Source organism: Streptomyces albiflavescens (genome assembly GCF_014645835.1).
GTDB classification, from domain to species: domain Bacteria; phylum Actinomycetota; class Actinomycetes; order Streptomycetales; family Streptomycetaceae; genus Streptomyces; species Streptomyces albiflavescens.
On record NZ_BMMM01000025.1, the window covers coordinates 85,246 to 130,640 of the forward strand.

Genomic DNA, 45,395 nt, shown 5'->3' on the forward strand with positions numbered 1-45,395 from the left:
GGCGCGGTCAGCCGCATCCGGTGCCCGTGGCACCCAGTGCCGTATGTACGCAGCTCGCTGAAGGAAGTGACAGCTCATGTCCGCACCAGCGCCGTCCCCGCTGGCCATCGTCGACGCCGAGCCCCTGCCCCGGCAGGAAGAGGTCCTCACCGACGCGGCCCTCGCCTTCGTGGCCGAGCTGCACCGGCTGTTCACGCCCCGGCGTGACGAGCTCCTCGCCCGCCGCGCGGAGCGCCGCGCCGAGATCGCCCGCACCTCCACGCTCGACTTCCTTCCGGAGACCGCCGCGATCCGCGCGGACGACTCCTGGAAGGTGGCCCCCGCTCCTGCCGCCCTGAACGACCGCCGCGTCGAGATCACCGGCCCCACCGACCGCAAGATGACCATCAACGCCCTCAACTCGGGCGCCAGGGTCTGGCTCGCGGACTTCGAGGACGCCTCGGCGCCCACCTGGGAGAACGTGGTCACCGGCCAGCTCAACCTGATCGACGCGTACACCCGGAACATCGACTTCACCGACCCGAAGTCCGGCAAGTCCTACGCCCTGAAGGCGAACGACGAGCTCGCGACGGTCGTCATGCGACCGCGCGGCTGGCACCTGAACGAGCGCCACCTCGTCGACGCGGACGGCAGGCCCGTCCCCGGCGCGCTCGTCGACTTCGGCCTCTACTTCTTCCACAACGCGCAGCGCCTGCTCGACCTCGGCAAGGGCCCGTACTTCTACCTCCCGAAGACGGAGTCGCACCTGGAGGCCCGCCTCTGGAACGACGTCTTCGTCTTCGCGCAGGACTACGTCGGCATCCCGCAGGGCACCGTCCGCGCGACCGTCCTCATCGAGACGATCACGGCCGCGTACGAGATGGAGGAGATCCTCTACGAACTCCGCGACCACGCCGCCGGGTTGAACGCGGGCCGCTGGGACTACCTCTTCTCCATCGTCAAGAACTTCCGTGACGGCGGCCAGAAGTTCGTGCTGCCGGACCGCAACGCGGTCACGATGACGGCCCCGTTCATGCGCGCGTACACCGAACTGCTCGTCCGCACCTGCCACAAGCGCGGCGCGCACGCGATCGGCGGCATGGCGGCGTTCATCCCCTCGCGTCGCGACGAAGAGGTCAACAAGGTCGCCTTCGAGAAGGTCAAGGCCGACAAGGACCGCGAGGCGAACGACGGCTTCGACGGGTCGTGGGTGGCCCACCCGGACCTGGTGCCGATCGCGATGGCCTCCTTCGACGCGGTCCTCGGCGACAAGCCCAACCAGAAGGACCGGCTGCGCGAGGATGTCTCCGTCGCCGCCGGCGACCTGATCGCCATCGACTCCCTCGACGCCAGGCCGACGTACGACGGACTGGTCAACGCCGTCCAGGTCGGCATCCGCTACATCGAGGCCTGGCTGCGCGGCCTCGGCGCGGTCGCCATCTTCAATCTGATGGAGGACGCGGCGACCGCCGAGATCTCCCGCTCGCAGATCTGGCAGTGGATCAACGCGGGCGTCGAGTTCGAGCACGACGGAAAGTCCGTGAAGGCCACGCCGGAACTGGCCCGCGAGGTCGCCGCCGAGGAGCTGGCGCACATCCGCGCCGAGATCGGCGAGGAGGCCTTCGCGGCGGGCCACTGGCAGCAGGCCCACGACCTGCTCCTGGAGGTCGCGCTCGACGAGAACTACGCGGACTTCCTGACCCTGCCCGCCTACGAGCAGCTGGCCGGCTGAACCGTCACTTGTCCGAGTGGCCCAGGGACTTTTCCGGGGCCACTCGGTCGCGGACGAGGCGCTTCACCGCCGTGGGTTCCGGGAAGCCCTGCTCCCGCCGGTCCCAGACGACCTCGTCGTCGACCCGTACGACGAAGACACCGCCGGTGCCGGGCTTCAGGGACAGCTCCGTCAGCTCGGTCTCGAACGTCGTGAGCAGCTCCTGCGCCAGCCAGGCGGCGCGGGGCAGCCAGCGGCACTGGGTGCAGTACTCGATCTGAACGCGGTGGATCTCTGTCATCCGAGGTGTACCGACCAATCCTGTTCCGCCGCCGGCTTGCCGTGCAGGTCCGGGACCCGCTTCAGCCAGTCCGGCCGGCCTTCCTGGGTTTTCGCCGCGCGGTGGGCGTCTTCGGCGGCGAGCTCCTCCCGGGTGGGGAAGTCCGTGGGCAGCCAGGCCGCGGAAGCCCGCACGCGGGCGTGCAGATAGCCGACGTAGGCCTCGCGGACCTCGTCGGGGGTGGTGAAGCCGGGCTCTTCCCTGAGCCAGCCGTCGGGCACCTCGTCCAGGACCGAGCGCAGAAGTTCCTCGGTCACCAAGGGGGCGAGTGCGGCGTCCGCCGCCCGGACGTCGGGGCTGTAGCCACCGAGCGCGTGGCGCCGGAAGTCGTACGCCTTCTCCGGTGCCGAGGCGTCCCAGCGGTGGTGGAAGACCAGGGCGGCGCCGTGGTCGATGAGCCACAGCCGTGGGGGCGCGGTGCCGAAGGTGGGCCAGATCATCAGGTTCGAGCTGTGCACCGTGCGGTCCACGTTGACCGTGAGGGCGTCCAGCCAGATCACCTTGCCCGCCTCCAGCGGGTCGACGGGGAACGTCCTGGCGATCTCCGGGGTGAAGTCCTTCGCGCCCGGCAGATAGTCCATGCCCAGGTTCAGGCCGGCGCTGGAGCGCAGAAGGTCCTGGACCTCCTGGTGGGGCTCGTGCCCGCCCACCGCCGGGTCGAAGTGCACGAGGACCAGCTCGGGGAACCTCAGCCCGAGGGCGCGCGCCAGCTCACCGACGATGATCTCGGCGACCAGCGCCTTGCGGCCCTGCGCGGAGCCCGTGAACTTCACGACGTACGTGCCGAGGTCGTCGGCCTCGACGACTCCGGGGACGGAGCCACCGGACCGCAGGGGGGCGATGTAGCGGGTTGCAGCAACCTCTCTCAACATCTTCGAAGGTCCCGTCGCATATCTGCCTTATATTCCACGGCCAGCTCCAAGGTGCTGCACTCCGGGGAAACGTCCACGATCACTCCTGAGAATCTGTGGAGCTTCGACTGGCACGCTCGTCTCCCTTTCTCCCCAGCAGTCCGTCGATGGCGGTGCGACCCTTGCTTCCGGCCTCCGGCATGAAGTGAGCATAGTAACCAAGCGTGACAGCCGGGGAGGAATGCCCGAGCCATCGCGCCGTCGTCACCACGGACTAGGGGGTTTCTGATGGATCTCCGTGGAAGAAGGAGCGGCGTTCGGTGCGTGCTCTCGGCGTGCCGGGCGGAAGTCCTCGATGGGGGTCCCCCCGCGCGAGCGAAGCCGAGCGTGGGGGAGGAGCTACTAGGGCTTTTGTCCGGTGCGGCGAGTGGGGGCACCTCCCACGCCCTTAAGGCAGTGGGGGAGCGTGCCGGGCGTCGCGACGCCGCGGAGATCCATCAGAAGCCCCCTAGGCCGAATCGCGTGGTGAACAGGAGAGAGAACTTCCTCCGCTGCCCGCCCGCCTGGTTTCGTGGGACCCGTACGGCCGTCAGGCCCCCGCCATTGCCCGCGCCGGCCGTGTGCGTCAGCCGAGGTGCGTCGTCGGCCGGCGAGGTCCGGGGCTGTGCCGTCGCGGCACCAGCGGCCAGACTCGCGAGGACCACAAAGGAGGGCCTTCGGCGGACTGCCCGTGGCGGAGTTGGACGGCCGTCCCGGCCAACGGCCTTGTCGACAAGTGCTGTACCTGGTGGGCGGACGGAAGTGCTTCGTCTGTACGGCGTGCGGGCCGCGCAGGCCTGCCAGGACCCCTTGCGGAGCATCGGGCTTACGGGCGGCCGGCTGCGGTTGCTCGCAGTCGAGCCAGGGGGCCGTCCGGCCGCGTGGTTGTGGTGGTTCCGACGGGAGCTGTGTTGAAAGGAACCGGCCGCTGCCGGACAGGACAGGTTGTGGAATCCATGACGGAACAGGAGACGCGCCGGAATCGGCAGGCGCGCTTCGAAGGACTGGCGCGTGTGGTGGCGGAACCGCTGCACCGGTATCTGCTGCGACGGACGAACCCAGACATGGTCGAGGACGTCTTGTCGGAGACGATGCTGGTGCTGTGGCGCCGCATCGACGATGTGCCCGGGCCCGGAACCGGTCCCCCGCCCGATCCCGATGACGTGCTGCCGTGGTGCTACGGAGTGGCACGGGGCTGCTTGACCAATGCCCGCCGCGCTGACGGACGCAGGCTCCGCCTGGTGGAGCGGCTGATCCGGACACAGCAGCACCCTTCGACAATGGCCCCCGATCACAGCGACCTGCATGCCGCGCTCGATGGCCTTGGAGAACTGGACCGCGAGATGGTGCGACTGTGGGCATGGGAGGGCCTGGCGCCGCGTCAGATCGCGGAAGTGACCGGGCTCACCTCCAACGCTGTGAGCATCCGGCTCCACCGGGCGAAGAAGAAACTCGCCGCACAGCTGCAGCTGACGCGAAAGAACACCGAACGGCCCGGACACAAGCCAGATGAAGGAAGGAGCAGTCAGTGAATGACGACGAGCTGTTGGCCCGACTGAGGGCTGCGGACCCGGCACTGACCCCAAGAGCTCCGCTGCCCGACATCAACCGTCTTGTGGAGGCTGCCTTGAACACCGACATCACGCCCCCGTCAGAGAAGACCGCGGCCGGCATCACTACGCGCCCTGCGAAGGCCGTCGCCGTACGGCGACGCCGCCGTCTCCTCACACTCGCGGCGGCTGCCGGTCTGCTCATGCTCGGAGGCGGCATCGCAGGAGGAATCATGGCGAACGGCGACAGCGGTCACTCGTCCGCGTCCGGGCCGCTGACGCTCACCGCCGCGAGCGGTACTGCCCACGCCAAGTGCATGGCACCGATCCCCGACCGGCTGCGCCGGTACCCGACGCTCTTCGAAGGAACGGTCACCTCCGTCAAGGGCTCCTCGGCCTTCTTCCGTGTCGATCACTGGTTGCGCGGTGGTGACTCGGACACGGTACGGCTCAACAGCGACACCAACGAGCCCGAGAGCCTGACGTTCTTGGTCGGAGAGCACTACATCGTGGCCGCCACCAAGGACGGCACCGTCCCCCAGTGCGGCGCGAACATGGCCTCAGACGAAACCAGGAGCAAGTTTCGCCAGGCATACGGAAAATAACCGCACACGCCGCCTGGAGCAGCAGGGCGCACACGGCGGCTTCGGCGGCGAGGCCGCGCTGACCCGCTGACCCGGTGGCCCGGTGGCCTCCGAGCCGGAGTCGATCCCAAGGGCCCTCCGTACACCTGCCCTCAGGCGCGGGTGGATCGCCCGGCTCTGGGGCCACGCGAAAGCGTGCACGGGGGCGACGGCGCGTGCCGACCCGTGGGGGTGCCGGAAAGCAGCCACCGTCGGTCCCCGTGCACGATCGCGGGTCACGTCCGCCGATCCAGGCGGACGATCAACTCGACCCTTCCCACAGCGGGTTCGGCAGCGGCACGTACCGCGCGTCCGCGCCGTCCGCGCCCGTCCACCGCAGCAGAAGGTTCGTCTTGCCCGGGAGGGTCGGCGAGGAGAGCAGGTCCGCGATCTCGGGGAGGCCGCGCTCGGTGTCGTAACGGATCAGCTCCCGTCGTACGGCGGGCCACGGGTCCAGGCCCGGATGGTGCTCGGCGAGGAGCGCGGCGAGCTCGGTGAGGTGGTTGACGATCAGGCAGTACACGAGGCGTTCCCAGCCGGCCGCGCGCGTCACCCCGGGAAGCAGCTTCACGCCCTCGGCGTCCCGGAAGAGTGCCTGTACGGGCATGCCGTCGGCGTCGACGGCGACCAGCGAGTTCTGCACGTGCGCCTCGACGACGACTCCGTGCCGTGCGAACGCCTCCAGTACCGGGGGCACGACCTGGCGCAGATACGCCGCCCACCAGGCGGAGGGATCGGTGAGCCGGTCGAGGGGGCTGCCGTCGAAGCCTTCCACCAGGGCGGCCGCGAGGAGCGGGGTCGCGCCCGGCACCAGGTGCTCGCGCAGTCCGTCGCGGACAAGGACGGCGAGCTCCTCGAAGGCGAAGTCGGCGGTGCGGTAGCCGCGGTCGCTCAGCCAGGCGGCGGGACCCGGCACTGCGGCGAAGGCCGTGGCGGTCGCCTCGTCGGTACGGCGCATTTTCAGCAGGTCGTGCCGCCACAGCCGGCGAATGTCGTTGGTGATGCGCACATCGAGGCTGAACTTCACGAACAGGTCGTCCTCGGGCGCATACAGCGTGCGAACGGCCGCCGTCGGCCACAGGAGCCGTGCGGTGCGCCCGAGGCGCACCAGTCGGCCGTCCGCGAAGGCGTCCTGGATCTCCGGGCGGGCGCCGACCAGGTCGAGCTGCCAGGGGTGGGCGGGGAGCAGCCGGTAGCCGGGCGGGGTCCGGCCGAGGGCGTCGAGCGCCTTTGTGTCGCCCTCCTCGACGACCGCGTCTTCCCGCACGGCGAGCAGGTCCAGCCCGAAGCGGGCGTATGCCTCGGGCGCGTACGGCAGCCAGCTGGTGACCGGGCCGCCGCCGCGGGCCTTGGGCGCGGGGTGGTGCGGGTGCCCGATGATCAGGGACTGTTCGGAGCGCAGATACGGGTCCTCGGGCGGTCTCGTACGGACGCGCGCGGTGAGCAGCGCGGCCACCGCGTCCCGGCTGTCGATCATCTCGGCGGGCAGCTCGGAGTTGGACAGGCCGGTGTCGCGGCGCAGTTCCTCGGCGGTGAGTTTGACCAGCTCGGGGTGGGTGAGCCGATGCCAGGCGCCGCCGGCGTACACCTCGGGTTCCATGGGCCGCCGAGCACCCCGCACGCGCAGCAGTCGGCCACTGGCACGGAGCCGGAACACACCGGGGTCCTGCGCGGGCTCCGCCGCCTCCCGCAGGAGACAATTGAGCAGCGGCGCGGCGGCGTACGCGTCGGCGGCCTCTTCCGTGTCGCCCCTGTCGAGCGGGGGGAGCCTGGGGGGCATGGAGTCCACGCGATCCATTCGTCCATACGGTGCACTGGTGATCAGTATGTCTGCCGACGCGGACGACCGCGACGCAGTCCCCGTACCCAAGGAGCCCGACCGTGCACCGACCCCCCACGCCCGAGGCCGAGGCGGCGCTGGCCGACGAGCTGAGCGTCGTACGCCCCGGCCTGTCGGCGGCCTACGCGCAGGCGCTGCCCGGGGCCCGGGCGGCCGTGCTGACGCGTCTGTGGCGGGCGTTGGCGCATGAGCCGCTGCCGTGGATCGCGCGCCGCGAGCCGGGCAGCGACGGTCTCACGCTCCGCCTGACCGACGGCCGCCGGCTGCACGGCCCGCACGCGGACCCGTACGCCACCACCTCGTACGTCACCGAGGTGCGCCTCGACGACAAGCCGTATCATCGTCCGGCCCGGCTCGTCGACGCCCTCGCGGTCCCGCACGGTGCCGCCTTCGCGGCCGAGCTCGACCACAGCGTGGCCTCCTTGGCGCTGTCCCGCGCGGGGCAGCCCGCCTCGTGCGACCCGGCCGAGCCCGTGCCGAGCCGGACCTGGGAGCAGCGGGTCGTCGACGGGCATCCGTACCACCCCAACTGCCGTTCGCGGCCCGGCTTCTCGGCGGCCGAGCAGCTCGCGTACGCGCCGGAGCACCGGCCGCTCGTGGAACTGGGGCTGGTGGCCGCGGACGACTGCCTCATCACGGGCGAGTGGCCGAAGTGGCTGCGGGACGGGGAGCGCGTCCTGATTCCGGTCCACCCCTGGCAGTCGGCCCATGTGCTGGACCGTCCGGTCCAGGAACGGCTCACCGCCCATCCGTTGATGTCCCTGCGCACCCTCGCCCTGCCGGACGGCCCGCACGTCAAGACCGCGCTGAGCGCGCGCCTGACCTCCTCCGTGCGCGACATCTCGGTGTACTCGGTCGAAACGGCCGAGAGCGTCTCGGCGTTCATGGAGACGGTGACCGACCGCCTGGACGTGCCGCTGCACATCACCCGGACTTTGGGCGCGGTCACCGCCGACAGCCCCGATCTGGCGGCGGTGTTGCGGGAGTCCCCGGACGCGTACGCGCGGCCCAGCGAGCAGGTCGTCCCGGTGGCCGCCCTTCCGCTGACCGGCCTGGCCGACGACCCCATCTGGCTCGGCGAGTTCACCCGGCTCGTCCTCACCGTCGGGCTGCGGCTGCTCGACCTGGGCGTGGCCCTTGAGGCACACAGCCAGAACCTGCTGGTGGTCCTCTCCCCCACGGGCGCCCCACTCCGGCTGATCTACCGCGACCTGGCCGACATCCGGATCAGCCCGGCCCGCCTGGCCCGCCACGGCTTCCCGGCCCCGGCCGTGGCAGGGCGGATCGTCACGGACGACGAGACCACCCTGCGCCGCAAGCTCTTCGGCTCGCTCGTCGGCGGCGCGCTGGGGGCGACGGCGGGCTCGACCGCCGCTCTGCGCGCGGCCCTGGAAACCGTCGTACGGGATCTGCCGGCCACCGCCGACCTCGCGGCCCTCCGCGACGAACCCCTGCCGACCAAGGCGTTGACCTTGATGCGCCTGTCGCCGGAAACGCCCGGTGACATCTGGACGCGGTTGCCCAACCCGCTCGCGAGGCCCGGCTCCGGCGGCCACTCGATGCGAAGCACGTCTTCAGGCACGTCTTCAGGCACGTCTTCAGGCACGTCTTGAGGCACGTCTTGAGGCAGGACTTGAAGCACGTCGTGAGGCAGCCCGTTCGGAGCACGTTTCGGAGGACGCGTAACAGCTCGTTGAAGTACGGTTTGAAGATCGTTTTGAAGCGCGGCACCTTTGCTCACTAGGATCCGCCGATGATCACAAGACAACGGCTGGCAGCAGGAGTCTGCGCCCTGCTTGCCGCCCTGACGACCGGGATCGCCTTCCCGGCCGGAGCGGTCGCCGACGAAACGGCGGAGCAGGTCGCTCCCAAGGTCGAACTCGTGCTGGACGTCAGCGGTTCGATGCGGGCACGGGACATCGACGGCGGGTCGCGGATGGCCGCGGCGAAGCAGGCGTTCAACGAGGTGCTCGACGCGACGCCGGAGGAGGTGCAGCTCGGCATCCGCACCCTCGGCGCCAACTACCGGGGAAATGACCGCAAGACGGGCTGCAAGGACACGGCGCAGCTGTACCCGGTGGGGACCCTGGACCGCACCGAGGCGAAGACCGCCGTCGCGACCCTCGCGCCCACCGGCTGGACGCCGATCGGTCCGGCGCTGCTCAAGGCGGCCGACGACCTGAACGGCGGCGAGGGCACCCGGCGGATCGTGCTGATCAGCGATGGCGAGGACACCTGCCAGCCGCTCGACCCGTGCGAAGTGGCCCGCGAGATCTCGTCCAAGGGCATAGGCCTGACCATCGACACGCTGGGCCTGGTGCCCGACGCGAAGACCCGCGACCAGCTCAGCTGCATCGCCGACGCCACCGGTGGCACCTACACCTCCGTCCAGCACAAGGAGGAACTCGCCGACCGGGTTGGGCAGTTGGTCGACCGGGCCGCCGATCCGGTGGTGACGCCGGTCGCCGTGGAAGGCGCCGCCGAGTGCGCGAAGGCGCCCACCCTCAAGTCGGGCCTCTACACCGACCGTGAGGAGTTCGCGCAGCACCGCTGGTACCGCGTGAACGTCGAGCCGGGCCAGGAGCTGCGGACCTCGGTGAGCGTCGCGGCGGACCGCGAAGTCAACCCGGACTACGGGGTGTTGCTGCGGGCCGTCACCGTGCACGGTCGCGAGATCGTCCGCGGCGAGGCGGCGGGCAACGGGCGCACCGACGTCATCTCGACCGGTCTGCGCTACCCGAAGGCCGAGAGCGACGACGAGAATGCCGCCGCCGAGGTCGTATGCCTCCAGGTGTCGAACGCGTTCTCCGCGGGCGCAGGCGTGAAGACGACGCCCGGCCTGCCGCTGGAGCTGACGGTCGACGTCGTCGACGGGCCCGACCAGGCGGGCGACGTGGCCTCGTTCGGCCTCGGTCGCGGCTGGTGGCTGCTCGGCGCCCTCGTACTCACCGGCTTCCTCGCGGGTGTGCTGTGGGGCTGGATCTCGCGCTGGCGGGTCGCGGTCTGGAGGACCAACTGATGTATATCCGACGTGTGTTGACGACAACGGCGTTCATGCTGGGCGCCACCGTGGCTCCCGTTCTTCTCGGCGTCTCCGCCGCTCCGGCCGTCGCGGACTCCTCGCCCTCGGCTTCGGCGAGCCCGTCGGACGACGGCGGCGCGCCTACCGAGGCCGGTACGTCGTTCCGTACGGCGACCGAGATCGAGCAGGGGCAGCAGGCCACCGCGAGCGGCTCCACGGGTGACTACCTGTACTGGTCGTTCCCCGCGGACGCCGGACAGCGGCCCACCGTGAAGGCGACGGTGAAGCTGCCCGAGGCCTCGACGCGCAGCGCCGCCGAGACCTGGCAGATCGACGTGTACGACGGGCTGCGGCGCCGCCAGGCGTGCCAGTACGGGGCACAGACACGGACGGCGGCGCAGGACGCAACCTCCGTGGATCTGTCCTGCACCCTGCGCACCGTCCGCGCCTGGTCGGAGACCTGGGCCAACGACCCGCTGCCGGGCACGTACTACATCCGGCTGACCGCCACGGGGCTGGGGGCGTCCGAGCTGGGACTGCCGGTGAGCACCGAGGTCAAGGTGGATTCCAAGGACATCGGGGGCTCGGCGGCGGTCGACGGCTCGCTCGCCAAGCCGCTGGTCCCGGGCATCGCGACGAGCGCCGAGAAGTCCGACTCGGACGCCGACTCGTCGACGGCCGCACTGTCCTCGCTCGAGCCCGACGACGGCTGGACCTCCGGCTGGTGGTCCGACCGCTGGGTGTGGACCGCGATCGGCGGCATCCTCGCGGCCCTGGCCGGCATCGGCGGGTACGCGCTGACGCGGGGGGCGGGACGGCCTTCGCGGGTGACGCCGGGCGCCTGACAATCCCCGGGGGGCTCCTTCCCCACTCTTCAAGGAGCGCCGGACGGGCTGAAGATCTTCAGCCCGTCCGGCGCTCGAGGACGAGCGCGCAGCGCGATACGAGGGTCTGGGGGCGAAGCCCCCAGGTACGGACAGGGCAGGGGCGGAGGGGGCGAGAACCCGTCCCGCGTCATGCCTCCCGCAGCACCTTGGCCACCGTGCCCTCCCCCGTCACCTCAACCCGCCCCGCACGCACCGCGTCCAGCAGTGCCAACGCCCCGCGACTCACGGCCTCGCATGTCTCCGTGTCGAGCGTCAGCCGGGCATCCGGCTCCTCCGGGGCTGGCCCGTCCCCGTAGACCGGCCCCTCCTCGGCCCCGAGCCGGACATGGAACTCCCCTTCGTCCAGCCGGACTTCGACGAGCCCCTCCCCCTCCAGCCCGCGCAGCAGGGGCAGCGCGAACCAGTGCGCCCGCACGGCATCCGTGGGCCGCCGCTCCCCCAGCGCGGGCGCCCCCCACTCCCCCAGCGCCTGCAGCACGGGCAGCAACTCCCGTCCTCTGCGGGTGAGTTCGTAGACGTACGCCGCACCCGGCGGCGGGAGGCGCCGCCGGGTGGTCAGCCCGTCGCGCTCCATGTCCTTGAGCCGGGACGCGAGCACGTCCGTGCTGACGCCCGGCAGGTCGGCGTGCAGATCGGTGTAGCGGCGCGGTCCGCCGAGCAGTTCGCGGACGATCAGGAGGGTCCACCGGTCACCGACGGCATCGAGAGCCCGGGCGGCGGAACAGTACTGGTCGTAGCTTCGGCGAGGTGACATGCGGCGCAGTCTAGCTATCTTGTTGGACTTTCCAAGCTCCAACTTGGTAAAACCAAGCAACACCACGAACCGGAGGGCGCAACGCATGGAGTTCCGGCAGTCGAGCAAGCTCAGCGAGGTCTGTTACGAGATCCGCGGCCCGGTGATCGAGCACGCCAACGCGCTGGAGGAGGCGGGCCACAGCGTGCTGCGCCTCAACACCGGCAACCCCGCGCTCTTCGGCTTCGAGGCGCCGGACGAGATCCTCCAGGACATGATCCGGATGTTGCCCCGGGCGCACGGCTACACCGACTCGCGCGGCATCCTCTCCGCCCGCCGGGCCGTCGCCCAGCGCTACCAGGACCGGGGCCTGGAGGTGGGCGTGGACGACGTCTTCCTCGGCAACGGAGTCTCCGAACTGGTGTCGATGGCGGTGCAGGCCCTGGTCGAGGACGGTGACGAAGTCCTCATCCCCGCCCCGGACTTCCCACTCTGGACGGCGGTCACCACCCTCGCCGGCGGCAAGGCGGTGCACTACCTCTGCGACGAACAGTCCGACTGGTACCCGGACCTGGACGACATGGCGGCGAAGATCACGGACCGTACGCGCGCGGTCGTCATCATCAACCCCAACAACCCCACGGGCGCGGTGTATCCGAAGGAGATCGTCGAGGGCATCCTCGACCTCGCACGCCGTCACGGTCTGATGGTGTTCGCGGACGAGATCTACGACCAGATCCTGTACGACGACGCGGTGCACCACTCGGCGGCCGCGCTCGCCCCGGACCTGGTGGTCCTCACGTTCTGCGGCCTGTCGAAGACGTACCGCGTGGCGGGCTTCCGCTCGGGCTGGCTGGTCGTGACCGGCCCGAAGCAGCACGCGCGCAGCTACCTGGAGGGCCTCACCATGCTCGCCTCCATGCGGCTGTGCGCCAACGCGCCCGCCCAGTACGCCATTCAGGCCGCACTCGGCGGCCGCCAGTCCATCCACGAGCTGACCGCGCCCGGCGGCCGCCTCCACGAACAGCGCAACCGTGCCTGGGAGAAGCTCAACGAGATCCCCGGCGTCTCGTGCGTCAAGCCGAAGGGCGCGCTGTACGCGTTCCCGCGCATCGACCCCGAGGTGCACAAGATCCACGACGACGAGAAATTCGTCCTGGACCTCCTCCTCCGCGAGAAGATCCAGGTCGTCCAGGGCACCGGTTTCAACTGGCCGCGCCCCGACCACTTCCGTATCCTCACCCTCCCGCACGCCGACGACCTGGACGCGGCGATCAGCCGGATCGGGCGGTTCCTGAGCGGGTACCGGCAGTAGGGCCACCCGGCCGAGCCGGGGCTGCGCCGGTCGCCCGCCGGTGCCACCGTGCAAGGGGACAGAAAGGGTTCGGCGATGGGTGACCTCCTCCTCGTACGGCACGGAGAGACCGAGTGGTCGTTGTCCGGGCGGCACACCGGGTCGACCGACATCCCGTTGACCGACAAGGGCCGGGAGCAGGCGCGGAGCCTGGCTCCGCTGATCGCACGCCATCACATCGCGGCGGCGTTCGTCAGCCCGATGCAGCGAGCGCGGGAGACGGCACGGCTGGCCGGGGTCGGCGGGGCGCGGGTGGACGCGGATCTGTCGGAGTGGGACTACGGCGGGTACGAAGGGATCACGACCGTCGAGATCCAGCGGAGCAAACCCGACTGGTTCCTGTTCACGGACGGGGTCGCGGCCGGACCGCCCGAGCACCCCGGGGAGAGCCCGGACGAGGTCGGGGCGCGCGCGGAGCGGATGCTGGCCAAGATCGACGCGGCGCTCGCCGAGGCGGAGGGCAGTGTCGTGGTCGTCTCGCACGGGCACTTCCTGCGGGTGCTGACCGCGCGGCGGCTGGGACTGCCCGCCTCGGCCGGCGCCCTGTTCCAGCTCGGCACCGGGACGATGAGCCGGCTGAGCACCGAGCACCGGCGGCATGTGGTGGCCGGGTGGAATGTCAGACCTGACGCGTACTGTTCCCATAAGCCGCTCTCCTCGGCGGGAGAGGGGCCCGACGAGCGCTGAGCGGCGGGACGCGCGCAGGGGAGCACGCGGCGTCGTCACACGATGGGCGGCGGACGGAAGCACGCCGTGACACGACCGGCGGCGGACGGAAGCCCGCCGTGACACGACCGATGGAAGACGGAAACACGCCGTGACCACGACCGGTGGAGGGAGGGAGCCCGCCGTGACACGACCGGTGGAGGGAGGGAGCGCGAGATGACTCGACCGCCGACCGCCGCGCAGCGGCGTGTCATCGAGGCCGCCGATCCCGTGACCGGACGGCTGAAGGGCACGGAGGCCCAGCTCACCGCGCTGGTCAAGCGCGGGCTGGCCTTTCGGCATCCACGGCCGCCGCACGACCATTTTCTGACTCCCGCCGGGCATCGCGTACGGGAGACGCCCGAGCCGGTCGCCGCCGTCGAGGCCCCCGTCGCGGCCGAGGCCGGTGTGTTCGCCGCGCGGATCGGCGGCGAGGAGACGGCCGACACCGGGCCGTCCCGCATACGCGAGGTGCGCAGCGCCTGGGAGGGGCTCCTGGAGCTGCGCCGGATGACCAATCCGGACGGTGCCGTGGAGCGTCCGTGCGGGTGGGAGCGTACGCATCTGGTGCAGGCCGCCGCGCTCGCGCTGGAGGCCGCGGGGCACCGGCCCGCGGGGGCGGAGGGCGGCGGTTACCGGGTGCGGGCGACACCGCAGCCGGAGGCCGTCGCCGTGCGCGAGCCGGATTCCGGGGCGCTGCGTGCCTGCGCGGCCACGCTGGAGAAAGCCGGCTGGCAGGTCGGCGAGCACACGGAGCCGCGCACGGGGGCGCGGTATGTGCTGGCCTCGCCGCGACGGGTGTGAGGAGGGGGGCCGGAATGACGTGCGGTACAAGGGAGTTGGATGGATCAGTCCTGATCGCCGTAGAGATCGCCGCAGAAATGGGGAAGTCGTGGCAGAGCCGTTTTCCGTCGCAGTGACCGTCCGCGGGTACGAGACCGATGTGCAGGGGCACCTCAACCAGAGCGTGTATCTGCAGTACGCAGAGCACGCCCGCTGGTCGCTGCTGCAAGCGGCCGGGATCAGTCAGACCGAGCTGATAGGCAAGGGCGTGGGCCCGGTGGCCCTGGAGACCACCATCCGCTACAAACGGGAGCTGCGCGCCGGGGACGAGGTCGAGGTGACCTGCGACTTCCACTGGGGTGAGGGCAAGAGCTTCCGCATCGAGCAGACGATCCGCAAGACGGACGGCACGGTGTCCGCCGAGATCTCCGCGGTCGGCGGACTGCTCGACCTCAAGGAGCGCAGGCTGGTCGCCGACCCGCGCGAGTACTTCCGGGCACTGGCCACCGATCCGCGGCTGTTCGGGCTCTGAACGTCACGGACGGCGGTGTCCGCGTGGCCGTGACCGTCACGGACGGCGGCCTCTGCGTGGCCGTGGCCGTCACGGACGTGTGTCCTCGGGGCATCGCGGCAGCGTGACGGTCACCGTCAGGCCGCCGTCCTCGCGCGGGCGGGCGACGACCTCCCCGTCGTGGGCGCGGGCGATGGAGCGGACGATGGACAGACCGAGGCCCGCACCCTTGGAGATGACGACGCGCAGTTCCTCGCCCTGTCCCTGCTGCTGTCCGCCCTCGGCGGCGCGGCCGGCGCCCTGCTGGGCCTGGCCGTCACCACCGGGTACGCCCTCTACCAGGGATGGCCGACCGTCGTACCGCCGTGGGCGCTTGCCGGCGGCGTCGCGGCCACCTTGGTGATCGGCGGCCTGGCCGGGCTGTACCCGGCGATCCGCGCGTCACGGCTGTCGCCGACCGAGGCGCTCGCGGCCCCTTGAGGGAACCGGCCTACGCGTCCAGCAACTCCGGCGAGTGCTGGGCGTCGTAGGCCGCGCGCGACTCGGCGATCGTCACACGGTGCCGCTCGGCCCAGTCGGTCAGGGACAGCAGGGTCGCGTGCAACTCCCGGGCCACCGGGGTGAGTTCGTACTCGACCTTCGGCGGCACCGTGGGATGGACGGTCCGCGTGAGAAGTCCGTCGCGTTCCAGATTGCGCAGTGTGAGCGTCAGCATGCGGCGGCTGATTCCCTCCACGCTCCGCTCCAGCTCGGTGAAGCGGATGGGGCCGTGCGCTGCGGCCACGATGATCAGCACGCTCCATTTTCCGGCGACCCTGTCAAGAACTTCACGGACCGGGCACGCCTGCGCGAGCACGGCCTGCGAGGTAACACCGGTGTTCCCCTGGGACATCGAAGTGCCTCCTTATGCCGGTCTCCATGGTCACTCACGATGTACCCCGTTACAAGTCGTGCACCTAGGCACCCTTGAAGAGCACGGAGGTCATCGCCATGCCGTCCCGGAGCGAGTCACCGACACCACGAACGTACTCCCGCTGGGCCTCGCTCGTCGTCCTGTGCGCGGGCACGCTGATGACGATCCTGGACGGGAACATCGTCACGGTCGCGATGCCGGCGATCCAGAGCGATCTCGGTTTCTCGGGACCGGGGCTCGCCTGGGTCGTGAACGCGTATCTGATCCCCTTCGGCGGACTGCTGCTCCTGGTGGGGCGGCTCGGGGACCTGGTCGGCCGCAAGCGGATGTTCGCCGCCGGGCTCGCGGTGTTCACCGCGGCGTCCGTGCTGTGCGGAGTCGCCACCGACCAGGGCACGCTCGTCGCGGCCCGTGCGCTGCAGGGTGTCGGCGGGGCGATGACCTCGGCCGTCGTTCTCGGCATGCTCGTCGCGCTCTTCCCCGAGCCGCGCGAACAGGCCCGTGCCATCGCGGTGTTCAGCGCGGTCGGCGCGGCGGGCGGGGCGCTCGGCACGTTCCTCGGCGGGGCACTGACGCAGACGCTCAACTGGCACTGGATCTTTCTGATCAACCTGCCGATCGGGGTGGTGGCCTGGCTCGCCGCGCTGCGGATTCTCGCCCCGGACAAGGGAGTCGGTCTCGGCAGGGGCGCCGACTACCCCGGCGCGGCCCTGGTCACGGGCGCGCTGATGCTGACGGTGTACGCCATCGTGGGCGCCGGAGACCGGGGCCTCGGCGGCACCCTGACCCTCGCGGCCGTCTCGCTCGTCCTCTTCGGGGCCTTCACCGTGCGGCAGGCGCGTGCCGCCCGCCCACTGCTCCGGCTGCGGCTCTTCCGCTCCCGCGCCCTGACCAGCGCGAACGGCGTCCAGATTTTGATGATCGCGGGGATGTACGGCTTCCAGTACATCGGCGCGCTCTACCTCCAACGCGTCCTGGGCTACAGCGAGTTGCTCACCGGCACGGCGTTCCTGCCGGCGCCGATCGCGATCGGGGTGCTGATGCTCGGCCTGTCGGCACGCACGATCGCCCGCTTCGGCCCGTACCGCGTGCTGCTCGCCGGGCTCGCCCTCATCACCGCGGGCATGGCCCTGCTGAGCCGGGCCCCGGTCGACGGCAGGTACGTCGCCGATGTGCTCCCCCCGCTGCTCCTGCTCGCCGCCGGTTTCGCGGCCGCGATGCCCGCGGTGACCGGGCTCGCCATGTCGGGCGCCCGCGAGGAGGACGCGGGACTGGCTTCCGGGCTCTTCAACACCACCCAGGTGGTGGGCGGTTCACTGGGGCTCGCGGTCCTGACGACACTGGCGGCGAGCCGCACGGAACGGCTGATCGGCGGGGGCGCGCACACCGTGGCGGCGACAGCGGACGGCTACCGGCTGGCGTTCGGTGTGGCCACGGGCATCGCGGCGACGGCCCTGCTGCTGGCGGCCGCGCTCCTGCGACCGGGGCGCCCGGCCTCCACCCCGGCGCCGCAGGCCGGGCGTCAGTCCCGCGCGAACGCCTCCCTGTGATCGCGCGCCCACCGGGCATACGTACGCGGCGCACGGTCCAGCACCTGCCGGACGTCCTCCGTCAGCACCGCGTTCCCGCCCTTGCGGACATACGCCGTGCCCGCCAGGACACCCTCGGCGTAGGTCTCGGACATACCGGCCCGAAGGAACTGCTCGCGGAGCGCGTCCGGGGGTACGTCCGCGGTGGTGACCGGGCGGCCGAGGATCTCGGCGAGGGTGGCGGCCTGGTCCTGGGTGGTGAGGAGTTCGGGTCCGGTCAGGGTGTAGACACGGCCCGTGTGCCCCGGCGCGAGCAGGGCCTCGGCCGCGACCTCCGAGACATCACGCGGGTCGATGACACCCTGTGTGCCGGTCCCGGTCATGTTGGACACCGGGTTGCCGGAGTGGATCGCCTCCGCCCAGCTCAGAGTGTTGGAGGCGAACGACGAGGGGCGCAGGATCGTCCACTCCAACTCGCTTGCCCGGACGGCCTGTTCACCACCGAGGTGCCAGGTGCCGACCGGCCCGAGGGCCGGGTCGCCCGTGCCGATGGCCGAGAGCTTCACGACCCGGCGTACGCCCGCCGCGCGCGCCGCCGCGACCAGCGCCGCGTCGGCGTCCGCGTCGCCGGGTCCCAGGACGCCCACCGCGAAGAGAGCGGACACCCCGGACAGGGCGGCCTCCACGGAGGCGGGCTCGTGATGGTCGCCGCGCACCACCTCGACGCCGGCGGGCACCCGCGCGCGGGCCGGGTCCCGGGTCAGCGCGCGGGCCTTCTCGCCACGCGCCGCGAGCTGTCGTAGAAGTTCACTGCCGATGGTGCCCGTGGCACCGGTCACTAGGATCATGTCTCTCACCGTGCCGAGCCGCTGCCGTCGGTCGCTAGGAAATTCCGGCACGGTTCACGGGCCCGACCGGCGCGACGACGCCTTTACCGTGGAGGGGTGACCACCCGGTATGAGACCGCCGCGCAGGAGACCGCCGACCACGACGCGAAGCCCGGCCCGAACGGCCTCGCCGAGGAGCCCGTGACCGTGCCCGATGCACTGCGGCCATGGTTCACCGACATCGGGTTCACGTCCGTCGACGGGGATCTGCGCGAGCCGTTCGCCCATGTCCCGGACGCGGCGACGAAGGTGGTGGTGCGGGTCGAGGAGAACGGTCGCCGCGACGTCCTGGTCGTCGGCCCCCGCACCCGCGCCTCCTACCACGCGAGCAAGCGGCTGGCGTCCTGTGTGCAGCTGCGCCTCGGACCGGGCGCGGCCCGCCCGCTGCTCGGCGTACCGGCGGTCGACCTCGTCGGCCGGGTGGCACGGCTCGGCGAGTTCCCGGGTGCGGCCGCCCGCCAACTGGCCGACGAGCTCCTTCCGTTGGAGCCCGCGGAGGTGGTCCCGCATATGGCCGGGACGCTGCCCGAGCGGCTCGCGCAGGACGACCCTGCGCGCTCCTCGCTGCTGCGACGGGCGGTCGAGGCGATGTCGACCGACGGGAGCCGTCTCCCCTTGGGTGTAAGGGAGTTGGCGGACCGTCTCGCCGTCAGCGAGCGACAGTTGCGCAACCTCTTCGCGGACGGTGTCGGTGTCTCGCCCAAGCACTACGCCCGCATCGCCCGCGTACGCCACATCCTCACGTACGCCCGCCGGTCCCCGGACACCCCGTGGGCCCAACTGGCCGCCGCCACCGGCTACTACGACCAGTCGCACATGACCGCCGACTTCCGCACGCTGATGGGCGTCCCACCCACGTCGTTCTTCACCGGCCGTCTTCCGGCAGCGCGGCCCTGTCAGGCGTTCGGGTCGGCACCGGTACCTGGTTGAAGCCGTAGTAGATCGCGATCAGGCCGTGGGCGGCCAGGGTCAGCGGGGCCGAGACATACGCCAGGCCGACCGTGGCGGGGTAGGCGAGGGAGCCGAGGGCGAAGCGGACGCGGGTGCGGCGGGCGCCCTCTACGTCGACGCGGGCGTCGAAGAGGTGGCCCGTGCGCGTGAGATGCCACCACAGGGCCTGGAAGGCCAGGGCCATCGCGACCATCACCATGCTGTAGACGGCTGCGGCGACATGGGACGCCTTGTCCTCGCGCAGATACTCCGCGAGCATCGCCGTCGGCCAGGGCACGGCGGCCACGACCATCAGGACGAGCAGGTTCAGGAACATCAGGGTGCGGTCGATCCGGGCGACGTAACTGAAGACCTGGTGGTGGTTGATCCACATGATGCCGATGACCAGGAAGCTGACCACATAGGCGGCGTACGAGGGCCACTGCGCGCCCAGCGCGTGCCACAGGCCGCCGTGCTCACCGATCTCGGGAACCTTGATCTCCAGGATCAACAGCGTGATGGCGATGGCGAACACGCCGTCGCTGAAGGCCTCCACACGGCCCGACTCGTTCATGACGTGCACTCCCCCTCGTGGTCATGACTGTGCGCTCAGACCGTAGCCCAGCATCCGCTTTCCCCGATCACCAACTCGCCCTCGCTGTACGGGTATACGCCACCCGCAATCTCTGGTAGGAAACTTTCCTAACAGTACGCGGCAACGACACACTCCCCTCATCGGAGGTACCGTGCACACCCCCCACACAGGCACTTCACGTCGCACCTTGCTCGCCCTGATCGGAGCTTCGCTGGTGGCAGGTCCGATCATCGCCACCCAGTCCGCGACCGCCGCGCCGGCCGGCCTGGACGACCCGGCGAAGAAGGAGATCGCCATGAAGCTGGTCTCCAGCGCGGAGAACTCCTCGCTGGACTGGAAGGCGCAGTACAAGTACATCGAGGACATCGGCGACGGACGCGGCTACACCGCCGGGATCATCGGCTTCTGTTCCGGCACCCACGACATGCTCGAACTCGTCGAGCTGTACACCCAGCGCAAGCCCGGCAACGTCCTGGCCAAGTACCTGCCCGCGCTGCGCGAGGTCGACGGCAGCGACTCGCACGAGGGCCTGGACCCCGGCTTCCCGGCCGACTGGCGGCGGGCCGCACAGGACTCGGCGTTCCAGCGGGCCCAGAACGACGAGCGCGACCGCGTCTACTTCAACCCGGCCGTACGACAGGGCAAGGCCGACGGCATCGGCGTCCTCGGCCAGTTCACGTATTACGACGCCATCGTGATGCACGGCGACGGCGGCGACAGCACCAGCTTCAGCAGCATCCGCAGGCGGGCGCTGGCCAAGGCACAGCCGCCCTCCCAGGGCGGCGACGAGGTGACATATCTGAACACCTTCCTCGACGCGCGGGTGTGGGCGATGAAGCAGGAGGAGGCCCACTCCGACACCAGCCGGGTCGACACCGAGCAGCGGGTCTTCCTGCGCAAGCGGAATCTGAACCTGGATCCGCCGCTGGACTGGAAGGTGTACGGGGACAGTTACCACATCGGCTGACGATCCCCGGTACGGCGGAGGGCACGGCACGCTCCTGGCGCCGCGCCCTCCGTGTGCCCTGACCGTCAGTGGGCCGGTGCGGCCCTGAGGTCCTCCCCCGCCTCCATGGGATGCGTGACCTCGTCGGCGTCCTGCCCCTTGCCCAGGTGGTTGAAGACGAGGTTGAGGACCACGGCCGCCACGCAGCCCGTGGAGATGCCCGAGTCCAGGACGATCTTCGCCGTCTCGGGGAAGGCGTGGTAGAAGTCCGGCGCGGTGATCGGGATGATGCCGACGGCGAGCGAGACGGCGACGATGAGGACGTTGTTGTCCTTCTCCAGGCCCGCCCGTACGAGGGTCTGGATGCCGCTCGCCGCGACCGAGCCGAAGAGGACGACGCCGGCACCGCCGAGGACGGGTCGCGGGACGACGGCGATGAGCGACGCGGCCATCGGGCACAGGCCCATCAACACCAGAAAGCCGCCACCGGTGGCGACGACGTACCGGCTGCGGATCCGCGTCATCGCGACCAGGCCGATGTTCTGCGCGAAGGCGCTGCACATGAAGCCGTTGAAGAGCGGGCTGATCGCCGAGCCGAGGGTGTCGGCGCGCAGGCCCGCCGCGATGGTCTTCTCGTCGGCGGGGCGCTCGACGATCTCGCCCAACGCGAGCATGTCCGCGGTCGATTCGGTCATCGAGACCACCATCACGACGATCATCGACAGGATTGCGGCGACCTGGAACTGCGGGGCGCCGAAGTGGAACGGGGTCGGGAAGCCGACGACGTCCGCGTCGGCCACCGGGCCGAAGTCCGTCACGCCGAAGGGGATCGCGACGAGCGTGCCGACGACCAGGCCGAGCAGCACGGCGATCTGCTTGACGAAGCCGCGTGTGAAGCGGCGCAGGACGAGCACGATGACGAGCGTCACCGCTGCCAGGCCCAGGTACGTCGTCGAACCGTAGTCGTCGGCCGCGGGGTTGGGGCCCTGCGCCCAGCCGAAGGCGACCGGCAGGAGCGAGACGCCGATGAGCGTGATCACGGAGCCGGTGACGACGGGCGGGAAGAAGCGGACGGCCTTGCTGAAGAAGGGCGCGGCTATGAAACCGAGGACGCCCGCGACGATGACCGCGCCGAAGATGATCGGCAGGGCATCGCTCTTGTCCTTGGCGGAGGCGACGACCGCGGTCATGGGCGCGACGCCCGCGAACGTGACGCCGTTGACGAACGGCAGCCTGGCTCCGATCTTCCAGAAGCCCAGGGTCTGCAGGAAGGTGGCGAGGCCCGCGGTGAACAGGCAGGCGCCGGTGAGGAAGGTCAGTTCGGTTCCGGAGAGTCCGACGGCGGCGCCGACGATCAGCGGCGGGGCGACGACTCCCGCGTACATGGCGGCGACGTGCTGCAGACCGCTGGTCGCCATCTTCAGGGCGGGGAGTTTCTCGTCAACTGGGTGCTTGGACAGGCCAGTTGGCTGTGCATCGGTGCTGGGCTCGGGCTGGGCGGCCACGGCGGCTCCTCCGGTCGGTTACACGTCGGCGTTGACGCGGGGGTCAGGGAGGTGATGCGCGGTCGTGCGGGACCGGGACGATGACCGTCACGGAGACGGGAGTCTCTGCGACGGAGACCGTTCCGGGGCGCGCACGTCCATGCGCGCCCCGGATACGGCCGCCATGGACCCCGCTCGGGTCCACGGCTACCGGCCGAGGGCCGTCCCCCTCAGCCGGAGATCTCCAGTTGTTCGAAACCTGCCCTGGCCCCGGACGGGGTCAGGACGGGCTCTCAGGCCTGCGCGGCGATCTGCGCCAGGCGCTGCGCCTCTTCCCGCGTGGAGCGGGCGATGGCGTCCTCGTCGACGTGCAGCAGGCGGCTGTCCTCGACGACCGGCTTGCCGTTGACGAGCGAGAGGGTGACCGGCGCGGCTGCGCCGAAGACGAGCGCCGTCACCGGGTCGGCGATCGAGGCGTGCGCCAGGGTGTCGAGCTTCCACAGCACGAGGTCGGCGAGCTTGCCCGCCTCCAGGGAGCCGATCTGCGTGGCGCGGCCCAGGACCTGGGCGCCGCCGTACGTCCCGAGGCGCAGCGCCTGACGGGCGTTCAGCGCGGCCTCGCGGTGGGCGCCGAGGCGGTTGATGAGCAGGGCGTTGCGCAGCTCGGTGTGCAGCTCGCCCGACTCGTTCGAGGCGGTGCCGTCGACGCCGAGGCCGACCGGGACGCCGGCCGCCAGCATGTCGGGGACGCGGGCGATACCGGCCGCCAGACGGGCGTTGGACGAAGGACAGTGGGCCACACCCGTCTTCGTACGGGCGAAGGCGGCGATGTCGGAGTCGTTCATGTGGACGCAGTGCGCCATCCACACGTCCTCGCCGAGCCAGCCGGTCGACTCGAAGTACTCGGTCGGGCCCATGCCGAACAGTTCCTTGCAGAACTGCTCCTCCTCCACGGTCTCCGAGCCGTGCGTGTGCAGCCGTACGCCCTTGCGGCGGGCCAGCTCGGCGCCCTCCTTCATCAGCTCGGTCGACACGGAGAAGGGCGAGCAGGGGGCCACGGCCACCTGGGTCATGGCGTCGAAGGACGCGTCGTGGTGCGCGTCGACGGTCGCCTCGGTGGCGGCGAGAGCGCCTTCGAGGGTCTCGACGGCGAAGTCCGGCGGCAGTCCGCCGTCCTTCTCGCTGCGGTCCATGGAGCCGCGGGCGAGGGTGAAGCGGACGCCCGTCTCGCGTGCGGCCCGGATGATGGCGCCGGACAGGTCGCCGGAGCCCTTCGGGAAGACGTAGTGGTGGTCCATGGCGGTGGTGACACCACCGCGGGCCATCATGGCCAGCGACCCCTGCGCGGCGGAGTACGCCATCTGCTCGTCGATGCGCGCCCAGGTCGGGTAGAGCGCGACGAGCCAGTTGAAGAGGTTGTGGTCCGTGGCCAGGCCGCGGGTGATCCACTGGTAGAAGTGGTGGTGGGTGTTGACCAGACCCGGGGTCGCCAGGTGGCCGGTGCCGTCGATGCGGCGGACCACGTTCTCCAGGTTGTCGGGGGCGTTTCCGGCTCCCACCGACTCGATCTTGTTGTCGGCGACGACGATGTAGCCCGAGGCGTACTCGGTGTCGCCCGCGTCCACGGTCGCGATGGCGCAGTTCTCGATCACGATGCGCGAAGCTGCCACGGCGGTTCCTCGTTCTTCCCATTGGTGGACGGACCCGGGGGTCGAGCGGGGTGACGACCGGATCCGTGGTGCTGTTGTTGCGCAGATGCCCCCGCTCTCCCCTGGGACTTGACGCCGGCGCACGCGTCGGGGGTGGAGCAGCAGTACTGCCAGGGCAGTACTACAGGTTGGTGAGGTCCACCGGAATGTGCGGCTCGCAGCCGTCGCGCAGGATGGTGGCCTCGATGAGGCCATACGGACGGTCGGCCGCGAAGTAGACCTCATTGTCGTTCTCGAGCCCGAACGGCTTCAGGTCCACCAGGAAGTGGTGCTTGTTCGGGAGCGAGAAGCGGACCTCGTCGATCTCGCTGCGGTTGTTGATGATCCGCGAACCCATTTGGTAGAGGGTCTGCTGCAGCGACAGGGAGTAGGTCTCCGCGAAGGCCTGGAGCATGTGCTTCTTGACCTGGCCGTAGGACTTCTCCCAGTTCGGCATCTTCTGCTCGTCGCCGGTCCAGTTGAAGCGCCAGCGGCCGGAGACCTGGGTGGCCAGGATGCGGTCGTACGCCTCCTGGAGCGTCGTGTACTTGTCCTTGATGTAACCCCAGAACTCGGCGTTCGTCGAGTTCATCACGACGAGGTCCTTCAGCCCGGAGATGACCTCCCACTTCTCACCGTCGAAGGTGATCTGGGTGAGCCGGGTCTCCTGGCCCTTGCGGACGAAGGAGTGCTTGACCGCGTCCGCGCCGATGAACTTGGAGTTGGCGTCCGAGGTCTCGATGCGCTCCCAGGCGTACTCCTCGATGCGGATGCGCGCCGTCTTGATCGGCTCCTGCGAGGTGACGAAGTGCCGTGCGAGGTGGATGCCGAACTGCTCGGCGGACTCGATGCCGTACTCCTTGGCGAAGGCGTACACCGTGTTCTTCGTGGTGTCCGTCGGCAGGACGTTCGCGTTGGAGCCCGAGTAGTGGACCTCCTCCATGTCGCCGCTCAGCGCGACGGACACGTTCAGGTCCTTGATGTGGTGCGTGTCGCCGTCGCGGGTGATCTTGACGACGCGGTTCTCGGCCTTGCCGTACTGGTTCTGTCCCAGAATCGTGGGCATGTCTGCTAGCTCCCTCGGTAAACGGAGTAGCCGAACGGGTTGAGCAGCAGCGGTACGTGATAGTGCTCGCCCGGCTTCACGGCGAAGGTGATCGCCACTTCCGGGAAGAACGCTCCGGTCGCACCGCTGTCCCGATTCGCGGGGGCGTCCTGCTGCGCATCGGCTTGCTTTTTTTCTGAATCCGACTCGAAATACCGCTCGACGGCGAAGTCGAGCCGTACGTGGGTCGTCCCCTCCGGCAGCGCCGGAAGGTCCTTGCACCGGCCGTCCGCGTCGGTCGCGGAGCCGCCGAGCGCCTGCCACCGCGCGTCACGGCCGCTGCGGGCCGCGAGCTGGATGGCGACGCCCTCGGCGGGGCGGCCGACGCTGGTGTCCAGGATGTGGGTGGACACGGAGGCGGTGGTGTCGGTGCTCATGCCTCTTCTTCCTCTACGAGATTGCCGAGGCGGATGCGGTTGATCTTGCCCAGCTCGGAGCGGACGATCTCGCGCTCCTGCTCGGGCGAGTTGCCGATCCGCTCCTTGACCGCGTCGCGCATCTGCTCGCCGGTCCGACCGGTGGCGCAGATGAGGAAGACGTGGCCGAACTTCTCCTGGTAGGCCAGGTTCAGTTCGAGCATCTCCTCCTTGAGCTCCTCGGAGGCGCCGGCCATGCCGCGCTGCTCCCGGGAGGAGGTCGGGTCCCCGGGCTTCGGCCGCCCGATCGGCGGGTGCCCGGCCATCGCCTCCTCCAGGTCCGCGGTGGTCAGTTCGGCCATGGCGGCGTCGCTCGCGGTGAAGAGATCGTCGACGCCGGCGAAGGGGCGGCGGGCGAGCAGTTCACTCCCCCACGCGGATGAGGCGCACGCCTCGTGGAGCGCGGCGGCGGCCGCGTGCTCCTCCAGGGCGTTGAACCGGGCGAGGCCGCCAGGTGTCGTACTCGAAGTCACGGGAAGCCTCCGTGGCCTTGTGCTGGACGGGCTGCGGATAGCTAACGCCCTGGAAAACACCACGTCAACACTTTGTTGAAAACTTCGGGTAACAAAAACCGCCGTCCGGACAGTCCGGACGGCGGCGGGCGGGGCGGTCGGCCTCAGTCACCCTTCGCGGCGTTTTCCCTGTTCAGGTAGTTGTAGACGGTGAAGCGGCTCACGCCGAGGGCACTCGCCACGGTCTCCACGCCGTGCCGCACGGAGAAGGCTCCACGCGCTTCCAGTATGCGCACGACCTCCTGCTTGGCCTTGCGGTCGAGGTCGGCCAGCGGCTTGCCCTGCTTGCGCTCCAGAGCGGCCAGGATGTGGTCGAGGGAGTCCGCGAGCTGGGGCAGGCGTACGGCGACCACGTCCGCGCCTTCCCAGGACAGCACGACGTCGTCGACGCCGGCCTGGTCGGGCGGCAGCATCTGGGCCCCCATGGCGTCGACCAGCGGCTTGACCGCCGTGACGAAGGGGTCGTCCCCGAAAGCGGTCACCGCTCCCCCTCCTCAACCACGTTGAGCTGAAGGGAGACCCGGGTGGCTCCTGCCTCCAAGGTCTTGCGCAGCAGCGCGTCGACCGCGGTGAGGACCGCGTCCGCGCCACCCTCCGCGGTGTTGCCGAACGGGCCGACGTCCACGGCGTCCAGCTCCGCCGCCTCGATGACCTCGCGGGCGACCAGCGCGTGCGGGGGCGCCTCCTCAAGGTCGAAGGGTTCGGTCGTGAACTCCACTCTCAATCGCACTGTGCCCCCATGGCATTGGCTCTGACCTGCGTGTTCTCTCAGCCTTCGGCCGAGCGGGCACATCCCCCGACCGGGCACGTCGTCGCAGCGTTGGTGTACCCGATCGCACCGACACGACCTTAACGGACTCCTCGCGGCGATCAGTGGGATCCAGGACGGCTCACTGTCGCCGAAGGAGCCTGGATCGCGTCAGTGTCATGTCCCGATCATGCCGTATCCCGCCCGGAGAAGTGCCGCCTGCGGAGTGGGGCCACAGACACCACAGAGAGTGCGACGCAGCCCACCCAGGGGGCGCGCCCGCCGGCCCCGCCGCTTCGAGTCCGGCCCGCGCGAGCCGGTTCCCCCCGGACCCCCTCTTGACAACCCCCGACACACGACGGCAATCTTCCATTACGCAGAAACGAACTTCCGCAATACGGAACACGCCGGATCTCGAACCGGACCTCCGTACCGATCTCGAAACGGAAGGGAGCGCCGAACCCATGGGATTCGCAGACCAGCGCTTCAACGTCAACCTGTCGATCCTCTTCACGGAACTCCCGCTCCTGGAGCGCCCCGCGGCCGCCGCCGCGGCGGGCTTCACGGCGGTCGAGCTGTGGTGGCCCTGGGTCGACTCCCCCACCCCCGAGCAGTCCGAGCTCGACGCCCTGAAGAAGGCGATCGAGGACGCGGGCGTCCAGCTGACGGGCCTGAACTTCTACGCCGGGCAGCTGCCGGGCCCGGACCGGGGCGCACTGTCGATCCCCGGCGCGGAGTCGGAGAAGTTCCGCGCCAACATCGACGTGGCGGCGGACTTCGCCCAGTCGCTCGGCTGCAAGGCCCTCAACGCCCTGTACGGCAACCGAGTCGAGGGCGTGGACCCGGCCGAGCAGGACGCGCTCGCACTGGAGAACCTGGTCCTCGCGGCCCGGGCGGCCGATCGGATCGGCGCGATCCTGCTGATCGAGACCCTCAACCAGCCGGAGTCCCCGCGCTACCCGCTGGTGACCGCCCCGGCCGGCGTCGACGTCGTCGACAAGGTCAACGAGGCGACCGGCCTCGGCAACGCCAAGTTCCTCATGGACCTCTACCACCTGTCCATGAACGGCGAGGACCTGCCGTCGGTGATCGAGCAGTACGCATCGAAGACCGGCCACGTGCAGATCGCCGACAACCCCGGCCGCGGCGCCCCGGGCACCGGCTCCCTCCCCCTGGAGGACCTCCTCGACCAGCTGAAGAAGGCCGGATACGAGGGCTGGGTCGGTCTGGAGTACAAGCCGGGCGACCGCCCGAGCGCGGAGGCCTTCGACTGGCTGCCCGCCGGGGCCCGAGCCGCCCGCTGAGCGGCATTCCACAGACGTAGCAGAGAAGTCAGAGAGGCACCCTCATGAGCAACAACCTCCCCAAGGTGGCATGGATCGGTCTCGGCATCATGGGCTCCCCCATGTCGGAGAACCTGATCAAGGCCGGGTACGACGTCACCGGCTTCACGCTGGAGCAGGACAAGCTGGAGCGCCTGGCCGCCGCGGGCGGCACGGCCGCCGGTTCGATCGCCGAGGCCGTGCGCGACGCCGACGTCGTGGTCACGATGGTGCCCGCCTCCCCGCAGGTCGAGGCCATCGCATACGGCCCCGCCGGCATCCTGGAGAACGCGAAGTCCGGCGCGCTGCTGATCGACATGTCGTCGATCACCCCGCAGACCTCCGTGGACCTGGCGAAGGCGGCCAAGGACAAGGGCATTCGCGTCCTGGACGCCCCGGTGTCCGGCGGCGAGGCCGGCGCCATCGAGGCCGTGCTGTCCATCATGGTCGGTGGCGAGCAGGCCGACTTCGACGAGGCCGAGCCGATCTTCGAGGCGCTCGGCAAGACCATCGTGCTGTGCGGTCCGCACGGCTCGGGCCAGACCGTGAAGGCGGCCAACCAGCTGATCGTCGCCGTGAACATCCAGGCGTGCGCCGAGGCCGTGGTCTTCCTGGAGAAGTCGGGCGTGGACCTGAAGGCCGCGCTCGACGTCCTCAACGGCGGCCTCGCGGGCTCCACCGTGCTGACGCGCAAGAAGGACAACTTCCTGAACCGCGACTTCAAGCCGGGCTTCCGCATCGACCTGCACCACAAGGACATGGGCATCGTCACCGACGCCGCCCGCAATGTCGGTGCCGCGCTGCCGGTCGGCGCCGTGGTCGCCCAGCTCGTCGCCAGCCTGCGCGCGCAGGGCGACGGGGGCCTGGACCACTCCGCGCTGCTGCGCGCGGTCGAGCGCCTCTCCGGCGCCCAGATCTGAGCCCTCTCAGACTTCCGGGTCGCGGCGGCGCTGACACCTGTCCTGTCGCGCCCAGGCGCCGCCGCGGCCCGGATCCATCTTCAACAAACCGTTGACGGTCAGATCACCCCGAACCTAGGCTCCACCAAGCGGAGAGTCCACAAAGCGGAAGAAAGTTTCCGCTGACCCCGCTGCCCTCTCGTACGGAAGGTCCACGATGTCGAAGCGCGTGCTTACGGCGCGAACTCTCACAACGGAGTCCGGCGCCCCGGTCGCAGACAACCAGAATTCCGCCACCGCCGGCGTCGGTGGCCCGCTCCTCCTCCAGGACCAGCACCTCCTGGAGAAGCTCGCCCGGTTCAACCGCGAGCGCATCCCGGAGCGTGTGGTGCACGCGCGCGGCTCCGGCGCGTACGGCTACTTCGAGGTCACGGACGACGTCACCGGCTTCACGTACGCCGACTTCCTGAACACCGTCGGCAAGCGCACCGAGGTCTTCCTGCGCTTCTCCACGGTGGCCGACAACCTCGGCGGCGCGGACGCGGTCCGTGACCCCCGCGGCTTCGCGCTGAAGTTCTACACCGAAGAGGGCAACTACGACCTCGTCGGCAACAACACGCCGGTCTTCTTCATCAAGGACCCGATCAAGTTCCCCGACTTCATCCACTCCCAGAAGCGCGACCCGTTCACGGGCAAGCAGGAGCCGGACAACGTCTGGGACTTCTGGGCGCACGCCCCCGAGGCGACGCACCAGATCACCTGGCTGATGGGCGACCGCGGTATCCCGGCCTCCTACCGCCACATGAACGGCTACGGCTCGCACACCTACCAGTGGACGAACGCCGAGGGCGAGGCCTTCTTCGTCAAGTACCACTTCAAGACGAACCAGGGCATCCGCAGCCTCTCCACCGAGCAGGCGCAGGAGACCGCGGGCAAGGACCCGAACTCGCACCAGACCGACCTGCTGCAGGCCATCGAGCGGGGCGTGAACCCGTCCTGGACGCTGTACGTCCAGCTCATGCCGGCGGCGGAGGCGGCCGACTACCGCTTCAACCCCTTCGACCTCACCAAGGTGTGGCCGCACAGGGACTACCCGCTGCAGCGCGTGGGCCGCCTGGTCCTGGACCGCAACCCCGACAACGTCTTCGCCGAGGTCGAGCAGGCCGCCTTCTCCCCGAACAACTTCGTTCCGGGCATCGGCCCCTCCCCCGACAAGATGCTCCAGGGCCGCCTGTTCGCCTACGCGGACGCGCACCGCTACCGCCTGGGCGTCAACCACACCCAGCTCGCGGTGAACGCCCCCAGGGCGACGGTCGCGAACAACTACGGCCGCGACGGCTTCATGGCCTCGGGCGGCCAGGGCCGCCACGCCAAGAACTACGAGCCCAACTCCTACGACGGCCCGGCCGAGACCGGCCGCCCGCTGTCGGCGCCGCTCGCGATCGACGGCCACACCGGCACGCACGAGGCTCCCCTCCACACCAAGGACGACCACTTCTTCCAGGCGGGTGAGCTGTACCGCCTGATGTCGGCCGAGGAGCAGTCCCGGCTGATCGCCAACATCGCCGGCGGCCTCTCGCAGGTCTCCCGCGACGACGTGATCGAGAAGAACCTCGCTCACTTCCAAGCCGCCGACCCGGAGTACGGCAGGCGCGTGGAGGAGGCGGTCCGCGCCCTGCGCGAGGACTGAGCCTCAACTCAAGCCGCCCGCGACGGCGTTGGACCCGGATGAGGGGTGGTCCAACGGCTGTCCGGGCAGGACCGGGACCGCGGCGGCGTGCGAGCCAGTGCGGTGGTGAAGGTCTCGGGATCTCCTTCTCGACCTGAGGGAAGGAGACCCGGTTCCATCGCATCCGCCGCGGTCCCAGCCACACCCCCGAGGGGTGGCCCTCGCACTCCGTCCGGCGGCGCGAATGTCCTGTCGCGCCCAGCCTCGCACCGTCGGACGGTCACAACTTCACAGGTCATCGGCCCAGAGCGCCGGGTACGGACGGTCCCGTATCCGGCGCTCTGCCGTGCACTCCATGTGCGGATCGGGTGGTGCGCCAGGCGATTCGCCGTGTGCTCCGGGTGCGGATCGGGTCGCCACGCAGGAACCTGAGGACATGGACTATCCCAGCATCGTCGTGCACACCCCGGGTCTGGACGGGTCGCGGCGGGTGACCGCGGGGGACGAGACGCTCGGTATCGCGTATCACCTCGACGACGTCGTCGAGATCCTGCGCCGCGCCGATGTCGACCTCGACGAGATCGAGGTCGAGGAGAGCGACATCATCGACTGGCAGGGCGGCGGCCCCGACGACTGGCCCGGGCTGTCGGAACACCCGGCGCATCCGGCGCACTGAGGGCGCACGCCGCGCGCGCCGGGCGCATGCAACCGGACTCCGGGCGTACGCAACCGGACGTAGACGTTCTACGGAATCCTCAAATGAACCTCTGAACACGGCCCCAGGGGCTTCAACTCCCCCTGAATGAGGCAGATTCTCGGCACACGGGGCCCGCCGACACGGGGGCGGCGGGCCCCGAACGGGGGTACGGGGGGAGCACCATGGTCAGGAGCGCGGCGGTCGGGCTTGAGCCCCAGACCGTCGCGCTGCTGCGTGGCGGGCCCCGCGCCGCCGTGACGGTCGCCGTGCTCGCCCTGCATCTGCGCGGTGCCGCCGACGCCGGACGTCCGGGCACGATGCGCACTTCGGGGGCGTCCGCGGGGGCGGGCCTTCCGCTGGAGAAGGCGGTGCACGCCTCCCTCTACCGCCCGGCGGGAATGCGGGAGTTGCTGGAACGGCCCCGGGTGCGGCGCACGCTCGCGGAGTTGCGGACCGAGGCCGCCGCGGCCGGGCTGCTGCGCCGTTTCCCTCCCCACCGGACCCGCACCGCCCGGCGCGCCCTCAAGGAGCTTCGCGCCGGGCTCCCGCTGCCCGCCGAACGGGCCGGCCTGTCCACGGACGACCTCCTGCTCGCGGTCGCGCTGTACGGCGATGCCGCCCTGACCGTGCTGGCTCCGCGTTTCGCCAAGGCCGCCGGCCTCATCGGCCGCGGCGGTGTCGCGGAGCACGGGCAGTCCTGGGGCGGCGGGGGCGGCATCGGTTTCACCGACGACGGGGCCGGCTGGGGCGGAGGCGGCCCGCACTGACCGCCCGCGGATCCTTGAGGAACGGCAGGGTGTGGCGCAGGAAGAGATCCGGGCGCTCGTTGTACGGCTCGTGGGCCGTGGGCAGCAGCACGCTCAACGTCCGGACGGGCAGGTGGCGTTGGGCCCGGCGGCCGTCCAGGAACGCGGGGACGACCGGGTCGCGTCTCCCCCACAGCAACAGGATCGGCACGTCCAGGACGGCGGGGTCCGCCAGACCGAAGTCCGGGTCCGCGAACCCGCGCCAGATCGCGCAGTGCACAGCCAATCTCCGTACGTCCCCGGGTAGTCGCCGCGTTCTCTCGTACGTCGCCCGGGCACTCGATGTGCCCAGTCGGCCCAGGTAGGCACGGGCCAACGGGACGACGAGTCGGCGGGCGCGGGCGGGCCGGCCCATCACCTCGCGGCAGAACCAGCGGGTGAGGACGGTGCGCCGGGTGAAGCCGGCCGGGTCGACCAGGACGAGCGCCGTGATCGACCGCGCGTGCCGCCCTTCGGCGAGGCGACAGGCGACGTAGCCGCCGACGCTGTTGCCGAGCACGGAAACCTCGCGGACGCCCTCTTCGTCGGCGAGCGCGTCGAGGACCTGCTCTGCGGCCGCCACAAGCCGTTCAGGGGTCACCAGTCGGGGCTCGGACACCGTGGAGTCCCCGTAGCCGGGCCAGTCGGCCACGAACGTACGGTGGCGGTCCGCGAGGGCGGGCAGGACGGCGTCGTAGTCACGACCGTCCCCGGGGTTGGCGTGCAGGAGCAGCAGTGCGGGGGCGCCGGGAGCGCCGTAGCACCGTATGGCGATGTCGCCGAGAGGGGTGGGGACGGTCATCCGCATGGGGCGAGCATGCCGGATCCGCAGGTGCCTGTGAACAACGCGAAGGGGCGGCCCATCCCCCCGGATCGGGCCGCCCCTTGTCTGACATCAGCGTCAGCAGGCTGAGAGGTGGGTCAGACCTTCAGCGTCTTGATCGAGGTCGGGGCGTGGCCCGGCTCGGTCGCGATCTCCTCGAACTCCACGACGTTGCTGATGTCGTTCGTCTTGCTCATCGCGATGTTCGTGACACGCTCCAGGATCGCCTCGACGACGACCGGGACCTGGTACTCGGCGGCGAGCTTCTTGGCCTGTTCGAAGGCCGCGCCCAGCTCGCCGGGGTCGGTGACCCTGATCGCCTTGCAGCCGAGTCCCTCGACGACCTTGATGTGGTCGACGCCGTAGACGCCCAGCTCAGGAGAGTTGATGTTCTCGAACTCCAGGTTGACCTGGAAGTTGATGTCCAGACCGATCTGCGCCTGACGGATCAGGCCCAAGTAGGCGTTGTTCACCAGGACATGGACGTACGGGATCTTGTGCTGGGCGCCGACGGCCAGTTCCTCGATCATGAACTGGAAGTCGTAGTCACCGGAGAGCGCGACGACCGGGGTCTCCGGGTCGGCCTTGGCGACGCCGAGCGCGGCCGGGATCGTCCAGCCGAGCGGGCCCGCCTGACCGCAGTTGATCCAGTGGCGCGGCCGGTAGACGTGCAGCATCTGAGCGCCGGCGATCTGCGAGAGGCCGATGGTGGAGACGTACCGGGTCTCCGGGCCGAAGGCCTTGTTCATCTCCTCGTAGACGCGCTGCGGCTTGATCGGGATGTTGTCGAAGTGCGTACGGCGCTGGAGCGTCGCCTTCCGCTCCTGTGCGGAGGCGGCCCAGTCGCTGCGGTCCGGCAGCTTGCCGGCGGCCTTGAGCTCGCGCGCGACCTCGACGAACAGCTCCAGCGCGGCCTTGGCGTCGGAGGCGATTCCGTAGTCGGGCGCGAAGATCTTGCCGATCTGGGTGGGCTCGATGTCGACGTGGACGAACTTCCGTCCGGCCGTGTAGACGTCCAGCTTGCCGGTGTGGCGGTTCGCCCAGCGATTGCCGATGCCGAGGACGAAGTCGGACTCCAGGAAGGTCGCGTTGCCGTAGCGGTGCGAGGTCTGCAGGCCCACCATGCCGGCGTTCAGCTCGTGGTCGTCGGGGAGGATGCCCCAGCCCATCAGGGTCGGGACGACCGGAGTGCCCGTCAACTCGGCGAATTCGACGAGTAGTTCGGAGGCGTCGGCGTTGATGACGCCTCCGCCGGCGACGATCAGTGGACGCTCGGACTCGTTCAGGAGCGCGATCGCCTTCTCGACCTGGGCACGGGTCGCGGCGGGCTTGTAGGCCTGGAGCGGCTCGTACGTCTCCGGGTCGAACTCGATCTCGGCGAGCTGGACGTCGATGGGCAGGTCGATGAGGACCGGGCCGGGACGGCCGGAGCGCATCAGATGGAAGGCCTGCTGGAAGACGCCGGGGACCTGGGCGGGCTCCAGTACGGTGACGGCCATTTTCGTGACCGGCTTGGCGATCGAGGCGATGTCGACGGCCTGGAAGTCCTCTTTGTGGATCACGGCGGTCGGGGCCTGGCCCGTGATGCACAGGATCGGGATGGAGTCGCCGATCGCGGAGTAGAGGCCGGTGATCATGTCGGTGCCGGCCGGACCCGAGGTACCGATGCAGACGCCGATGTTGCCCGGATGGGTCCGGGTGTAGCCCTCCGCCATGTGCGAGGCACCCTCGACGTGTCGGGCGAGGGTGTGGTTGATCCCGCCGGACGCCTTCAGCGCCGCGTAGAAGGGGTTGATCGCCGCGCCCGGGACGCCGAACGCGTTGCTGACGCCCTCGCGCTTGAGGATCTCGACTGCCGCGCGGGCAGCGGTCATACGAGCCATGGAGTACTCCTGCTTCGGCTGTCGGATTCGCGCTCCCGTCGCGCCCCGCGGAGAGCTGTTGATTCCGTTGCGGTCCGCAGCGGCTTCCCTGACCCCCAAGGGCTTGGGATTCCGTATTGCGGAAACTAACTTCTACTATCTGGAAGCAATGTAAGCGGCCCGCGGAAAGCCGTCAAGAGCGGGCACTGCACTGGACCCGACCGTGGCTGTCGAACCGTTTCCCTGCCGGAGGGCCCCTGGCTGGAGGACGATGGGCACGCTGTCCCGACGTGACGTCCTGGAGTGGGCCATGGCCGAGAGCGTGCCGGTGCGGTGTCCGGCCTGCCGCCGCGAGCACCTCTACGCGGCGCCGTCGTATCCGTGCGTGTGCGGCGCGCCCGTGACGCCTCCGCTCGACCGCCTCACGGATCCGGCGCCCGTCACCCACCGAGTCTGGGACGAGGACTGGGTCACGGTCCGCTGCGAGGTCTGCGGCCGCGACAGTCAATGGCCCCACCCCGAGCTGGGGTGCCCCTGCGGAGCGACGCTGCGGATTCCGGTACGAAGGGTGCGAGGCGTACGGCGACGGCAGCGCGTGGAGCTCGCGCCCGGCGCGGCCGCCGACGCGCACCCCGACGGGACCAGGGAGTCCCGCGCGCGAACCGCCCCGGACTCCCGCCCGCACACGACCGACCACGAGGCCCACGTCACGGACGCACCGTCACAGGGCACGGAACAGGACAGGGAGAGGGAAGAACAGGACAGGGAAAGGGAGAGGGAGAGCGCGAGGGACCGGAGCAGAGGCGGGGCACCCCAGCGCCCGCCGCACGCCCCCTCGTCCGCGCCCCGCCCGGCGTTCCAGCCGGTCACCATCCGTACCGCACGGGACGCGGTCACGGCGGCCGCTCTGTATCTCCGCTGGCTCGGTTACCGGGACATCCGGCGGGCGGACCAGCGGCCGCCGTCCGGGATCGGGCTCGCCGCCCGCGGCATCCTCGCTCAGGTGGACCCCACGGTCCGCCCGGCCTCGCTCCGCGACGTGGAGTGTCTGTGGCTGACGGCCATGACGGAGTCGGCGGGGTGCGTGTACTTCTCCCTCGCGGGCTACGCCGACGACGCCCGCGTTCGCGCCGACGCCCTCGGTGTCCCCCTCTTCGTCCTCGACCTCACGGGCACCCCGCAACCGGTGAACCGCCCGGCCGACGAACTCATCGCCACCGCGGGCTGACCACCGGCACAATCGACGCATGCGCATCCGCCGCGCGGCCCTCGACGAGCTCCCCGCCCTTCAGGACATCGAGCGTGCCGCGGGCGGCCCCTTCCGGGAGCTGGGCATGGCCGACATCGCCGACGACGAGCCGCCCGCCCTGGACCTGCTGGACGCCTACCGGCGAGCGGGACGCGCCTGGGTCGCCGTGGGCGAGGAGGACCGCCCCCGGGCCTACCTGATCGCCGAGCCGGTGGATGGCGCGCTCCACATCGAGCAGATCTCGGTCCATCCGGGCGCCGCCCACCGGGGCGTGGGCCGGGCTCTCCTCGCGTACGCCGCCGACCGCGCACGGGAGGAGGGCCTGACCGGTCTCACGCTGACCACCTTCGCGGAGGTCCCGTGGAACGCTCCGTACTACCTCCGCATCGGGTTCCACGTCCTGGAAGAAGCCGAACTCACCCCCGGCCTGCGGACGATCCGCGCCGCGGAGGCCGGGCACGGCCTCGACCGATGGCCACGCGTCTGCATGCGCAGAGCCCTCGACGGGCCCTAGGCCCTGTCGTCAAATTCCCGTCTGCCCCGCGACGCCATGCACGCACTCTCGCCGCACCGGGCATAGACCCAAGTACATCCAGTACAAGGGCCTGTGCCCGGCACGCCGAGAGCACGCACCTGACGCCGCAGGGCCCGCCCTCCGGGCGGACGACGGGAATTTGACGACAGGACCTAGGGGGGCTTCTGATGGATCTCCGCGGCGTCGCGACGCCCGGCACGCCGAGAGCACGCACCGAACGCCGCTCCTTCTTCCACGGAGATCCATCAGAAACCCCCTAGTCGGCGTACGTCTCGCGCAGCTCGATCTTCCGTACCTTCCCCGAGACCGTCATCGGGAAGGACTCAAGGATCCGCAGCCGGCTGGGAATCTTGTAGTGCGCCAGCTGTCCCTCGCAGAAGGCCCGCAGCTGCTCCAGGGTCAACGGGTCGGCCGGGTCGCGCGGGATGACGCAGGCGAGCACCTCCTCGCCGTAGCGCTCGTGGGGTACGCCGACCACCTGGACGTCGGCGATCTTCGGGTGGGCGTACAGGAACTCCTCGATCTCGCGCGGGTAGATGTTCTCGCCGCCCCGGATGATCATGTCCTTGATACGTCCGACGATCTCGACGTAGCCGTCCTCGCGCATCATGGCCAGGTCGCCCGTGTGCATCCAGCGGCCGGGGTCGATGGCCTCGGCGGTCTTCTCGGGCTCGTTCCAGTAGCCGAGCATCACGCTGTAGCCGCGGGTGCACAGCTCACCGGCGGTGCCGCGCGGCTGGGTCACGCCGTCCACCGGATCGACGACCTTCACCTCGATGTGCGGGAGAACCCGGCCGACGGTGCCCGTACGGTGTTCGAGGTCGTCGTCCATCCGCGTCTGCAAGGACACGGGTGAGGTCTCGGTCATGCCGTAGCAGATGGACACCTCCTCCATGTGCATCTCGGCGACGACCCGCTTCATCACCTCGACCGGGCAGGGCGAGCCCGCCATGATGCCGGTGCGCAGGCAGGACAGGTCGTACGTCGCGAAGTCGGGGAGGTTCAACTCCGCGATGAACATGGTGGGGACGCCGTACAGCGACGTACAGCGCTCCTGCTGGACGGCCTTCAGCGTGGCCGCCGGGTCGAAGGACGGAGCGGGGATCACGATGCACGCGCCGTGCGAGGTGGCGCCGAGATTGCCCATGACCATGCCGAAGCAGTGGTAGAAGGGCACGGGCAGACAGACCCGGTCCTGCTCGGTGTAGCCGACCGTACGGCCCACCCAGTAGCCGTTGTTGAGGATGTTGTGGTGGGAGAGCGTGGCCCCCTTCGGGAAGCCCGTGGTGCCCGAGGTGTACTGGATGTTGACCGGGTCGTCACAGCTCAACTCTGCCGCTGCCACGGCCAGTTGCTGAGGGTCGACGGATGCGGCGCCCGCCGTCAGGGCGTCCCACGACGGGTCGCCGATGTACACCGTGTCCCGCAGCTCCGGGCACTTCTCCCGGACCTGGTTGACCAGGGCCCGGTAGTCGCTGCCCTTGTGCTCCTGCGAGGCGATCAGGACCGAGATCCCCGCCTGTCGCAGCACGTACTCCAACTCGTGTGCGCGATAGGCGGGGTTGATGTTCACCATGATCGCGCCGATCCGGGCGGTCGCGTACTGGACGAGCACCCACTCGGGGCAGTTGATCGCCCAGATACCGACGCGGTCGCCCTTCAGCACACCCTTCGCGAGCAGCCCGCGCGCCACCTCGTCCACCGCGGCCCCGAACTCGGCGTAGGTCCAACGGCGGCCGGACGGCACGTCCACCAACGCGTCACGTGCGGGGTACGCGGCGATCGCCCGGTCCAGGTTGGCCCCGACCGTGTCGCCGAGGAGCGGTGTCGTGCTCGTGCCGTGGGCGTACGACAGTTCGGTCACCGGAAGTCCTCCTCGCGGTACTCCGCCTCCGAGCCCGCGGCCGTGGCCTCGCGCAGCTCGATCCGGCGGATCTTGCCGGACACCGTCTTGGGAAGTGCGCCGAACTCCAGTCGGCGGACGCGCTTGTACGGCGCGAGGACCGTGCGGGAGTGCTCGAAGAGCACCTTGGCGGTGTCGGGTCCCGGCTCATAACCGTCCGCGAGGACGATGTACGCCTTCGGCACGGCAAGCCGCACTTCGTCGGGGGCCGGGACCACGGCGGCCTCCGCGACGGCCTCGTGCTCCAGCAGCGCGCTCTCCAGCTCGAAGGGCGAGATCTTGTAGTCGCTGGCCTTGAACACGTCGTCGGCACGGCCCACGTACGTGATGTAACCGTCGGCGTCGCGCGAGCCGATGTCGCCGGTGCGGTAGTAGCCGCCCGCCATCGCCTCCGCCGTGCGGTCGGCGTCGCCGTGGTAGCCGGTCATCAGGCCCACGGGGTGCGTCGACAGGTCGAGCGAGATCTCGCCCTCGTCCGCGCCCGGCGCGCCGGACACCGGGTCGAGCAGTTCGACACGGAAGCCGGGGCTCGGCCGCCCCATGGAACCCGTCTTGAGCTGCTGCCCCGGGCTGTTGGAGACCTGCACGGCCGTCTCGGTCTGCCCGAAGCCGTCCCGGATGGTGACGCCCCAGGCGCGCCGCACCTGCTCGATGACCTCGGGATTGAGCGGCTCCCCGGCCGCCACGGCCTCGCGCGGCGGCGTCCGCAGCTGCGTCAGATCGGCCTGGATGAGCATCCGCCACACAGTGGGCGGGGCGCAGAACGTCGTCACGCCCGCCCGGTCCATCTCCGCCATCAGCCGGCCCGCGTCGAAGCGCGTGTAGTTGTGGAGGAAGACGGTGGCCTCCGCGTTCCAGGGCGCGAAGAGGTTGGACCAGGCGTGCTTGGCCCAGCCGGGCGAGGAGATGTTCAGATGCACGTCACCGGGCTTGAGGCCGATCCAGTACATGGTCGCCAGATGGCCGATCGGATACGAGACATGCGTGTGCTCGACCAGCTTGGGGCGGGCCGTGGTGCCCGAGGTGAAGTAGAGCATCAGCGGGTCGTCCGCTCGGGTGGGACCGTCCGGCTCGAAGGGCGCGTCGGCGGTGTACGTCTCCTCGTACGACCGCCATCCGGGCCGCGCACCGCCGACCGCGATCCGGGTGTAGCCGCCCGGCACCTCGTCGAACTTCTCGGCGTCCTCGGAGCGGACGACGACGTGCCGGACGCGGCCACGCTCGACGCGATCGCGCAGATCGGCGGGGCCGAGCAACGGGGTGGCCGGGATGACGACGGCGCGCAGCTTCATCGCGGCGAGGGCCGTCTCCCACAGCTCGACCTGGTTGCCGAGCATGACGAGGATGCGGTCCTCGGCGCCCACGTTCTGTGCGCGCAGCCAGTTGGCCACCTGGTTCGAGCGCTCGGACATCTCGGCGAAGGTGACCTCGGTGCGCTCGCCGTCCTCCTCGACGATGTGCAGGGCGGTGCGGTCGTTGCCCCGCGCGATGACGTCGAACCAGTCGAGTGCCCAGTTGAAGTACTCCGGGCGGGGCCAGCCGAAACCCTCGTAGGCCGCCGTGTAGTCCTCGCGGTGCTCCAACAGGAAGTCCCGCGCGGCCCGGAACTCGTCCGTCGCGCTCGTCGTCGTCATGTGTTCTCCTCGTTGCCGGACAGCCGCATACCATCGTGTATTCCGTGATGCAGGTCTCACCACCCCCGAACGGGGGTGCGCCGCGATGAAGGGGCGATCAGGTGGCAGCAGACACAGCCGAGGCGGTGGAGATGCGCGGCGCGCTGGTACGCCTGCGGCGCGCGACGGGACTGCCGGTCGCCTTCGGCGGCCTGGTCGAGGCCGGCCGCCAGCAGGTACGCATCAGCGAACTCAGCGGTACGGCGACGGCCGCGCTCAGCGCGCTCGCCGTCTCCTCGGGCAACGGCCTCGGCGGCAAGGCGGTGGCCCTCGCCCGGCCGTGCGCCGTCACCGACTACTCGGCCTCACGCCAGATCAGCCATGAGTACGACGTGGCGGTCGCCACCGAGGGGCTGTGTTCCGTGCTGGCCGTGCCCGTTGTCGTACGCCGACGGGTGCGCGGTGTGTTGTACGGCGCCCTGCGGACGGCCCAGCCGCTGGGTGACCGCACGCTCGGCGCGGCCGTCGCGGCGGCCCGGGACGTGGAGCAGGCGCTGGTCGTGCGGGACGAGGCACGGGACCTGTTGGCCACCGCGCGGGAGCCCGAGCCGACAGTGGGGGGTGCCGCGTGGGAGGAGGTGCGCGAGGCGCACGGGGCGCTGCGGGCGCTGGCACCGCGGATCCTCGACCCGGAGTTGCGGGCCGAACTCCTCTCCGTGTGCGGTCGGCTCGCCGAGGCGGGGCCGGGGCTCGGCGCGGGGCCTGGGCTCGGCGCGCGTCACGTTCGCCTCGCGCCGCGTGAGGTGGATGTGCTCGCCTGTGTCGCGGGCGGGGCGACCAACTCCGTTGCCGCCGAGCGGCTGGGGCTCCGTCCCGAGACCGTGAAGGGGTACCTGCGGTCGGCCATGCGGAAGCTGGGGGCGCACACCCGGTTGGAGGCGGTTGTCGCCGCGCGGCGGGCGGGGGTGTTGCCGTAGGCCCGGCGAGCTCTGCCGCTCCGCACCCGCGGCCTTGCCCGCACCCCCGACCTGGCTCGCACCCCCGGCCTGGCCCACACCACAGGCCTGGCCCACACCACAGGCCTTGCCCACATCGCAGGCCTTGCCCACATCGCAGGCCTTTCTCTGCCGCTCCGCGGCGGTTTCCCACCCGCCTGCGCTTTTCAGCCGCTCCGCGACCCCTGTGCCCTTTTGACCGCTCCGCGGTCCCGGAACCGGCCCTTCCGCGACTCCCCTGGCGTTTTTCCATTCAATCCGGCGCGCCTTGAAATACCTTATGCGCACCCCCTGTTATTTCCCTCACCACCCCGACAGTCCGAAATTCAAAGAGACATTGCCTAACATTGGCCCGGACACGACACGAGGGGAGCGGTGACCGTGCGAGGGGACTTCAAGGAGCCTGCGAGACCCCGCCCCGACCTGGTCATCGGCCGGGAGGAGCTCTTCGCGGGAGCGCGCGAGCAGCTCTCCGGCGGGGGCAGCGTGCTGGTGCACGGCCCCGCGGGAATTGGAAAGTCGACCATCCTGCGGGCGCTGGCCGCGGAATGCGCCGAATCGGCACGAACCGTGTTGCGCTGCTCCGCCACCGAGTCCGAATCCCACCTCCCCTTCCTCGCTCTGGCCGACCTCCTCGGCCTGGTCGTGGACGAGGTCTCCGACCGGCTGCCCGCCCCGCAGCGCACCGCCCTGGAATCGGCGCTCACCGGCCGCGGCGAATCCATCCTCCAGCGCGACGGTCTGGCGCTGCGGCTCGCGGTGCTGTCGGTGTTCCGGGCGCTGGCCGCCCAGGGCCCCGTACTGATCGTCGCCGACGACCTGCAGTGGCTGGACCCGGCCAGCGCCGAACTGCTCGGCTTCGCCGCCCGCCGGCTCGGCGGCATGCCCGTACGGATGCTGTGCGCCGTACGCACCGACACCGAACCGCAGGGCCAACAGCACGATCTCCATCTACGCGCGTCCCCGCCGGACACCCTGGCCGTGCGGGTCAACCCGCTCTCCCGCACCCAGGTGGCCGCGCTCCTCCACCACCGTGGCTGCACCGGCCTGCCCCGCTCCACGGTGCGGGACATCCACCGCACCAGCGGCGGCAACCCCCTGTTCGCGCTGGAGTTGGGCCGCGCCCTCGCCGAGTCCGCGACCCCGCCGAGCCCGGGCGAGCCGCTTCCCGTGCCGACCTCGCTGCGCGCGCTCGTGCTCAACCGCCTGGAGATGCTGTCCGCCGAGGCCCGCCGCACACTGCTCGTGGCGAGCGCGGGGGCGCGTCCCACGCTGGCGCTGCTGCACGCGGCCGGTCGCGTGAACGCCGAGGCGGAGACGGCATCGGCCGCGGCGCTCGGGCTGCTCGCCACGGAGCGCGAAACACCCGGCATCCGGTTCGCGCATCCCCTCGTCTCGGCCGCCCTGTACGCGGAGGCGAGTGCCCAGGAGCGGCGCGCCGCGCACGCCGCGCTGTCCACGGCGGCCTCCGATCCCATCGAGCGGGCCCGGCATCTCGCGCTGGCCACCACCGGAACGGATCCACGGGTCGCCGCCCGGCTCGGCGAGGCCGCGGCCGCCGCCCGGGACCGCGGCGCGCCCTCGGTCGCCGCGGGGCTCGGGCTGCTCGCGGCCCGGCACACTCCTCTCGACACCGTGCCCGGCCCGGACGAACGGCGACTGGTGGCCGCCGAGGACGCGCTGACGGCCGGTGAGACGGACCTCGCGCGGGACATCGCGCGTCAGGTGCTCGCCCGGGCCACCGAACCGGCGGACCGGGTGCGGGCCTGGATGGTCGTCATCGACGCCGCCGGGCAGGCCATGGCCGAGATCGACGCCGTCTTCCCGCATGCACTCGCCGACGCGGGAGACGATCCGCGGCTGCTCGCCCTCGTCCGCTACCAACTGGCCTGGCGGGCCCTGCTCATGGACGGCGAGATGGCCAAGGCCCGCGAGGAGGCCGCCTGTGCCGCGGGGCTCGCCGCCCGTGCCGGGGACCGGCCCACCGAACTCCTCGCGCTGGGCTTCCAGGCGCAGATGGAGACCCTGATGGGGCACCCGGACGCCCCGGCGACCATTCAGCGGGCGATGCGCGAGCCGCAGGACCCCCGGGTGGCGTGCGACCACAACGGCGCCGGTGCCGCCCGCTTCCGCTGGCTGATCATGGGCGACCAGCTCGCCGAGGCCCGTACGACCATCACGGCACTGCTGCACGAGGTGCAGCGGCGCGGGATGGTCGAGAGCGAGGTGCACTTCCTGCGCGGGCTCGCCGAGACCGAGCTGCGCTCCGGGCACTGCGGCCGGGCACTCGACCTGGCCCGCGAGAGCCTGCGGCTCGCTCGCGACACGGGGATCGGCGAGGCGGCCACCGCCATGTTCACCTCGCTCGCCGAGGCCGCGGGCGGCGACGTGGACCGCGCGCTCGCGCTCGCCCGGGAGGCCGTGGACCGTGCCGAGGAGGACGGCGACCTGATCTACCTCTCGCGCGCCCTGGGCGCCCTCGGGCATGCCCAGCTGGTCGCCGGGGACGCTGCGGCCGCGGTCCAGTCCCTGCGCCGCGTACGGGAGTTGGAGGAGGGGCTCGGCGTCGTCGATCCCGCCCGCGGGCGCTGGCACGGCGACCTCGCCGAGGCGCTGGTCCGGATCGGCGAACCGTCGGAGGCGCAGGACGTCATCGACGTCACCCGGGAACAGGCCCTGCGGCTGGAACGCGAGAGTGTGCTGGCCGTCCTCGACCGCGCCGAGGCTCTCGTACGCGCCGCACGCGGGGAACAGGGCGCCGCCGAGCGCCAGTTGACGTCCGCGCAGGACCGCCTCGGCAAGCTGGGCTACGGCTTGGAGGAGGCCCGTGCCGCCTATGCCCTCGCGGGCCTGCGCACCCTCCCCCAAGCGCTCGGCTTCGCTCGGGCAGGGGGGACCTCCATGCCCGGCCCCACCGCGTACGACGAGGCGACCCGCCTCTTCCGTCGCTGCCGCGCCCTGCCCTGGCTCCGCCAGGTCGAGTCCGCGTCCACCGTCCACCCGGCGTCACCTCCCCTCGCCTCCGCCGCCCTCGACACGCTCGCCGCGACCGAACGGCAGGTCGCCGCCCTCGTCATGGAGGGCGCCACCAATCGCGAGATCGCCGCGCGCCTGTTCATCAGCGTGAAGACGGTGGAGGCGACACTCACGCGGGTGTACCGGAAGTTGGGCATCCGATCGAGGGTGGACATAGTGCGGCTGGCGGCGGAGCGCAGGACCGGCTGAGCCCTGTCCCGAAGCGCCGGGACCGACTCCAGCACATTCGGCCCCCAGGACGGACGGGACCAACCGGACGCCACCGTACGCCAAACCTCGCCCCGCGCGGCCGAGGGTTTTCCCTGCCTCAACTCCCCTAGGGGGTTCCCTCATTGGGAGGAGCGACCCTCCGCTTCTAGCTTGGGAGCAGTGCCGCTCGCTCGGGCACACGGGGCCCCACCACCGGCACCGTGCATCACCCCCCACACCCGCGCGTCCCCCCACCGGCCTACCTCCGAGGAGACCCATGTTCGGACTCAACCGCGTCAAGAAAACCGCCGCCGTCGGCGTGGCCACCGCTGCCGCCGCCGCGACCGCGCTGCTCGGCGCCCCCTCCGCCGCGGCCGCGCCCCAGCCGATCGTCGGCGGCTCGACGACCACGACGACCGCGTACCCGTTCATGATGCAGATCACGGACGCGTCCGGAAACCAGTTCTGCGGCGGCACCCTGGTCGCGGCCAAGAAGGTCGTCACCGCCGCCCACTGCATGGTCGGCGAGACCACCAGCAGCGTCCGCGTGGTGGGCGGCAGAACGTATCTCAACGGCACGAACGGCACCGTCAGCAAGGTCAGCAAGATCTGGGTCGACCCCGGCTACACGGACGCCACCAACGGCGACGACGTGGCCGTACTGACCCTGTCGACGTCGATGTCGTACACCCCGGCGTCGTACGTCTCCTCCTCGGACACCGGCGTGTACGCGGCCGGCACCACCGCCCGCATCCTCGGCTGGGGCACCACCTCGGCGAGCGGCAACTCCTCCAACCAGCTGCGCACCGCGACCGTCCCGATCGTGTCCAACTCCAGCTGCGCGAACTCCTACGGCTCCGACTTCGTGGCCTCCGACATGGTCTGCGCCGGATACACCTCCGGCGGCGTCGACACCTGCCAGGGCGACAGCGGCGGCCCGCTGCTCATCGGCGGCGTCCTGGCGGGCATCACCTCCTGGGGCGAGGGCTGCGCAGAGGCCGGCTACCCGGGCGTCTACACCCGCCTCACGGCCTTCTCCAGCCTGGTGACCGCGCAGGTCAACTCGTAGTCATCCAAGAACTCCTGAGCACCCCTCAGGTGAATGCCAGGGGGCGTTGCGGGCCTCCACGAGCGGCC

Annotated in this window: 41 protein-coding genes and 2 pseudogenes; 24 read left to right on the forward strand and 19 right to left on the reverse strand. The window is 70.6% G+C overall.

The window, feature by feature from the left end:
- Positions 1-76: 76 nt before the first annotated feature.
- The gene (gene aceB / locus IEY95_RS43315) at positions 77-1,711 is read left to right on the forward strand and encodes a malate synthase A (RefSeq protein WP_189191773.1); all 1,635 of its coding nucleotides are present in this window, start codon (positions 77-79) and stop codon (positions 1,709-1,711) included.
- A 4-nt stretch (positions 1,712-1,715) separates the two neighbouring features.
- Here the strand turns inward: aceB and IEY95_RS43320 are convergent, their stop codons facing one another.
- Positions 1,716-1,991 (reverse strand): Rdx family protein, encoded by a 276-nt coding sequence (locus IEY95_RS43320; RefSeq protein WP_189191774.1) that lies wholly within the window; start codon positions 1,989-1,991, stop codon positions 1,716-1,718.
- The gene (locus IEY95_RS43325) at positions 1,988-2,902 is read right to left on the reverse strand and encodes a HipA family kinase (protein WP_189191775.1); all 915 of its coding nucleotides are present in this window, start codon (positions 2,900-2,902) and stop codon (positions 1,988-1,990) included. Before IEY95_RS43325 ends, IEY95_RS43320 begins: the two co-directional genes overlap by 4 nt.
- A gap of 974 nt (positions 2,903-3,876) precedes the next feature.
- Between IEY95_RS43325 and IEY95_RS43330 the strand changes: the two genes are divergently transcribed.
- On the forward strand, positions 3,877-4,452 hold the full coding sequence (locus tag IEY95_RS43330; protein ID WP_229703763.1) for an RNA polymerase sigma factor: 576 nt from the start codon (positions 3,877-3,879) through the stop codon (positions 4,450-4,452).
- Positions 4,449-5,075 (forward strand): hypothetical protein, encoded by a 627-nt coding sequence (locus tag IEY95_RS43335; protein ID WP_189191777.1) that lies wholly within the window; start codon positions 4,449-4,451, stop codon positions 5,073-5,075. Before IEY95_RS43330 ends, IEY95_RS43335 begins: the two co-directional genes overlap by 4 nt.
- Positions 5,076-5,355: 280 nt before the next feature.
- Here the strand turns inward: IEY95_RS43335 and IEY95_RS43340 are convergent, their stop codons facing one another.
- Positions 5,356-6,891 carry an IucA/IucC family protein gene (locus IEY95_RS43340; RefSeq protein ID WP_189191778.1) on the reverse strand — a complete coding sequence of 512 codons (1,536 nt, stop codon included), beginning with the start codon at positions 6,889-6,891 and terminating at the stop codon, positions 5,356-5,358.
- An 83-nt stretch (positions 6,892-6,974) separates the two neighbouring features.
- Here IEY95_RS43340 and IEY95_RS43345 point away from each other — a divergent pair, with 83 nt between their 5' ends.
- The 3 genes from IEY95_RS43345 to IEY95_RS43355 all read left to right on the forward strand — a co-directional run bounded on the left by IEY95_RS43345 (position 6,975) and on the right by IEY95_RS43355 (position 10,800).
- A complete protein-coding gene (locus IEY95_RS43345) occupies positions 6,975-8,546 on the forward strand; it encodes an IucA/IucC family protein (RefSeq protein WP_189191779.1) in 1,572 nt (523 codons plus the stop codon).
- A gap of 140 nt (positions 8,547-8,686) precedes the next feature.
- Complete coding sequence (locus IEY95_RS43350) at positions 8,687-9,952, forward strand: VWA domain-containing protein (protein ID WP_189191780.1); 1,266 nt, start codon at positions 8,687-8,689, stop codon at positions 9,950-9,952.
- Entirely contained in the window at positions 9,952-10,800 is an 849-nt protein-coding gene (locus IEY95_RS43355) for a hypothetical protein (protein WP_189191781.1), read from the forward strand. The genes IEY95_RS43350 and IEY95_RS43355 overlap by 1 nt, the downstream gene beginning before the upstream one ends.
- Positions 10,801-10,969: 169 nt before the next feature.
- Here the strand turns inward: IEY95_RS43355 and IEY95_RS43360 are convergent, their stop codons facing one another.
- On the reverse strand, positions 10,970-11,596 hold the full coding sequence (locus tag IEY95_RS43360) for a winged helix-turn-helix transcriptional regulator (RefSeq protein ID WP_189191782.1): 627 nt from the start codon (positions 11,594-11,596) through the stop codon (positions 10,970-10,972).
- Positions 11,597-11,681: 85 nt separating this feature from the next.
- On the opposite strand from IEY95_RS43360, the gene IEY95_RS43365 reads away from it, so the two are divergent.
- The 4 genes from IEY95_RS43365 to IEY95_RS43380 all read left to right on the forward strand — a co-directional run bounded on the left by IEY95_RS43365 (position 11,682) and on the right by IEY95_RS43380 (position 14,949).
- The gene (locus tag IEY95_RS43365; RefSeq protein ID WP_189191783.1) at positions 11,682-12,890 is read left to right on the forward strand and encodes a pyridoxal phosphate-dependent aminotransferase; all 1,209 of its coding nucleotides are present in this window, start codon (positions 11,682-11,684) and stop codon (positions 12,888-12,890) included.
- Between the two features lie 75 nt (positions 12,891-12,965).
- Positions 12,966-13,616, forward strand: a complete 651-nt coding sequence (locus tag IEY95_RS43370) for a histidine phosphatase family protein (protein WP_189191784.1) — start codon at positions 12,966-12,968, stop codon at positions 13,614-13,616.
- A 195-nt stretch (positions 13,617-13,811) separates the two neighbouring features.
- Positions 13,812-14,438, forward strand: a complete 627-nt coding sequence (locus IEY95_RS43375; RefSeq protein ID WP_189191785.1) for a hypothetical protein — start codon at positions 13,812-13,814, stop codon at positions 14,436-14,438.
- 88 nt (positions 14,439-14,526) lie between these two features.
- Positions 14,527-14,949, forward strand: coding sequence for an acyl-CoA thioesterase (locus IEY95_RS43380; protein ID WP_189191786.1), 423 nt, complete (start codon positions 14,527-14,529; stop codon positions 14,947-14,949).
- Positions 14,950-15,018: 69 nt separating this feature from the next.
- Here the strand turns inward: IEY95_RS43380 and IEY95_RS49800 are convergent.
- Positions 15,019-15,159 (reverse strand): annotated as a pseudogene (locus IEY95_RS49800) (ATP-binding protein); the annotation flags it as partial.
- A 9-nt stretch (positions 15,160-15,168) separates the two neighbouring features.
- On the opposite strand from IEY95_RS49800, the pseudogene IEY95_RS43385 reads away from it, so the two are divergent.
- Positions 15,169-15,408, forward strand: a pseudogene (locus tag IEY95_RS43385) (ABC transporter permease); the annotation flags it as partial.
- Between the two features lie 10 nt (positions 15,409-15,418).
- Here the strand turns inward: IEY95_RS43385 and IEY95_RS43390 are convergent.
- On the reverse strand, positions 15,419-15,820 hold the full coding sequence (locus IEY95_RS43390) for a winged helix-turn-helix transcriptional regulator (protein WP_189191787.1): 402 nt from the start codon (positions 15,818-15,820) through the stop codon (positions 15,419-15,421).
- 98 nt (positions 15,821-15,918) lie between these two features.
- On the opposite strand from IEY95_RS43390, the gene IEY95_RS43395 reads away from it, so the two are divergent.
- The gene (locus tag IEY95_RS43395) at positions 15,919-17,391 is read left to right on the forward strand and encodes an MFS transporter (protein WP_189191835.1); all 1,473 of its coding nucleotides are present in this window, start codon (positions 15,919-15,921) and stop codon (positions 17,389-17,391) included.
- Here IEY95_RS43395 and IEY95_RS43400 read toward each other — a convergent pair.
- Positions 17,364-18,218, reverse strand: coding sequence for an NAD(P)H-binding protein (locus tag IEY95_RS43400; protein WP_373294667.1), 855 nt, complete (start codon positions 18,216-18,218; stop codon positions 17,364-17,366). The two genes, IEY95_RS43395 and IEY95_RS43400, sit on opposite strands and share 28 nt — an antisense overlap.
- 96 nt (positions 18,219-18,314) lie before the next feature.
- On the opposite strand from IEY95_RS43400, the gene IEY95_RS43405 reads away from it, so the two are divergent.
- Complete coding sequence (locus tag IEY95_RS43405) at positions 18,315-19,187, forward strand: AraC family transcriptional regulator (protein ID WP_229703765.1); 873 nt, start codon at positions 18,315-18,317, stop codon at positions 19,185-19,187.
- Here IEY95_RS43405 and IEY95_RS43410 read toward each other — a convergent pair.
- On the reverse strand, positions 19,123-19,761 hold the full coding sequence (locus IEY95_RS43410) for a TMEM175 family protein (protein WP_189191789.1): 639 nt from the start codon (positions 19,759-19,761) through the stop codon (positions 19,123-19,125). The two genes, IEY95_RS43405 and IEY95_RS43410, sit on opposite strands and share 65 nt — an antisense overlap.
- Positions 19,762-19,933: 172 nt before the next feature.
- Here IEY95_RS43410 and IEY95_RS43415 point away from each other — a divergent pair, with 172 nt between their 5' ends.
- Positions 19,934-20,749 (forward strand): chitosanase, encoded by an 816-nt coding sequence (locus IEY95_RS43415; RefSeq protein WP_189191790.1) that lies wholly within the window; start codon positions 19,934-19,936, stop codon positions 20,747-20,749.
- A 65-nt stretch (positions 20,750-20,814) separates the two neighbouring features.
- Here the strand turns inward: IEY95_RS43415 and IEY95_RS43420 are convergent, their stop codons facing one another.
- The 7 genes from IEY95_RS43420 to IEY95_RS43450 all read right to left on the reverse strand — a co-directional run bounded on the left by IEY95_RS43420 (position 20,815) and on the right by IEY95_RS43450 (position 26,663).
- Complete coding sequence (locus tag IEY95_RS43420) at positions 20,815-22,188, reverse strand: nucleobase:cation symporter-2 family protein (RefSeq protein ID WP_189191837.1); 1,374 nt, start codon at positions 22,186-22,188, stop codon at positions 20,815-20,817.
- 317 nt (positions 22,189-22,505) lie between these two features.
- Positions 22,506-23,882, reverse strand: coding sequence for an 8-oxoguanine deaminase (locus tag IEY95_RS43425; protein WP_189191791.1), 1,377 nt, complete (start codon positions 23,880-23,882; stop codon positions 22,506-22,508).
- A gap of 160 nt (positions 23,883-24,042) precedes the next feature.
- Positions 24,043-24,966 (reverse strand): factor-independent urate hydroxylase, encoded by a 924-nt coding sequence (gene pucL / locus IEY95_RS43430; RefSeq protein WP_189191792.1) that lies wholly within the window; start codon positions 24,964-24,966, stop codon positions 24,043-24,045.
- Between the two features lie 5 nt (positions 24,967-24,971).
- On the reverse strand, positions 24,972-25,382 hold the full coding sequence (uraH, locus tag IEY95_RS43435; RefSeq protein WP_189191793.1) for a hydroxyisourate hydrolase: 411 nt from the start codon (positions 25,380-25,382) through the stop codon (positions 24,972-24,974).
- Entirely contained in the window at positions 25,379-25,894 is a 516-nt protein-coding gene (gene uraD / locus IEY95_RS43440; protein WP_189191794.1) for a 2-oxo-4-hydroxy-4-carboxy-5-ureidoimidazoline decarboxylase, read from the reverse strand. The genes uraH and uraD overlap by 4 nt, the downstream gene beginning before the upstream one ends.
- 143 nt (positions 25,895-26,037) lie before the next feature.
- Complete coding sequence (locus IEY95_RS43445) at positions 26,038-26,415, reverse strand: helix-turn-helix domain-containing protein (protein ID WP_189191795.1); 378 nt, start codon at positions 26,413-26,415, stop codon at positions 26,038-26,040.
- Complete coding sequence (locus IEY95_RS43450; protein ID WP_189191796.1) at positions 26,412-26,663, reverse strand: YkoF family thiamine-binding protein; 252 nt, start codon at positions 26,661-26,663, stop codon at positions 26,412-26,414. Before IEY95_RS43450 ends, IEY95_RS43445 begins: the two co-directional genes overlap by 4 nt.
- A 482-nt stretch (positions 26,664-27,145) precedes the next feature.
- On the opposite strand from IEY95_RS43450, the gene IEY95_RS43455 reads away from it, so the two are divergent.
- The 5 genes from IEY95_RS43455 (at position 27,146) to IEY95_RS43475 (ending at position 32,035) form a co-directional block, all read left to right on the forward strand.
- A complete protein-coding gene (locus tag IEY95_RS43455) occupies positions 27,146-27,985 on the forward strand; it encodes a TIM barrel protein (protein WP_189191797.1) in 840 nt (279 codons plus the stop codon).
- Positions 27,986-28,029: 44 nt separating this feature from the next.
- Positions 28,030-28,923, forward strand: a complete 894-nt coding sequence (locus tag IEY95_RS43460; RefSeq protein WP_189191798.1) for a 2-hydroxy-3-oxopropionate reductase — start codon at positions 28,030-28,032, stop codon at positions 28,921-28,923.
- 196 nt (positions 28,924-29,119) lie between these two features.
- Positions 29,120-30,592: a catalase gene (locus IEY95_RS43465; RefSeq protein WP_189191799.1), complete on the forward strand. Its 1,473-nt coding sequence runs from the start codon at positions 29,120-29,122 to the stop codon at positions 30,590-30,592.
- Between the two features lie 415 nt (positions 30,593-31,007).
- Entirely contained in the window at positions 31,008-31,247 is a 240-nt protein-coding gene (locus IEY95_RS43470) for a hypothetical protein (RefSeq protein ID WP_189191800.1), read from the forward strand.
- A gap of 203 nt (positions 31,248-31,450) precedes the next feature.
- Entirely contained in the window at positions 31,451-32,035 is a 585-nt protein-coding gene (locus IEY95_RS43475; protein ID WP_189191801.1) for a TIGR04222 domain-containing membrane protein, read from the forward strand.
- Here the strand turns inward: IEY95_RS43475 and IEY95_RS43480 are convergent.
- Together IEY95_RS43480 and gcl are read right to left on the reverse strand one after the other, a co-directional pair.
- A complete protein-coding gene (locus tag IEY95_RS43480; protein WP_189191802.1) occupies positions 31,992-32,861 on the reverse strand; it encodes an alpha/beta fold hydrolase in 870 nt (289 codons plus the stop codon). The two genes, IEY95_RS43475 and IEY95_RS43480, sit on opposite strands and share 44 nt — an antisense overlap.
- 113 nt (positions 32,862-32,974) lie before the next feature.
- Entirely contained in the window at positions 32,975-34,759 is a 1,785-nt protein-coding gene (gcl, locus tag IEY95_RS43485; protein WP_189191803.1) for a glyoxylate carboligase, read from the reverse strand.
- 250 nt (positions 34,760-35,009) lie between these two features.
- Here gcl and IEY95_RS43490 point away from each other — a divergent pair, with 250 nt between their 5' ends.
- Together IEY95_RS43490 and IEY95_RS43495 are read left to right on the forward strand one after the other, a co-directional pair.
- The gene (locus IEY95_RS43490; protein ID WP_444544772.1) at positions 35,010-35,966 is read left to right on the forward strand and encodes a hypothetical protein; all 957 of its coding nucleotides are present in this window, start codon (positions 35,010-35,012) and stop codon (positions 35,964-35,966) included.
- A gap of 19 nt (positions 35,967-35,985) precedes the next feature.
- A complete protein-coding gene (locus IEY95_RS43495) occupies positions 35,986-36,501 on the forward strand; it encodes a GNAT family N-acetyltransferase (RefSeq protein ID WP_189191804.1) in 516 nt (171 codons plus the stop codon).
- A 277-nt stretch (positions 36,502-36,778) separates the two neighbouring features.
- Here the strand turns inward: IEY95_RS43495 and IEY95_RS43500 are convergent, their stop codons facing one another.
- Both IEY95_RS43500 and IEY95_RS43505 read right to left on the reverse strand, forming a co-directional pair.
- Positions 36,779-38,386, reverse strand: a complete 1,608-nt coding sequence (locus IEY95_RS43500) for an AMP-binding protein (RefSeq protein ID WP_189191805.1) — start codon at positions 38,384-38,386, stop codon at positions 36,779-36,781.
- Positions 38,383-40,059: an AMP-binding protein gene (locus IEY95_RS43505; RefSeq protein ID WP_189191806.1), complete on the reverse strand. Its 1,677-nt coding sequence runs from the start codon at positions 40,057-40,059 to the stop codon at positions 38,383-38,385. Before IEY95_RS43505 ends, IEY95_RS43500 begins: the two co-directional genes overlap by 4 nt.
- Before the next feature lie 101 nt (positions 40,060-40,160).
- Here IEY95_RS43505 and IEY95_RS43510 point away from each other — a divergent pair, with 101 nt between their 5' ends.
- From IEY95_RS43510 to IEY95_RS43520, 3 genes are all read left to right on the forward strand, one after another.
- On the forward strand, positions 40,161-41,015 hold the full coding sequence (locus IEY95_RS43510; RefSeq protein WP_189191807.1) for a helix-turn-helix transcriptional regulator: 855 nt from the start codon (positions 40,161-40,163) through the stop codon (positions 41,013-41,015).
- A 393-nt stretch (positions 41,016-41,408) separates the two neighbouring features.
- On the forward strand, positions 41,409-44,258 hold the full coding sequence (locus tag IEY95_RS43515) for a helix-turn-helix transcriptional regulator (protein ID WP_189191808.1): 2,850 nt from the start codon (positions 41,409-41,411) through the stop codon (positions 44,256-44,258).
- Positions 44,259-44,535: 277 nt separating this feature from the next.
- Entirely contained in the window at positions 44,536-45,327 is a 792-nt protein-coding gene (locus IEY95_RS43520; RefSeq protein ID WP_189191809.1) for a S1 family peptidase, read from the forward strand.
- The last annotated feature ends 68 nt before the right edge of the window (positions 45,328-45,395 follow it).

Excerpts from the sequence above, each read along its gene's own strand:
- aceB (WP_189191773.1), top strand. The coding sequence starts at position 77 with ATGTCCGCACCAGCGCCGTCCCCGCTGGCCATCGTCGACGCCGAGCCC.
- IEY95_RS43320 (WP_189191774.1), bottom strand. The coding sequence starts at position 1,991 with ATGACAGAGATCCACCGCGTTCAGATCGAGTACTGCACCCAGTGCCGC.
- IEY95_RS43325 (WP_189191775.1), bottom strand. The coding sequence starts at position 2,902 with ATGTTGAGAGAGGTTGCTGCAACCCGCTACATCGCCCCCCTGCGGTCC.
- IEY95_RS43330 (WP_229703763.1), top strand. The coding sequence starts at position 3,877 with ATGACGGAACAGGAGACGCGCCGGAATCGGCAGGCGCGCTTCGAAGGA.
- IEY95_RS43340 (WP_189191778.1), bottom strand. The coding sequence starts at position 6,891 with ATGGATCGCGTGGACTCCATGCCCCCCAGGCTCCCCCCGCTCGACAGG.
- IEY95_RS43350 (WP_189191780.1), top strand. The coding sequence starts at position 8,687 with ATGATCACAAGACAACGGCTGGCAGCAGGAGTCTGCGCCCTGCTTGCC.
- IEY95_RS43355 (WP_189191781.1), top strand. The coding sequence starts at position 9,952 with ATGTATATCCGACGTGTGTTGACGACAACGGCGTTCATGCTGGGCGCC.
- IEY95_RS43360 (WP_189191782.1), bottom strand. The coding sequence starts at position 11,596 with ATGTCACCTCGCCGAAGCTACGACCAGTACTGTTCCGCCGCCCGGGCT.
- IEY95_RS43365 (WP_189191783.1), top strand. The coding sequence starts at position 11,682 with ATGGAGTTCCGGCAGTCGAGCAAGCTCAGCGAGGTCTGTTACGAGATC.
- IEY95_RS43370 (WP_189191784.1), top strand. The coding sequence starts at position 12,966 with ATGGGTGACCTCCTCCTCGTACGGCACGGAGAGACCGAGTGGTCGTTG.
- IEY95_RS43375 (WP_189191785.1), top strand. The coding sequence starts at position 13,812 with ATGACTCGACCGCCGACCGCCGCGCAGCGGCGTGTCATCGAGGCCGCC.
- IEY95_RS43390 (WP_189191787.1), bottom strand. The coding sequence starts at position 15,820 with ATGTCCCAGGGGAACACCGGTGTTACCTCGCAGGCCGTGCTCGCGCAG.
- IEY95_RS43395 (WP_189191835.1), top strand. The coding sequence starts at position 15,919 with ATGCCGTCCCGGAGCGAGTCACCGACACCACGAACGTACTCCCGCTGG.
- IEY95_RS43400 (WP_373294667.1), bottom strand. The coding sequence starts at position 18,218 with ATGATCCTAGTGACCGGTGCCACGGGCACCATCGGCAGTGAACTTCTA.
- IEY95_RS43410 (WP_189191789.1), bottom strand. The coding sequence starts at position 19,761 with ATGAACGAGTCGGGCCGTGTGGAGGCCTTCAGCGACGGCGTGTTCGCC.
- pucL (WP_189191792.1), bottom strand. The coding sequence starts at position 24,966 with ATGCCCACGATTCTGGGACAGAACCAGTACGGCAAGGCCGAGAACCGC.
- uraH (WP_189191793.1), bottom strand. The coding sequence starts at position 25,382 with ATGAGCACCGACACCACCGCCTCCGTGTCCACCCACATCCTGGACACC.
- IEY95_RS43455 (WP_189191797.1), top strand. The coding sequence starts at position 27,146 with ATGGGATTCGCAGACCAGCGCTTCAACGTCAACCTGTCGATCCTCTTC.
- IEY95_RS43460 (WP_189191798.1), top strand. The coding sequence starts at position 28,030 with ATGAGCAACAACCTCCCCAAGGTGGCATGGATCGGTCTCGGCATCATG.
- IEY95_RS43465 (WP_189191799.1), top strand. The coding sequence starts at position 29,120 with ATGTCGAAGCGCGTGCTTACGGCGCGAACTCTCACAACGGAGTCCGGC.
- IEY95_RS43470 (WP_189191800.1), top strand. The coding sequence starts at position 31,008 with ATGGACTATCCCAGCATCGTCGTGCACACCCCGGGTCTGGACGGGTCG.
- IEY95_RS43475 (WP_189191801.1), top strand. The coding sequence starts at position 31,451 with ATGGTCAGGAGCGCGGCGGTCGGGCTTGAGCCCCAGACCGTCGCGCTG.
- IEY95_RS43480 (WP_189191802.1), bottom strand. The coding sequence starts at position 32,861 with ATGCGGATGACCGTCCCCACCCCTCTCGGCGACATCGCCATACGGTGC.
- gcl (WP_189191803.1), bottom strand. The coding sequence starts at position 34,759 with ATGGCTCGTATGACCGCTGCCCGCGCGGCAGTCGAGATCCTCAAGCGC.
- IEY95_RS43490 (WP_444544772.1), top strand. The coding sequence starts at position 35,010 with ATGGGCACGCTGTCCCGACGTGACGTCCTGGAGTGGGCCATGGCCGAG.
- IEY95_RS43495 (WP_189191804.1), top strand. The coding sequence starts at position 35,986 with ATGCGCATCCGCCGCGCGGCCCTCGACGAGCTCCCCGCCCTTCAGGAC.
- IEY95_RS43505 (WP_189191806.1), bottom strand. The coding sequence starts at position 40,059 with ATGACGACGACGAGCGCGACGGACGAGTTCCGGGCCGCGCGGGACTTC.
- IEY95_RS43520 (WP_189191809.1), top strand. The coding sequence starts at position 44,536 with ATGTTCGGACTCAACCGCGTCAAGAAAACCGCCGCCGTCGGCGTGGCC.